Here is a 48,010-nt window from a genome sequence, read left to right on the forward strand (position 1 = left end):
TATGGAGGATTACCCAAGTCCGGCTGAAGGGAACGGTCTTGAAAACCGTCAGGCGTGTAAAAGCGTGCGTGGGTTCGAATCCCACATCCTCCTTTAATATTGTTAGCGCGGGATGGAGCAGCTCGGTAGCTCGTCGGGCTCATAACCCGAAGGTCGTAGGTTCAAATCCTGCTCCCGCAATAGTTTGGCTCGGTAGCTCAGTTGGTAGAGCAATGGATTGAAGCTCCATGTGTCGGCGGTTCGATTCCGTCTCGCGCCATTAAATTTTAATAAATGCGGGTGTAGTTTAGTGGTAAAACTACAGCCTTCCAAGCTGTTGTCGCGAGTTCGATTCTCGTCACCCGCTTTTTATTTTTTATTTATATTGGTTATTCCAAGTTTCATGGGCGCATAGCTCAGCTGGTTAGAGCGCACGCCTGATAAGCGTGAGGTCGGTGGTTCGAGTCCACTTGTGCCCATACATGGAATGGAGAATTACTCAAGAGGCTGAAGAGGACGGTTTGCTAAATCGTTAGGTCGGGTAACTGGCGCAAGGGTTCGAATCCCTTATTCTCCGTGCTATTTTTCAAGCGAGATTATCTTTTGATATCTCGTTTTATTTTTATATTCTAAGTTAGTTGGTGCACGATCTTGAAAAAATTAAGAATCTCTCGTCTCGTTTTCTTCGCTGTGTTGATTTTATTAGTTCTCTGTCTTTCTTTGGCATTTCTATTTAAGAATGAGGGAATTGTTTCTGGTGTAACTTCTCCAGTTCGGAGTGTTGTTGCAAGAGTGGATTCTATTGTTTCCGCTCCCTTTAGATCTTTAGATTCTCTTAATGAGGATATTCACGATCTTTTTGATACTTATTCTGAGAACAAAAAGTTAAAGAAAAAGGTTGCAGAGCTTGAAAATCAGAGTGAAGTGATTGATTCTTTAAAATCTGAAAATAATCAATTAAATAGTGCTATTAATGCATCATCATCTATTACTACTCAGTTTTCTGCTACAGGAAAAGTTATTGTTAGAAGCCCAGTTTCTTGGTATGATTCTTTGACTGTTAAGTTAGGAAAAAATAATAATGTTGCTAAAAAGATGCTTGCTTTGTCAAATGGGGGACTTATTGGTGTAGTCACTGACGTTTCTTCAACTACTTCAAGTATTGCACTTTTAGCAAATGGTTCTGATTTTAGTATTCCTGTTAAAATTTCAACTGCTTCAGGTGATGTTTTTGGAATTTTAGAATCTTATGATTCAGATAAGAAATGTTTTGTTGTTTCGAATCTAAATTCTTCTACTGATATTAATGAAAATGATAGTGTTGTGACAAGTGGACTTGATGGTGATACTGTTGCAAATATTGCTGTTGGCTCAGTTTCAAGTGTGAAGAACAGTTCAGAGAATTTAGAACGTGTTGTTTATGTAACACCTGCGGCAGATTTTTCTGATATCTCATATGTAACAATAGTTGGTGATTAAAGTGGCTTTTTTTAAGAATAAATACTTTTTGCTTTTTTTACTTTTTCTCTTGATGTTGATTGATGGTCAGCTTTCTTACTTGATGAGTTCTATTTTCTCATATCATGTGACCATTAGTAGTCATCTTCTTTTATTGGCAATTATTGATTTTTATCATGATAGGAATAAACATTTTGTCTTATTCAGTGCCTTGGTCTTAGGTGCTTTATATGATATCTATTACTTGAATCGAATTGGTTTAGTTGTTTTCCTATTACCAGTTTTAGTAATCTTTACTAATAAGATTACTAAGAGTATTTTTGCTAGTAATTTTCAAACATTAACCTTCTATATTATTGTTTTGTTTTTGTTTGAAATTGTTGGAGAATCAGCTGCTGTTTTATTGGGGATGACAACGTTATCAATGGCTAATTTTATAGCCTATAGTTTTGCGCCAACCCTTATTTTTAACGTTTTGTTGTATTTGATATTCCAGAAATTGTTTAAAAAAGTATATTTTAACGCTTAGATTACCATAACAAAACATAAATGTAACAATCACGTAATATTAATTGCGTGATTTTTTGGTAAAATAATAATGTCTTATCAAAAAGGAGTAGTTTAATTAATATGAAAAAAAGAATTTTATCAGCTGTTCTTGTCAGTGGTGTGACACTGGGAACAGCGGCCGTAACTGTAAATGCGGACGATTATGATACACAAATTGCTGCACAGGATGCTGTAATCAGCAACCTAACTTCAGAACAAGCTGCAGCTCAAAGTAAAGTTGATGCTATTCAAAGTCAAGTGTCTTCTCTTCAATCACAACAAGCTGATTTGGAAGCACAAAATGCTCAACTTGAAGCTGAATCTCAAAAATTAAGTGAAGAAATTCAAGCTCTTTCAAGCAAAATTGTTGCTCGTAACGAAACTTTGAAAAACCAAGCTCGTAACGCGCAAAAAAATGCTTCAGCTACAAGCTACATCAACACAATCTTGAACTCTAAATCAGTTTCTGATGCTATCAACCGTGTTCAAGCAATTCGTGAAGTAGTTGCTGCAAACAAAAAAATGCTTGATGAACAAGAAGCTGATAAAGCTGCAATTGAACAAAAACAAGCTGAAAACCAAGAAGCTATCAATACAGTAGCTGCTAACAAAGCAACTATCGAACAAAACCAAGCTGCTTTGGCAACACAACAAGCTGAATTGCAAGCTGCTCAATTGGATCTTTCTGCTCAATTGGCAACTGCTGAAGATGAACGTGCTAACCTTGTAGCTCAAAAAGCAGCTGCTGAACAAGCCGCTGCTGAAGCTGCTGCAGCACAAGCTGCTGCCGAAGCACAAGCACAAGCTGAAGCACAAGCACAAGCTGAATCTGTAGCACAAGCACAAGCTGCTGTTCAAAACGGTACAGCTACAACTGATACAACTACAGATACTTCAGCTCAAGATTCGTCAGCTGCAGCACCAGCACAACAAGCTTCAACTCCAGCTCAAGCAGCACCAGCACAACAAGCTGCAACACCAGCTCAAAGTGCTCCAGCACAAACTGCTGCTAAACCAGCTGCTTCAACTTCATCATCAGCTGCTAAACCATCTTCAGTAACACCAACTACTAACACAGCAGGTAACACTTACCCAGTAGGTCAATGTACTTGGGGTGTTAAATCACTTGCTTCATGGGTTGGTAACTACTGGGGTAATGCTAACCAATGGATTGCTAGCGCACAAGCTGCTGGTCACTCTGTAGGTACTACACCACAAGCTGGTGCAGTAGCTGTATGGCCATACGATGGTGGTGGTTATGGACACGTTGCATACGTAACAGCTGTTCAAAGCTCAACTAACATCCAAGTTATGGAAGCTAACTACGCTGGTAACTCATCAATCGGTAACTACCGTGGATGGTTCAACCCAACTTCATCAACTTGGGGTGGCGGAACTGTCTACTACATCTACCAATAATAAAACTGTGAGAAGGATTATGTCCTTCTCTTTTTTTGTGTCCCTCTATTTTGCCTGTATTTAGCGGATTTAACGCATTTGTCATTGAAAAAATGCTAAAAAAACGTTAAAATGGTAAAGGATAAAAACTTTGGAGGAAATCATGTCTTATTCTGATTTAAAATTGTTTGCCTTATCGTCAAACAAAGAATTAGCAGAAAAAGTAGCTTCGGCTATGGGAATTCAACTCGGAAAATCAACTGTTCGTCAATTTTCTGATGGTGAAATCCAAGTCAACATTGAAGAATCAATTCGCGGCGACCATGTCTTTATTTTACAGTCAACTAGCTCACCAGTTAACGATAACTTGATGGAAATCTTGATTATGGTTGATGCTCTTAAACGCGCTAGTGCTGAAAAAATTAGTGTGGTTATTCCTTACTACGGTTATGCACGTCAAGACCGTAAAGCTCGTTCACGTGAACCGATTACTTCTAAATTAGTCGCAAATATGCTTGAAGTAGCTGGAGTTGATCGTCTTTTGACTGTTGACTTGCACGCTGCACAAATTCAAGGCTTCTTTGATATTCCAGTTGATCATTTGATGGGTGCACCATTGATCGCTGATTACTTTGACCGTCACGGATTGGTTGGAGACGATGTTGTTGTCGTTAGTCCTGACCACGGTGGTGTGACTCGTGCACGTAAATTGGCACAATTCCTCCAAACACCGATTGCTATCATTGATAAACGTCGTAGTGTTACAAAAATGAATACCAGTGAAGTTATGAACATCATTGGTAACGTTAAAGGTAAAAAATGTATCTTGATTGATGATATGATCGATACAGCAGGTACTATTTGTCACGCAGCAGATGCTCTTGCAGAAGCTGGTGCAACTGCGGTTTATGCATCATGTACTCACCCAGTTCTTTCTGGACCTGCTCTTGAAAACATCGAAAAATCAGCAATCGAAAAATTGGTTGTTTTGGATACTATCTATCTTCCAGAAGAACGTTTGATTGACAAGATTGAACAAATTTCAATCGCTGAATTAATTGCTGAAGCAATTACTCGTATTCACGAAAAACGTCCTTTGTCACCATTGTTTGAAATGGGAACAGCTAATAAATAAGATTTGGCTTTAAGTCAGAAGAAATCGTTGGTGTTATTCCAGCGATTTTTTTAGTTTTAGATATTAACATGTGGATAAGTCGTTTTTAGACATCGTACGGTTATTGCTGTGGATAACTTGAAAAAGGGTGTATAATTATCAAATTTTATGTATAATAGATGTAATTAGATTTTTGAGGTGATGCTATGAGTTTAACTGATCGTTTTAATAAAAATTTAAATAAGATTGAAGTGTCGTTGATTCGTCAATTTGACCAATCTATTTCTGACGTGCCAGGCATTATGAAATTGACTCTTGGAGAGCCTGATTTTACAACACCTGATCATGTTAAAGAGGCAGCAAAAGCTGCGATTGATGCCAATCAGTCTCACTATACTGGGATGGCAGGTTTACCTGCTCTTCGTCAAGCAGCTGCAGATTTTTTGAAATCTAAATATCATTTGTCTTATAATCCTGACAATGAAATTTTGGTTACAATTGGAGCAACGGAAGCTTTGTCAGCAACTTTAACGGCTATTTTGGAACCTGGTGATACAGTTCTTTTGCCTGCGCCAGCTTATCCTGGTTATGAACCTATTGTTAATCTTGTAGGAGCTGAAATTGTTGAAATTGATACAACAGCTAATGATTTTGTTTTAACACCAGAAATGCTTGAAAAAGCTATTTTGGAACAAGGCGATAAGCTAAAAGCTGTTTTGCTTAATTACCCAACTAACCCAACTGGTGTGACTTATTCACGTGAACAAATTAAAGCTTTGGCGGATGTGCTTAAGAAATATGATGTTTTTGTGGTTTCAGATGAAGTTTATTCTGAATTAACTTATAGTGATGAACCTCATGTATCAATTGCAGAATATCTTCCAGAACAAACCATTTTAATTAATGGTCTTTCTAAATCTCATGCTATGACAGGTTGGCGAATTGGTATGATTTTTGCGCCAGCTAATTTTACAGCGCAGTTGATTAAGAGTCACCAATACTTGGTTACAGCTGCTGCAACAATGGCGCAGTTTGCTGCGATTGAAGCTCTTTCAGCTGGTAAGGATGATGCTCTTCCTATGAAGGCAGAGTATATGAAACGTCGTGATTACATCATTGATAAAATGTCTGCGCTTGGCTTTAAGATTATCAAACCAGATGGTGCCTTTTACATTTTTGCTAAGATTCCAGCTGGCTATGAACAAGATTCATTTAAATTCTGTCAAGATTTTGCGCGTGAAAAAGCTGTTGCTTTCATTCCTGGTGTAGCTTTTGGTAAATATGGTGAAGGCTATCTTCGTTTGTCATATGCGGCAAGTATGGAAACAATAACAACAGCCATGGATCGTTTGAAAGAATTTATGGAAGAGCATGCAAAATAAGGAAACTTACGGTCTTGTCCTTTATAATCGTAATTATCGTGAGGATGATAAGTTAGTTAAGATTTTTACTGAAACCAATGGGAAACACATGTTTTTTGTGAAACATGCTAGTAAATCTCGCTTTAATTCGGCGATTCAACCGTTAACGGTAGCTAAATTTATTTTAAAAATCAATGAGACTGGTTTATCTTTTATTGAAGATTATAAGGAAGTTGATTCTTTCAAGGAGATTAATGCGGATTTATTTAAGCTATCTTATGCGTCTTATGTGACGGCTTTAGCAGATGCTGCTGTGCCAGATGGTGTGGCAGATCCGCAGTTATTTGCCTTTTTAAAGAAGACTCTTTTGTTGATGGAAGAGGGGCTTGATTATGAAATTTTGACTAATATTTTTGAGATTCAGATTTTAGAACGTTTTGGTGTTAGTCTTAATTTTCATGAGTGTGCTTTTTGTCATCGTGTAGGGCTTCCTTTTGATTTTTCACATAAGTATTCTGGTTTGCTTTGTCCTGAACATTATGTGAAAGATGATCATCGCAGTCATTTGGATCCGAATGTTCTTTATTTGGTGGATCGTTTTCAAGCAATTCAATTTGATGATTTGAAGACAATTTCTGTTAAGCCAGAGATGAAGCGAAAATTACGTTTGTTCATTGATGATGTTTATGATAATTATGTTGGTCTTCGTTTGAAGAGTAAGAAATTCATCGATGATTTAGGAACTTGGGGAAATATTATGAAATAAAGTCACTTGATAGGTAGAATTTTCATCCTGCTTATCAGGTGGCTTTTTTTCTGAAAGCATGCGAGGATTTTCAAAAAATGAAAAAAATCGCGAATCATGCTATAATAAGGCGATAATGTTTTGTGAGGAAATTCATATGAAGAAAATTGCTATTGATGCTATGGGCGGAGATAATGCTCCTAAGGCTATTGTTGAAGGAGTTAATCGTGCCTTGGCTGAATTCTCAGATATTGAGATTCAACTTTATGGAGATGAAGCAAAAATTAAGGAATATTTGGCAGCAACAGAGCGTGTGTCAATTATTCATACAGATGAAAAAATCAATTCGGACGATGAACCAGCAAAAGCGATTCGTCGTAAAAAGAAAGCTAGTATGGTACTTGGTGCTCAAGCGGTTAAGGAAGGAACAGCAGATGCTGTGATTTCTGCAGGTAATACAGGTGCTCTTTTGGCAGCAGGACTTTTTGTTGTCGGACGTATTAAAGGAATTGATCGTCCAGGTTTGATGTCTACTTTACCAACTCTTGATGGTAAAGGTTATGATATGTTGGACCTTGGTGCAAATGCTGAAAATACCCCTAAACACTTGCACCAATATGCTATTTTAGGGTCATTTTATGCTAAAAATGTTCGTGGTATTGATAAACCACGTGTGGGTCTGCTAAATAACGGAACAGAATCTACTAAAGGTGATCCACTTCATAAAGAAACTTACGCTCTTTTGGCAGAAGACACTAGTCTAAACTTTGTTGGAAATGTCGAAGCGCGTGATTTGATGAATGGTGTTGCTGATGTTGTGGTATCAGATGGTTTCACAGGAAATGCTGTTCTTAAAACGATGGAAGGAACTGCTCTTAACATTATGGAAAGCTTGAAATCTTCTATTAAATCCGGTGGATGGAAAGCTAAATTAGGAGCCCTTCTATTGAAAGATAGCTTGTATAGTCTAAAAGATACCATGGATTACTCAAGTGCAGGTGGTGCGGTTCTTTTTGGGCTTAAAGCACCTGTTGTCAAATGTCATGGGTCAAGTGATGCGCAAGCTGTTTACTATACTATTAGACAAGCTCGTAAGATGCTAGATACAAATGTTGTTGGTCAATTGGTTGAAGCATTCACGCCAAAAGACTAATGAAAAGGGAGGATGAAATGACAAAAGAGGCTATTTTTGAAAGGATTAGTTTCATCATTAAGGAGCAAATGAATAAACCGGATATGGAGATTACGCAAACAACGAGTCTTCATGATGATTTGGGAGTTGATTCAATTGCCTTGATGGAATTTATCATCAACTTGGAAGATGAGTTTCATTTGGAAATCCCTGACGAAGATGTTGAAGACATGAAATGTATGGGAGAAATGATGGAATATCTCTATAATAGAGTAAATTAAGCAAAAACGTTCGCTAAAAGCGGACGTTTTTATTTTTATTTTATTAAAAAGTCTGTTAAATATTGAAATTGGTTAGAGCATGTGTTAAAATTTAGTAGAATAAAAGCGAAAGGCGAACAAAAACATGTCACGACAACTAATTTATACGGGAAAAGCTAAAGATATCTACACAACATCAGAAGATGAGAACTTGATTATTTCAGTCTACAAAGACCAAGCAACAATGCTTAATGGTGCTCGTAAAGAGACTATTAAAGGTAAAGGCGTTCTTAATAATCAAATCTCATCTTTAATTTTTACTAAATTGAATGAAGCAGGTGTGGCAACTCACTTTGTTAAACAATTGTCAGAAACCGAACAATTGAACAAAAAAGTTGATATTGTTCCTCTTGAAGTTGTTTTGCGTAATGTTACAGCAGGTTCATTCTCAAAACGCTTTGGTGTTGAAGAAGGTATCAAATTGGACACACCAATTGTTGAGTTTTATTACAAAAATGATGAATTGGATGACCCATTCATTAATGATGAACACGTGAAATTCCTTGGTATTGCAAGCGATGAAGATATTGCTTACATCAAAGCTGAAACACGTCGTATTAATGAACTTTTGAAAGATTGGTTCAAACAAATCGGACTTACTTTGATTGATTTCAAATTGGAATTTGGTAAAGATAAAGACGGTGAAATCATTCTTGCTGATGAATTTTCACCTGATAACTGCCGTCTTTGGGATGCTGAAGGTCACCACATGGACAAAGATGTCTTCCGTCGTGATCTTGGTAGCTTAACAGATGTTTATGAAGTTGTTCTTGAAAAACTAAAAGGACTTAAATAATCCGCAACACTTGCTAAGTAGGTAAAAGAAGAATTCTAAAAAGGGTAAAAAATGGATAAACGAATTTTCGTTGAGAAAAAATCAAATTTCAATATTAAAGCTCAAGCGCTTGTCAAAGAGCTTAAACATAATCTTCAATTAACAAGTTTGACTGATCTTCGTATCATTCAAGTTTATGATGTTTTTGGGCTAGACAAAGCACTTTTTGAACGTGCGGAAAAACATATTTTTTCTGAACAAGTAACAGATAATATTTTGGCTGAAAGTGAATTGGTTGCTGAACTTGCTAATTATGCTTTCTTTGCGATTGAGTCGCTTCCTGGTCAATTTGACCAACGCGCAGCCTCATCACAAGAAGCTTTGCTTTTGCTTGGTAGCGATAGTAACGTGACTGTTAATACTGCTCAACTTTATCTCGTTAATAAAGATATCGCAGCAGCTGAACTTGATGCGGTTAAGAATTATTTGCTTAATCCTGTCGATTCTCGTTTTAAAGATATTACAACAGGAATTGCCCCACAGGCATTTTCAGAATCTGACAAAACAATTCCAAATCTTGATTTCTTTAAAACTTATACTGCAGCAGAATTTGCTGACTACAAAGCTGAACAAGGTTTGGCGATGGAAGTTGATGACCTTGTTTTCATTCAAGATTATTTCAAATCAATCGGACGTGTGCCAACTGAAACTGAATTGAAAGTTTTAGACACTTATTGGTCAGACCACTGCCGTCACACAACCTTTGAAACTGAGCTTAAACATATTGATTTCTCAGCGTCTAAATTCCAAAAACAATTGCAAGCAACTTATGATAAATACATTGCTATGCGTGATGAATTAGGTCGCTCTGAAAAACCACAAACATTGATGGATATGGCAACTATCTTTGGTCGTTACGAACGTGCTAATGGACGCTTGGATGACATGGAAGTGTCAGATGAAATCAACGCATGTTCTGTTGAAATCGAAGTAGATGTGAATGGTGTTAAAGAACCTTGGCTTCTTATGTTCAAGAATGAAACACATAATCACCCAACAGAAATTGAACCATTTGGTGGTGCTGCAACATGTATTGGTGGTGCTATTCGCGACCCATTGTCAGGACGTTCTTATGTTTACCAAGCTATGCGTATCTCAGGTGCTGGTGATATCACAACACCAATTGCAGAAACTCGTCTTGGTAAATTGCCACAACAAGTGATTTCTAAAACAGCAGCTCATGGTTATTCTTCATATGGTAACCAAATCGGTCTTGCAACAACTTACGTTAAAGAATACTTCCACCCAGGATTTGTCGCTAAACGTATGGAGCTTGGAGCTGTTGTCGGTGCAGCTCCTAAAGGTAATGTTGTTCGTGAAAAACCAGAAGCTGGTGATGTGGTTATCCTTCTTGGTGGTAAAACTGGTCGTGACGGTGTCGGTGGTGCAACTGGTTCTTCTAAAGTTCAAACGGTTGAATCTGTTGAAACAGCTGGTGCAGAAGTACAAAAAGGTAATGCCATCGAAGAACGTAAAATTCAACGTCTTTTCCGTAATGGCAATGTGACTCGCCTCATCAAAAAATCAAATGACTTTGGTGCTGGTGGTGTCTGTGTTGCGATTGGTGAATTGGCTGATGGTCTTGAAATTGACCTTAATAAAGTGCCACTTAAATACCAAGGGCTTAACGGAACTGAAATTGCTATTTCAGAATCACAAGAACGTATGGCTGTTGTGGTTCGTCCAAAAGATGTTGATGCTTTCGTAGCTGAATGTCATAAAGAAAATATCGATGCTGTTGTTGTTGCGACAGTTACAGAAAAACCAAACCTTGTCATGACTTGGAATGGTCAAACCATTGTCGATATTGAACGTCGTTTCCTTGATACTAACGGTGTGCGCGTGGTCGTTGATGCTGATATTGTTGACAGTCAAGTTGACATGCCAGAACAACGTACAACTTCAGCAGCAACACTCGTAGCTGATACAACTAAGGTTCTTTCAGACCTTAACCATGCTAGTCAAAAAGGTTTACAAACGATTTTTGATAGCTCTGTTGGTCGTTCAACAGTTAACCATCCAATTGGTGGTCGTTACCAAATCACACCAACAGAAAGTTCTGTTCAAAAACTTCCTGTTCAAAATGGTGTAACAACAACAGCTTCAGTCATGGCTCAAGGATTCAATCCTTACATTGCTGAATGGTCACCATATCACGGTGCTGCTTATGCTGTGATTGAAGCGACAGCACGTTTGGTGGCAACTGGAGCTAACTGGTCTAAAGCACGTTTCTCTTATCAAGAATACTTCCAACGTATGGATAAAAAAGCTGAACGCTTTGGTCAACCTGTCTCAGCTCTTCTTGGTTCAATCGAAGCTCAAATTCAACTTGGTTTGCCATCAATTGGTGGTAAAGATTCAATGTCTGGTACTTTTGAAGAATTGACAGTACCACCAACATTGGTTGCTTTTGGTGTAACAACAGCTGATAGCCGTAAAGTTCTTTCACCTGAATTTAAAGCAACTGGCGAAAATGTTTACTATATTCCAGGTCAAGCTATTTCACAAGATATTGATTTTGACCTTATTAAAGCTAACTTCGCTAAATTTGAAGCCATTCAAAAAGCACATCACATTACAGCAGCGTCAGCTGTTAAATACGGTGGTGTGATGGAAAGCTTGGAACTTGCTAGCTTTGGTAACCATATCGGTGCTAAGGTTGAATTGGCCGAGCTTGCAACTAGCTTGACAGCACAACTCGGTGGCTTTATCTTTACCTCAGCTGAAGAAATTGCTGACGCCGTTAAAATTGGTAAAACAACTGAAGACTTTACACTTACTGTCAACGGTGTCAACCTTGCTGGTGACAAACTTCTTTCAGCCTTTGAAGGAACACTTGAAGAAGTTTACCCAACTGAATTTGAACAAAGTACTAAGCTTGAAGATGTTCCAGCTGTCACTTCAGACGCTGTCATTAAAGCAAGTGAAAAAGTTGCTGAGCCACTTGTTTACATCCCAGTTTTCCCTGGTACAAACTCAGAATACGATTCAGCTAAAGCCTTTGAACAAGCTGGTGCAAAAGTTAATTTGGTACCATTTGTGACACTTAACGAAGCAGCAATTGAAGCTTCAGTTGATACAATGGTTGACAACATCAGTAAAGCTAACATTATCTTCTTTGCTGGAGGATTCTCAGCCGCTGATGAACCAGATGGTTCTGCTAAATTCATCGTGAACATCTTACTTAACCAAAAAGTTCGCGCAGCTATTGATAGCTTCATCGAAAAAGGTGGTCTTATCATTGGTATCTGTAATGGATTCCAAGCCCTTGTTAAATCAGGTCTTCTTCCATACGGTAACTTTGAAGATGCTACTGAAACAAGTCCAACTCTTTTCTACAACGATGCTAACCAACACGTGGCGAAAATGGTTGAAACACGTATCGCAAATACAAACTCACCTTGGCTTGCTGGTGTTGAAGTTGGTGATGTTTACGCAATTCCAGTTTCACATGGTGAAGGTAAATTTGTTGTGACTGATGAAGAATTCGCTGAACTTCGTGACAACGGACAAATCTTTAGTCAATACGTTGACTTTGATGGCAAACCAAGCATGGATTCTAAATACAATCCAAATGGCTCTGTGAATGCTATTGAAGGTATCACAAGCAAGAACGGACAAATCATCGGTAAGATGGGACACTCAGAACGTTACGAAGATGGTCTTTTCCAAAATATTCCAGGAAATAAAGACCAACACTTGTTCCGTAGCGCAGTTGAGTATTTCACTAAAGCTTAATATCCACAAAATATATTTTATAGAATTGATAGTGACAGGGTACGTGAGTACCTTTTGTCAACTTATCAGAGAAAAATTCTGACGAGTAAATTTAGGTAATAAAAAAGAATGACATACGAAGTTAAATCTCTTAATGAAGAGTGTGGTGTGTTTGGGATTTGGGGACATCCTCAAGCTGCTCACGTCACTTATTTTGGGCTCCACAGTCTTCAACACCGCGGTCAAGAAGGTGCTGGTATTGTAACTAACGATAACGGTAAACTGCTTCAACATCGCAATACAGGTCTCCTTTCAGATGTGTTTAAAAATCCTGCTGATTTGGAAAAATTGACAGGGACTGCAGCTATCGGTCACGTTCGTTACGCGACTGCTGGCTCAGCATCTATTAATAACATCCAACCTTTCCTTTACAACTTCACAGACGAACAGTTTGGTCTTTGCCACAATGGTAATTTGACAAATGCCGTATCTTTGAAAAAAGAACTTGAAGATGAAGGTGCTATTTTCAACGCATCATCAGATACTGAAATTTTGATGCATTTGATTCGTCGTAGCCACAATCCAGAGTTCCTTGGGAAAGTTAAAGAAGCTCTTAACACTGTCAAAGGTGGCTTTGCTTATCTGTTGATGACAAAAGATAAGTTAATTGCTGCGCTTGATCCAAATGGTTTCCGTCCATTGTCAATTGGTCAAATGGAAAATGGTGCTTGGGTGGTTTCAAGTGAAACATGTGCTTTTGAAGTAATTGGTGCTAAGTGGGTTCGTGATGTAAAACCTGGTGAAATGGTGATTATCGATGACAGTGGTATTCGCTATGACTCTTACACAAATGACACTCAACTTGCCATTTGTTCAATGGAATACATTTACTTTGCCCGCCCTGATAGCGACATTTACGGTGTCAATGTTCACACAGCTCGTAAAAATATGGGGAAACGTTTGGCACAAGAGTTTCATCATGAAGCTGATATCGTTGTAGGGGTGCCAAATTCATCACTTTCAGCAGCCATGGGATTTGCTGAAGAATCAGGTCTTCCTAATGAAATGGGCTTGGTGAAAAACCAATACACACAACGTACCTTCATTCAACCGACACAAGAATTGCGTGAGCAAGGTGTTCGTATGAAACTTTCAGCTGTTTCAGGTGTTGTTAAAGGTAAGCGCGTGGTCATGGTAGATGATTCTATCGTACGTGGAACAACTTCACGTCGTATCGTTCGTCTTCTTCGTGAAGCTGGTGCAACAGAAGTTCATGTGGCAATCGGTAGTCCAGAGTTGAAATACCCATGTTTCTACGGTATCGACATTCAAAATCGTCGTGAATTGATTTCGGCTAATCATACCAAAGATGAAGTTTGTGAAATTATCGGTGCAGATAGTCTAACTTACTTGTCAATTGATGGTTTGATTGAATCAATCGGTCTTGATACAGATGCTCCAAATGGTGGTCTTTGTGTGGCATACTTTGACGGTAAGTACCCAACACCACTCTATGATTATGAAGAAGCATACCTCAAGAGCTTGGAAGAAAAAACAAGTTTCTATATTCACGAAGTTAATGAGAATAAATAGCTTTTGGTTAGAGGAAGGAACAATGTAATGCAAGAATTTGGTTTGTCCATGCTATGGTATTGGTTGGCTTATATTGTAGTGACTTTTATCTTTGGTGTAGGACATACGGTCTTTAATATTGTTGTTCTTAAAATGTCATCGATGGCTGATGGTCCAGGTATGGGAGAAGGTTACGAAGCAACTAAGCCTTGGCACCCACTATATAATATTTTAATTTTCCCTATTGCTGCTTATATGTATTTATTTACTTTACCAGTAGTTACGCTGTATGAAGTGGTTCTAACATCACTACTCTGGGGAACATTAACTATAATTGTCGATGTTGTTGGGTGGGTAATTATTAAACACCCATGGTCGTTGACTTTTAAGGAGTTTTATATTGATTATCAGCCATGGATTACATTGATTTATCTAGCCATCTATATTAGTCCATTTTTGGCATATTTAGCTATGATGTAGAAATGGTCAACGATACTTTGGAAAATTCAAATAAACTTATCTGGAAAAATGTTTAAATAGCTCTGCTATTTCCCAAAAAGGAGAAAATATTATGTCAAAAAATGCTTACGCTCAGTCTGGTGTTGATGTTGAAGCGGGTTATGAAGTTGTTGCACGTATCAAAAAACACGTGGCACGTACTGAACGTGCTGGTGTTATGGGCGCTCTTGGTGGTTTTGGTGGTATGTTTGATCTTACTAAAACTGGCGTTAAAGAACCTGTTTTGATTTCAGGAACTGATGGTGTGGGAACAAAACTCATGCTTGCCATTAAATACGACAAACACGATACCATTGGTCAAGACTGTGTGGCGATGTGTGTCAATGATATCATTGCTGCTGGTGCAGAACCACTTTACTTCCTAGATTACATCGCAACTGGTAAAAATGAACCTGCAAAACTTGAACAAGTCGTTGCAGGTGTTGCTGAAGGTTGTGTGCAATCTGGTGCAGCTCTTATCGGTGGTGAAACTGCTGAAATGCCTGGTATGTACGGCGAAGATGATTATGATTTGGCTGGTTTTGCAGTAGGTGTTGCTGAAAAATCACAAATCATTGATGGTTCAAAAGTTTCTGATGGCGACGTTCTTCTTGGACTTGCTTCAAGCGGTATTCACTCAAATGGTTACTCACTTGTTCGTCGAGTTTTTGCTGATTATTCAGGTGAAGAAGTTCTTCCAGAACTTGAAGGTAAAAAATTGAAAGAAGTTCTTCTTGAACCAACTCGTATCTACGTTAAAGCGGTGCTTCCACTTATCAAAGAAGAATTGGTCAATGGTATTGCCCACATCACTGGTGGTGGTTTCATTGAAAATGTTCCACGTATGTTCGCTGATGACTTGGCTGCTGAAATTGAAGAAGACAAAATTCCAGTTCTTCCAATTTTCAAAGCTCTTGAAAAATATGGCAACATCAAACACGAAGAAATGTTTGAAATCTTCAACATGGGTATTGGTTTGATGATGGCAGTTAGCCCTGACAAAGTTGAACGCGTGAAAGAATTGCTTGACGAACCAGTTTACGAACTTGGTCGCATCGTTAAAAAAGCAGATGCAAGTGTGGTGATTAAATAATGAAAAAAATCGCAGTATTTGCGAGTGGTAACGGGTCAAATTTTCAAGTTATTGCTGAGCAGTTTCCGGTTGAGTTTGTCTTTTCAGACCATCGAGATGCTTATGTCTTAGAACGTGCTGAAAAACTGGGTGTAACAGCTCATACTTTTGAACTGAAAGAGTTTGACAGTAAAGCAGCTTACGAAGAAGCGATTGTGGCTTTACTTGAAAAATATGACATTGATTTGGTTTGCTTGGCTGGCTATATGAAAATTGTTGGACCGACTTTGTTAAAAGCTTACGAAGGTCGTATTATCAATATTCATCCAGCTTACTTGCCTGAATTTCCAGGTGCTCATGGTATTGATGATGCTTGGGAAGCAGGAGTTGACCAATCTGGCGTTACCATTCATTGGGTTGACAGTGGTGTCGATACAGGGACAGTGATTAAACAAGTTCGTGTGCCTCGTCTAGCAGGTGATACCATTGAAAGCTTTGAAGCTCGCATTCATGAAAATGAGTATAAGCTTTATCCTGAGGTTTTAGAGAGCTTGGGAGTTGAGAAAAAGTAATCTCAAAAGTTAGATTTTGTGATAACTTTGAAGGCTAAACATAACAGTAACATCTTTTTAAAGGAGAAAAAATGACAAAACGTGCACTAATTAGTGTTTCTGACAAAGCGGGCATTGTTGAATTTGCTCAAGAATTGAAAAAACTTGGTTGGGATATCATCTCAACTGGTGGAACAAAAGTTGCTCTTGATAAAGCAGGTGTTGACACTATTGCGATTGATGATGTAACTGGTTTTCCAGAAATGATGGATGGACGTGTGAAGACACTTCACCCAAATATCCACGGTGGTCTTTTGGCTCGTCGTGACCTTGATAGCCACCTTCAAGCAGCAAAAGATAATCACATTGAATTGATTGACCTTGTTGTGGTTAACCTTTACCCATTCAAAGAAACAATCTTGAAACCAGATGTGACTTACGCTGATGCGGTTGAAAACATTGATATCGGTGGTCCTTCAATGCTTCGCTCTGCAGCTAAAAACCACGCTAGTGTTACAGTTGTTGTTGACCCAGCTGATTACGCTGTTGTTTTGGATGAATTGTCAGCTAATGGTGAAACAACATTTGAAACGCGTCAACGTTTGGCAGCGAAAGTCTTCCGTCACACAGCTGCATACGATGCTTTGATTGCGGAATACTTTACAAAACAAGTTGGTGAAACAAAACCTGAAAAACTTACCATCACTTACGATCTTAAACAACCAATGCGTTATGGTGAAAACCCACAACAAGATGCGGATTTCTACCAAAAAGCATTGCCAACAGATTACTCAATTGCTTCTGCTAAACAATTGAACGGTAAAGAATTGTCATTTAATAACATCCGTGATGCTGATGCAGCTATTCGTATCATCCGTGATTTCAAGGACCGTCCAACTGTTGTTGCTCTTAAACACATGAACCCATGTGGTATTGGACAAGCTGATGACATTGAAACTGCTTGGGATTACGCTTATGAATCAGACCCAGTATCAATCTTTGGTGGTATTGTTGTGCTTAACCGTGAAGTTGACGCTGCAACAGCTAAGAAAATGCACGCTATCTTCCTTGAAATCATCATTGCTCCAAGTTATTCTGATGAAGCTCTTGAAATCTTGACAACTAAGAAGAAAAACATGCGAATTCTTCAATTGCCATTTGACGCTCAAGAAGCTAGCCAAGTTGAAAAAGAATACACTGGCGTTGTTGGTGGACTTTTGGTTCAAAACCAAGATGTTATCGAAGAAAATCCAGCAGATTGGAAAGTTGTCACAAAACGTCAACCAACTGAACAAGAAAAAGCTGCGCTTGAATTTGCTTGGAAATCAATCAAATACGTTAAATCTAACGGTATCATCGTAACAAATGACCACATGACACTTGGTGTTGGTCCTGGTCAAACAAACCGTGTGGCTTCAGTACGTATTGCCCTTGATCAAGCCAAAGACCGTCTTGATGGTGCTGTCCTTGCTAGTGATGCTTTCTTCCCATTTGCGGACAACGTTGAAGAAATTGCTGCCGCAGGTGTGAAAGCTATCATCCAACCTGGTGGTTCAGTTCGTGACCAAGAATCTATCGACATGGCTGATAAATATGGCATTGCCATGGTATTTACAGGTGTTCGTCACTTCCGCCACTAAGATAAATAGGCAAACTTCCCTTAATAAATATTTCATGAAGCATCTTGGCTAAGGCTAGGATGCTTTTACTTTAAGCTTTTTGAAAGTTATGCTTAAGTCTCACTTAAGTAAGGCTTTCTATACTAACAATAACTCCTAAATAAACTTTTTTTCATAATCCAACCAAGTCCCAGTCTATCTAGATTGGGATTTTTTTATTTTTATGGTATTTTTTCTAAACTTATCACAGGATTTTCATCTATTTCCGAACAAATATGTTATAATATATCTAGATAATTCGTGAAAATATTTTGTTTTTACGTGCTTTGTTGATTTTGGAGCTTGGGCTCCTGTGATTGTTTTCTATTGAGGTATTTTTACTTATGAAACTTTTAGTTGTTGGCTCTGGCGGGCGTGAGCACGCTATTGCTAAGAAGTTGTTGGAATCTCCTCAAGTGAGCCAGGTTTTCGTAGCACCTGGAAATGATGGGATGACACTTGATGGACTTGATTTGGTAAATATCGGAATTTCCGAACATTCTAAGCTTATTGACTTTGCAAAAGCAAATGATATCGCTTGGGCATTTATCGGACCTGATGATGCTCTGGCTGCAGGAATCGTTGATGATTTTAATGCTGCAGGCTTGAAAGCCTTCGGTCCAAGTAAAGCAGCTGCGGAGCTTGAATGGTCTAAAGACTTTGCTAAATCAATCATGGCTAAATACCATGTTCCAACAGCGGCTTACAGCACTTTCTCAGATTTTGAGCAAGCAAAGAGCTATATCGAAGAACATGGTGCACCGATTGTTGTCAAAGCTGATGGTTTGGCTTTGGGTAAAGGTGTGGTAGTTGCTGAAACAGTTGAGCAAGCTGTGGAAGCTGCACATGAAATGTTGCTTGATAATAAATTTGGTGATTCTGGTGGGCGTGTGGTTATTGAAGAATTCCTTGATGGCGAAGAATTCTCATTGTTTGCTTTTGTCAATGGCGATAACTTCTATATCATGCCAACTGCGCAAGACCACAAACGTGCTTTTGATGGTGATAAAGGTCCTAATACTGGTGGTATGGGAGCTTACGCACCGGTACCACATTTGCCACAAAGTGTTGTTGATACAGCCGTTGAAACAATCGTTAAGCCTGTTCTTAATGGCATGATTGCTGAAGGACGTCCATACCTTGGTGTTCTTTATGCAGGACTTATTTTAACGGCTGATGGTCCTAAAGTTATTGAATTTAATTCACGCTTTGGTGACCCTGAAACTCAAGTTATCTTGCCACGTTTGACATCTGATTTCGCTCAAAACATTACTGATATTCTAGATGGTAAAGAGCCAGAAATCACTTGGACTGACAAGGGTGTGACTTTGGGTGTGGTAGTTGCCTCAGAAGGTTACCCAGTTGCCTATGAAAAAGGTGTTCGTCTTCCAGAAAAAACATCAGGTGATGTGATTACTTATTACGCAGGAGCTAAGTTCGCTGATGATAAAGCTTTGCTTTCAAACGGCGGACGTGTATACATGTTAGTTACAACAGAAGCTGACGTAAAATCTGCTCAAGATGTTATTTATGCAGAGCTTGCTAAGCAAGATACAACAGGTCTTTTCTATCGCAACGATATCGGAAGTAAAGCTCTTGGACGTTAAACCTAAATGCGTTTTAGTCAGCGCTTGTCTCTTGGGTGAGAAGTGTAAGTATAACGGAGGTCATAATTACAATCAAGCTCTGGTTGATTATGTTGCTGGCAAAGAAGTGGTAGCTATTTGTCCAGAAGTTTTAGCTGGTCTGCCTACACCACGAGAACCTGTTGAATTAGTTGATGGACATGTTCTTGATAAGAGAGGAAATTGTTACGATGACCTGTTTGAAAAAGGCATTGAGCGTTGTGTCCATGAGCTTGCTAAAAAGTCTATTGATTTAGCTGTTTTACAATCACGCAGCCCGTCATGTGGTGTTAATCAGATTTACGATGGAAACTTTTCTGGCAAGAAAGTGGCAGGTAGCGGTCTTTTTGCCCAAAAGTTAAAAGCACTTGGCTATCCTGTTCTTGATGTTGAAGATATAAAACAATTGGAAGGAAAATAATGAAACCATTAATTTCAGTTATCATGGGAAGCAAATCAGATTGGGCTACCATGAAAAAAACAGCAGAAGTACTTGATGAATTTGGTGTGGCTTATGAAAAGAAAGTTGTTTCAGCTCACCGTACACCAGATTTGATGTTTAAACATGCCGAAGAAGCAAGAGGTCGCGGCATCAAGGTGATTATTGCTGGAGCTGGTGGTGCTGCACACTTACCTGGTATGGTTGCAGCAAAAACAACACTTCCAGTTATTGGTGTTCCTGTGAAATCACGTGCCCTTAGCGGACTTGATTCTCTTTATTCAATCGTTCAAATGCCTGGTGGTGTCCCTGTGGCAACAATGGCGATTGGTGAATCAGGAGCTAAAAATGCTGCTCTAACAGCCCTTCGTATTTTAGCAATTGAAGATGCTGTTTTGGCAGAAAAACTAGAAAACTTTGCCATCGAACAAGGCAAAGCTGCGGAGGCATCAACTGATGAACTCGACTAAAACAATTGGTATTATCGGTGGTGGCCAACTAGGTCAAATGATGGCTATTTCAGCTATCTATATGGGACACAAGGTGGTTACACTTGATCCAACGAAAGATTGTCCTGCATCTCGTGTTAGTGATATGATTGTGGCACCTTACGATGACGTAGACGCGATGCGTGAATTGGCAGAGCGCTGTGATGTGCTTACTTATGAGTTTGAAAATGTCGATGCCGATGCTTTAGATGCAGTGGTAAAAGCAAATCAATTACCCCAAGGAACTGATCTGCTTAGAATTTCACAAAATCGTATTTTTGAGAAAAACTTTTTATCTCAAAAAGCTGGTGTTACAGTGGCGCCTTATAAAGTTGTGACATCAAGTCTTGACCTTGAAGATATTGATTTATCTAAGAATTATGTCTTGAAAACAGCAACTGGCGGTTACGACGGTCATGGTCAAATCGTCATTAAATCAGCCGATGATTTGGAAGCTGCAAATAAATTAGCCAACTCTTGTGAATGTGTGTTAGAAGAATTTGTGAATTTTGATCTTGAAATTTCAGTGATTGTGTCTGGTAATGGCAAGGAGATGACTGTTTTCCCAGTTCAAGAAAATATTCATCGCAACAACATCTTGTCAAAAACCATCGTACCTGCTCGCATTTCTGATGAACTTGCCCAAAAAGCACAAGCTATGGCAATACAAATTGCTGAAAAATTGGAATTGTCTGGGACACTTTGTGTTGAGATGTTTGCAACATCAGATGACATTATTGTTAACGAAATTGCCCCACGTCCACACAACTCTGGACACTATTCAATTGAAGCTTGTGATTTTTCACAATTTGATACACATATCTTAGGAATTCTTGGCTTGCCACTTCCTAAGATTCACTTGCATCAACCAGCTGTTATGCTTAATGTTCTTGGACAACATATGGACAAAGCACGAGCTTATGTTAAGGAAAATCCTAGCGCTCACCTCCACCTTTATGGTAAACTAGAGGCGAAACATAACCGCAAGATGGGACACATTACCTTGTTCAGTAATGAACCAGATACCATCGCGGAAATGGGTGAAGGAATGGATTTTTAAGGGATTAATTTGGAGGTACTTATGATAAAAATTATTCTTCATGCCTATGTTAATTGCGAAAATAAGGCTATTGTTGAAGTGGTTTTTGCTTCTTCTGATGAGTCTAGAATTTCTGCAAAAATGACAGAGCTGGAAAGTAAGTACCCTAATGATTACCTTGCTACTTATGATTTACCACTTGATTCAGATTTGACAAGCTTACCTCACTATCCATCTGTTGAAATTGGTAAAGAAGATTTTAATTAATTGTGTTAGTTATTATTTGATATATAACTTAAAAAAGGAAAGGAGATAGGGTATTAATCAATTTACTTAATGCCCTTAACATCATAAACATGATCGATCGTTATTCACGCCCTGAGATGGCGGCAATTTGGAGTGAAGAAAACAAATACAAAGCTTGGCTTGAAGTTGAAGTTTTGGCTGACGAAGCATGGGCTGAACTAGGCGAAATTCCTAAAGAAGATGTCGCTAAAATCCGTGCCAATGCAAGCTTTGACGTTGACCGTATCTTAGAAATCGAACAACAAACACGTCACGACGTTGTTGCCTTCACACGTGCCGTTTCTGAAAGTCTTGGCCAAGAACGTAAATGGGTTCACTATGGTTTGACATCAACTGACGTTGTTGATACAGCTTACGGTTACCTTTACAAACAAGCTAACGAAATCATCCGCAAAGATTTGCACAATTTCCTTGAAATCATTGCTAACAAAGCTAAAGAACATAAATTCACTATCATGATGGGACGTACTCACGGTGTCCACGCAGAACCAACTACATTTGGTTTGAAATTGGCAACATGGTACAGCGAAATGAAACGTAACATCGAACGTTTCGAACATGCAGCTGCTGGTGTTGAAGCTGGTAAAATTTCAGGTGCTGTTGGTAACTTCGCTAACATCCCACCATTTGTTGAAGCATACGTATGTGAAAAACTTGGTATCCGTGCTCAAGAAATTTCAACGCAAGTACTTCCACGTGACCTTCACGCAGAATACTTCGCTGTTCTTGCTAGCATCGCAACATCAATCGAACGTATGGCAACTGAAATCCGTGGTCTTCAAAAATCTGAACAACGTGAAGTTGAAGAATACTTCGCTAAAGGTCAAAAAGGTAGCTCAGCTATGCCTCACAAACGTAACCCAATCGGTTCAGAAAATATGACAGGTCTTGCGCGTGTTATCCGTGGTCACATGGTAACAGCTTACGAAAACGTGTCACTTTGGCATGAACGTGACATCTCACACTCATCTGCTGAACGTATCATTTCACCTGATACAACAATCCTTATTGACTACATGCTTAACCGCTTCGGAAACATCGTTAAAAACCTGACTGTTTTCCCAGAAAACATGATTCGCAACATGGGGTCTACTTTTGGACTTATCTTCAGCCAACGTGTTATGCTTAAATTGATTGAAAAAGGAATGACACGTGAACAAGCTTACGACCTTGTCCAACCTAAAACAGCTTATTCTTGGGATAACCAAGTTGACTTCAAACCACTTCTTGAAGCTGACGAAGAAGTTACTTCACGTTTGACTCAAGACGAAATCGATGAATTGTTTAACCCATCTTACTACACTAAACGTGTTGATGAAATCTTTAACCGCATCGGTTTAGGTGACTAATTTAATGAAAAGAATGCCTGAGACGAAAGTCTTGGGTATTTTTATTAAATGTTTTATTAGAAAAATTGTTATTTTTAATGAAAATAGTTTGTCAAATGAAAGCGGTATGTTAAAATATGAAATAAGCAGATTTTTTTAATAAAACAGGAGATTAAAGTGGAAAAATTTGGGGAGAAGATCCGCTTGATGCGGGAGGAGAAGGGAATCTCACGCGAAGAATTCTGTGGGGATGAGACAGAATTATCGGTAAGACAATTAGCCAGAATCGAGTTGAATCAATCAATACCCAATCTCAGTAAAGCAAGCTTCATTGCCAATCGTCTGGGAGTAAAATTAGGTACCCTAACTGATGGTGACAGTTTAGAACTACCTAAGCGGTATAAAGAGTTGAAGTATTTATTGCTTCGAACGCCTACATATGGGGACCAGGTACGGCTTGATCGAAAGAATGACTATTTTGATGAGATTGCTGAATCATTTTATGATGTTATTCCAGAAGAAGAACGGTTAATCATTGATTGTTTACAGTCAAAATTCGATGTTCATTTTAGTGAAGATGTCAATTTTGGAGAAGGTATTTTAAATGATTATTTTGGTCAAGTTAATCGAAAGAAAGTTTTTACCATTAATGATTTAATTTTGATTGATCTTTACTTTGCTTGTCTTTCATCTGCTAAGAAGTTTGAGGGAATTTATGGTTTAGATTTTTACGATGATCTGATGAAAAGGTTGGTGAATCAAAAGCATATTTCACCTGAGACCGATTTAATTTTAAATAATGTATTGTTAAATAATATCGACTTAGCGTTCCAATTTAAACGAGAATATTATATTGAGCGTGTTATTGCAATCAGCGAAAAAATTATGACAGAGATTCATGATTTTCAACGCCGTCCGATTTTAAGTTTGGTGGAGTGGAAATATTATTTGAAATTTAAACATGATTTTGCTTTGGCAGAACAATCATTTACGAATGCAACATTATTTGCACGATTGGTTGGTGATACTTATTTAGAAAATAAACTTAAAGAAGAATGGCAACTTGATATCGATGCTGTAGAGTAGTTTATGTAGATAATAAAAACAACATGACATTTTTGTCATGTTGTTTTTTCTTCGAACCTTTTACAATAATATTAGAAATTAGGGAAAGGGGAGAAGGAGCAAATGTTAAAGGGATTTACGGTTTTATTGACAGCTTGGTGGGGATTATAGACTCTCATCAAAACAATTCACTGACAGCTCTTGTTTTGGTATAATAAGGCTATGAGTAGAATTTTAGATAATGATATTATGGGTGACGAGGAGTTTGTGGAACGTACGCTTCGTCCTCAGTATTTAAAAGAATATATTGGACAGGATAAGGTTAAAAATCAGCTGAAAATTTTTATAGAAGCTGCAAAATTACGCGATGAATCACTTGACCATGTGCTATTATTTGGCCCTCCGGGTCTTGGTAAGACAACAATGGCATTTGTGATTGCTAATGAATTGGGTGTGAATCTTAAACAAACTTCTGGTCCAGCTATTGAAAAAGCTGGTGATTTGGTTGCTATTTTGAATGATTTGGAACCTGGTGATGTTTTGTTTATCGATGAAATTCATCGTATGCCGATGGCGGTAGAAGAAGTGCTTTATAGCGCTATGGAAGATTTCTATATTGATATTATGATTGGTAATGGTGAGACTAGTCGTAGTGTTCATTTGGATTTGCCACCTTTTACGCTGATTGGAGCAACAACGCGAGCAGGTATGCTTTCTAATCCATTGCGTGCGCGTTTTGGAATTACGGGCCATATGGAATATTATGCGGTCGACGATTTGACAGAAATTGTTGAACGCACAGCTGATATTTTCGAAATGGAAATTGTGCATGAAGCTGCACAAGAATTGGCACGACGTAGCCGAGGCACACCGCGTATTGCTAACCGTTTGTTAAAACGTGTTCGTGACTATGCTCAAATTATGGGCGATGGTATTATTACAAAAGATATTACAGATAAAGCTTTAACGATGCTGGATGTCGATCATGAGGGACTTGATTATATTGACCAAAAAATCTTGCGTACCATGATTGAAGTTTACAATGGTGGTCCTGTTGGTTTGGGGACTCTATCTGTTAATATTGCTGAAGAACGTGATACGGTTGAGGATATGTATGAACCTTATTTGATTCAAAAAGGCTTTATTATGCGTACACGTACAGGTCGTGTAGCCACTGCTAAAGCTTATGACCATTTGGGATATCCTTATACTGAAAAATAAAATATTATCTTAAGGAAAGTTTAAGCAAGTCTTTATATACTATAACCATCCTAAAACTTTTCTTTTTCATAATCTCCGGAAGGAACCTTGGTTTTCCAAGGTTCTTTCTTTGTTTTATAAATGGGTAAAGAGTGTGGTATAATTGAGAAAAAGTGCTTATAGGAGCAAGATTATGGATTTAGAAGTTTTACGAAAAGATATGATTGTTAGTCAGAAAAAAGGACAACCTTTTATTGTTGCTTCCATCATTATTTGGGTTTTAATAACCTTGGTAACTATGATGAAGGTATCACTTCCTTTTCAAAATCTTTTGATTTTTTGCTGTTCATGCCCATTGCTGCCACTTTCTTGGTTTGTTGGAAAATGGCTGAATGTTGATATCTTCTCCAAAGAAAATCCTTTAAGTAACCTAGGCTTCCTATTTACTTGCAATCAGTTACTTTATTTATTGATTGTCATGTGGGTCTTTAGTGCAGTACCTGAAAAGATGCTGATGGTTTATACGATGGTTTTCGGTGCGCATCTATTGCCTTATTCTTGGTTATACAAATCAAAAACGTATTTTGTTTTTGCTATTTTGATTCCGATACTCGCGCTTGTCTTAGGTCATATGGCAAGTATGACTTGTCTTAGCTTGGTGATGGTATTTTTGGAAATTGTTTTTGCTATGCTACTACAAGTTGAACTAAATGCGAATAAATAATTAAAGGTTCTTAGTTGTCTAAGAACTTTTTATAAAAAAACGAGAGGGCCCCGCAAGCGGAGCCCTCTCAGGAGATTATGAAAAAGAAAAGTTTTAGGATTGTCTATATTATAGGGAGCCTGGCTTAATTTTTTCTTAAAGTCGGCAGATAAAGGAATTTACGTGTGATAAGACTTCTTTTTTTGTTATAATGATAAAAGAAGTTTTAATCAATCAGTTATTGACTACGTGGGAGAGAACATGAAAAAAGTTTGTTTTGTTTGTTTAGGAAATATCTGTCGTAGTCCGATGGCTGAATTTGTGATGAAGGATTTAGTTTCTAGTGACAAATTATTAATTGAAAGTCGTGCGACTTCTAACTGGGAACATGGCAATCCTATTCATCACGGGACACAAGGTATTTTTAAAAAGCATCATATTGCTTATGATTATCAAAAATCATCACAACAAATTTCCTATCAAGATTTTCGAGATTTTGATGTCATCATTGGGATGGATAGGAATAACGTGGCAGATTTGAAAGAGATGTCGCGAGGTCGCTTTGATGAAAAAATCTTTCTTTTTGTAGATGGTGGTGTACCAGATCCATGGTTTACAGGTGATTTTGATGCTACTTATGAGTTGGTTAAGCGTGGTTGTGAACAATGGCTAGCGCGACTAAGAAATTCTTAAAGAGAAGTTGAGTAAAAATGAAAAAAATCAAAATAACCAGAGGACGCCTAGAGCTTCTGACGGTTTTAATTCTTATCATTTGTGGGTTATCGGTATTTACTTTATCGATGAAATCAAAGACAACATTAACATACGATAATGGTAAAATCACTTACACAGGCTATGTGGTAAATCACCGTATGAATGGTCAAGGTAAGTTGACTTATGAAAATGGTGATTGCTACGAAGGTGATTTTAATGATGGTGTGTTTGAAGGTCAGGGCGTCTTTACCTCACATTCTGGATGGATTTACAAAGGTGAATTTAAAAATGGTCAACCAGATGGTGAAGGCACTCTAACAGCACAAAATGGTAAGGTATATACAGGAACCTTTAAACAGGGGATTTTTCAAAAATGAGAATAAAATGGTTTTCAATGGTTAGGGTAACTGGGCTTTTCCTAGTTCTGCTCTATCATTTCTTTAAAACGGCCTTTCCAGGCGGTTTTATCGGTGTTGACATTTTCTTTACTTTCTCAGGGTATTTGATTACGGCTTTGCTGATTGATGAGTATTCGAGAAATAAGAAAATCGATCTTTTAGGTTTTTATAAAAGACGTTTTTATCGTATTGTTCCACCGTTAATTTTGATGATTTTGATTGTCATGCCATTTACTTACTTGGTTCGCAGAGATTATGTGGCAAGTATTGGTAGTCAAGTTGCTGCGGCGATTGGTTTTACAACAAATTTCTTTGAAATTATCACAGGTGGTAATTACGAAACGCAATTTATCCCACATCTCTTTGTTCACACGTGGAGTTTGGCAATTGAGATGCATTTCTATTTAATCTGGGGATTCATAGTTTGGTTATTGGGAAGACATCAGGATAATTTGGCAAAATTCCGTAGTTTGATTTTTGCGATTTCGGCAGCCTTTTTTACTGGAAGTTTCCTAACGATGTTTGTCCGAGCTTTCTTTGTCGATAATGTTTCAACGATTTACTTCTCATCTTTGACGCATAGTTTCCCATTCTTCTTAGGGGCTATGGCGGCAACGATGACTGGTATCAGAGAAACAACTATTCGTTTCAAAAAGAATGTTCGCTTGTGGTCTACAAAACGTAGCATCGTCACAATGCTAGTGAGCGCAGCTCTCTTAGTTTTATTGATGTTTACTTTGAAATTTGACCAACGCATCACTTATTTATTTGGATTTGTTTTAGCAAGTTTGTTTGCTACGGTAATGATTTATGCGGCGCGTGTCCTAAATGACCAAACGCCAAATGCAAAAGAACCTGCTATTATCAACTATCTAGCTGATGTTAGTTATGGTGTTTATCTTTTCCACTGGCCATTTTACATTATCTTTACACAGTTGATGTCAAATGGACTTGCTGTTGTGTTGACGGTTGTTTTATCTCTGGTATTTTCAACCTTGTCTTATTATGTGATTGAACCATTTCTTGCTGGTAAGCCAGTTAAACCATTTGGTATCTCTTTGGATTTATCTCCTTACAAGAAATGGCTATATGGTAGTTCAGCAGTTTTAGCTTTGATAACTTTGATAACTGTTGCTACAGCACCAGCTATGGGAAATTTTGAAACAGGACTCTTGGTTAACTCGCTACAACAAGCTCAAACGAATTTGAATCGCACGCATACTGTGACAGCTGGTGATGCGGGAGCATTAAGCGATGTAACTGTTATTGGAGATTCTGTTGCACTACGTTCAAGTGCTGCGTTCTCAAGCTTGCTTCCTAATGCTCAATTAGATGCAGCGGTAAGTCGTAGTTTTGATAATGCGTTTGAAATTTTCCAAAATGAGATTTCGAGCGGAACACTTTCTAAGACAACAGTGCTTGCGATTGGTGTGAATTCACTCGATCATTATCAAGAAGACATTCAACAATTTATTGATGCTTTGCCAGACGGCTATCGCTTGATTATTGTGACGCCTTATAACGCTAGCGACGAAGCGAAAGTTAAGCAGGCGCGTGATTATGAGTTGAGTTTACCGAAAACGTATAATTACATTACTGTTGCTGATTGGTACAAAACAGCAACCAGTCATCCAGAAATTTGGAATGGCACTGATGGTGTTCACTATAGCGATGCTAATACGACAGGTGCTGACCTTTACGTTAAAACCATTCAAAAAGCAATTGATAAATCTGCTAAGAGACCTGCCAAAGGTGAATCTAATAGTTAATATCAAAAGTCAACTTCGGTTGGCTTTTTTGCGTGTAAAACTATCATTTTATGTCAGAAAATATGACGTCAAAAAATCCACAAAAATCCCTTTACATCAATAGTTTGTAGCGCTATAATACATGTGACATAAAACGTGAGAAGAAGGGAGCGAAAAAGGTGGCTGAATTGTTCTATGACGTCTTAGCAAGCGTCTGGATTTCTATTGCTGGTGTTGATTCACGTTGGGGAAAATAATCGAATTATAAAAATAAGGAAACTTAGAAAAAACTGATGTTGTCAAAGTTTTCAAATAGTTATTAAGCGTTTGTAGAGTAAGGGATGAAGCTGTTGTTTGGTGGGAAATAGCTTTGCCTTACTCTTTTTTTGATAAATTGCATAAATTTGTATAAATTTTCTGATAATTATGATACAATGGGTGCAAGACTATCTATTAATATGAGGAATTTGTGATGACGTTAATTTACCAATCAACTCGCGACGAAAATAACAAAGTGACTGCTAGCCAAGCTATTTTACAAGGATTGGCAACTGACGGCGGACTCTTCACCCCAACGTCACTTCCAGAAGTGGCTTTGGACTTTGATGCTTTAAAAGATGCTTCATACCAAGAAGTGGCTAAACTGGTTTTATCAGCATTTTTGGATGATTTTACAGAAGAAGAATTGGATTACTGTATCAATTCAGCTTATGATGAAAAATTTGACACACCTGCCATTGCTCCAGTCGTTAAACTAGCAGACCAATATAACCTTGAACTTTTCCATGGTTCAACGATTGCCTTTAAAGATATGGCTTTGTCAATCTTGCCATACCTTTTGACAACATCAGCTAAAAAACAAGGTGTTGATAATAAAATTGTGATTTTGACAGCGACATCAGGAGATACTGGTAAAGCTGCCATGGCTGGTTTTGCGGATGTTCCAGGAACTGAAATCATCGTCTTTTATCCAAAAGATGGTGTCAGCAAAATTCAAGAACTTCAAATGACTACACAAACTGGTAACAACACGCATGTAGTGGCTATTACTGGTAACTTTGATGATGCTCAAACAGATGTTAAACGCATGTTTAATGACGTGGCTTTGCGTGAAAAATTGCTTGTGCACAAGACACAATTCTCATCAGCTAACTCAATGAACGTTGGTCGTTTGGTGCCGCAAGTTGTTTACTACGTTTACGCTTATGCACAGTTGGTTAAAGCAGGGCACATTAAAGCAGGCGAAAAAGTTAACTTTACGGTACCAACAGGTAACTTTGGTAATATCCTAGCAGCATATTACGCTAGTCAAATTGGTGTTCCAGTTGGTAAATTAATCTGTGCTTCAAATGAAAATAAAGTCTTAACTGATTTCTTTACAACAGGTACATATGATAAAAAACGTGAATTTAAGGTGACAACAAGTCCATCAATGGATATCTTGGTATCGTCTAACTTAGAACGTTTGATTTTCCACCTTTTGGGCAACGATGCTGCTAAAACAAAAGACTTGATGGAAAAACTTGTGTCTGAAGGAGAATACACTCTTTCAGGTGCTAACCAAGCTATTCTTGATATGTTTGAAGCTGGTTTTGCAACGGAAGCTGAAACATCAGCTGAAATCAAACGTGTTTATGATGCTTGTGACTATGTTGAAGACCCACACACAGCCGTTGCGTCAGCTGTTTATCAAAAATATGTTGAACGAACTGGTGATCATACGCCAACTGTTATTGCGTCTACAGCAAGTCCTTATAAATTCCCACGTGTTGCTGTAGAAGCTGTTAGTGGACAAGCACCAGCGGATGACTTTGCTGCAGTGAAAGAACTTGAAAAATTATCAGGGGTTGCTATTCCAAAAGCTGTCAATGGACTTGAGACAGCTGAGGTTCGTCACAAAACAGTTGTTGCTACAAGCGACATGCAAAAAGCTGTTGAAGACTATTTAGGACTTTAAGAATTATAAAGTAAGAGCTGAGGCTGGTTCTCAGCTTTTCTTTTTGTTACGATAGAATCATGAAACAAACAAAGAAAATTATTCGATTGGCTTTTCCAGCCATGATGGAAAATCTTTTGCAGATGCTCATGGGGGTGGTTGATAACTATCTTGTTGCACAAGTTGGTTTAATTGCTGTTTCTGGGGTCTCTGTAGCTAATAATATTATTACTATTTATCAAGCGATTTTCATTGCTCTTGGTGCGGCAGTCTCAAGTCTTGTTGCCAAAAGTATTGGGGAAAAGAATGCTCAAAAATCCCTTCACTATCAGTCTGAGTCCTTATTGATTACTCTTGGGTTGAGTTTAGCTCTTGGTCTAGTTTCTCTTGGCTTAGGGAAAACGATTCTAACTTGGCTTGGGACAGATGCGGCTGTTACGCAAGCTGGCGGTCTTTATCTTTCAATTGTCGGTGGTTTGATTGTTAGTTTAGGGCTGATGACGACCTTGAGTGCCTTTTTACGGGCTTTGGGAAAACCACAACTACCAATGTATATCAGTTTGCTGACTAATGTTTTAAATGCAGCTTTATCAGCTATAGCGGTCTTTATTCTGCATTGGGGGATTGTTGGTGTGGCTTGTTCAACAGTTCTGGCACGTTTGGTTGGGACGCTGTTGCTAGCCAGTCAGTTACCGATTAAAAAGATTATCAAAAATATCAGGTGGACATTGGACCGTGATTTAATTAAAATTGCTTTGCCGGCTGCTGGTGAGCGGTTAATGATGCGCGCAGGTGATGTGGTTATTGTGGCAATTATTGTTAAGTTTGGAACAGAAGTAGTAGCTGGTAATGCTATTGGAGAAACGTTGACACAATTTAATTACATGCCAGGAATGGGAGTGGCTACGGCTACGGTAATCCTTGTGGCGCATAGCCTCGGACAGAAGAATATCCAAGAAATCAAGCAATTAGTTAGGGATTCTTATCTGCTTTCACTTGTTCTTATGCTTCTTGTTGGAGCTACGATTTACTTTTCTGGTGGTTACCTAACGCACTTGTTTACCTCAAATCAAGCTGCTCTAGATGCTAGTCTTGTTGTTTTATTTTACTCTTTTATTGGTGGACCGGCGACAGCAGGAACGTTAGTATTTACGGCAGCTTGGCAAGGGTTAGGAAATGCAAAATTACCATTTTATGCAACGACGTTTGGAATGTGGGGTATTCGAATTATTTCGGGTTACGTGCTTGGTGTGAGTCTGCACTTAGGTCTAACTGGAGTGTGGTTAGCGACCGTGGCAGATAATATTTTCCGTTGGATTTTTCTATACATCCTTTACAGAAAACATATGAATTATTTTCAAAACTCTACTATTAAATAACAGGATTTTTAACCAGACGAAAGTCTGGTTTTTTCGTTGTGAAAAATAATAGAAAAAGCTGAAAACATTTTCTTCTAAAAAATCGAAAAAAAGGGAGCAAAATCCTTGCAAACCATTGTTAAATCTGATATTATATACTGGTGCTGTTAATACAGTGACTTTAGCTATGATACAAGAGGTTGCGACACGCTCGGTTGCATTGCCACGCAAAGACGTGTTGGTTTTCTTGAGGAGCTAGCCTATTATCTTAAATAGACGAAAAGGAGAAAAAGATGGCAAACAAAAAAATCCGTATCCGTTTGAAAGCATACGAACATCGTACACTTGACACAGCGGCAGAAAAAATTGTTGAAACTGCAACACGTACAGGTGCTTCAGTAGCTGGACCAGTTCCACTTCCAACTGAACGTAGCTTGTACACAATTATTCGTGCGACTCACAAATACAAAGATTCTCGCGAACAATTTGAAATGCGTACTCACAAACGCTTGATCGATATCATCAACCCAACTCAAAAAACAGTTGATGCTTTGATGAAATTGGATCTTCCAAGTGGTGTTAACGTAGAAATCAAACTTTAATAAGGATTTGATTCTTGAGCACAAAAAACGCTCGTTAAAAACTTTTTTGAGCATAAAAAACGCTCATTAAAAACTTTTTAAATAAATAAAGTAAAGGAAATATTTTCTCATGACAAAAGGAATCTTAGGGAAAAAAGTGGGAATGACTCAAATCTTCACTGAATCTGGTGAATTCATCCCTGTTACTGTCATCGAAGCAACTCCAAACGTTGTGCTTCAAGTGAAAACTGTTGAAACAGACGGTTATGAAGCTGTTCAAGTTGGTTTTGACGACAAACGTGAAGTATTGAGCAACAAACCTGCCAAAGGCCATGTAGCAAAAGCTAACACAGCTCCTAAGCGCTTCATTCGTGAATTCAAAAACATTGAAGGCTTGGAAGTTGGTCAAGAAATCACAGTTGATACATTCGAAGCTGGAGATGTTGTTGATGTAACTGGTACATCTAAAGGTAAAGGTTTCCAAGGTGTTATCAAACGCCATGGTCAAGCTCGTGGACCAATGGCTCACGGTTCTCGTTATCACCGTCGTCCAGGTTCTATGGGACCTGTTGCGCCTAACCGTGTTTTCAAAAACAAACACTTGGCAGGACGTATGGGTGGTAACCGTGTGACAATCCAAAACCTTGAAGTTGTCCAAGTTATCCCAGAGAAAAACGTTATCCTTATCAAAGGTAACGTACCAGGTGCTAAGAAATCTCTTATCACTATCAAATCAGCAGTTAAGGCTGCTAAATAATAAGAAAGGAGAAAACAGTTAAAATGGCAAACGTAAAACTATTTGACCAAACTGGTAAAGAAGTTAGCTCAGTTGAATTGAACGACGCTATCTTCGGTATCGAACCAAACGAATCAGTAGTGTTTGATGTTGTTATCAGCCAACGCGCTAGCCTTCGCCAAGGTACTCACGCAGTTAAAAACCGCTCAGCAGTATCTGGTGGTGGTCGTAAACCATGGCGTCAAAAAGGAACTGGACGCGCTCGTCAAGGTTCTATCCGCTCACCACAATGGCGTGGTGGTGGTGTAGTCTTCGGACCAACTCCACGTTCATACGGATACAAACTTCCACAAAAAGTTCGTCGCCTTGCATTGAAATCAGTTTACTCAGCTAAAGTTGCTGAAGAAAAATTTGTAGCTGTAGAAAGCCTTTCATTTGCAGCTCCAAAAACTGCTGAATTCGCAAACGTACTTTCAGCTCTTAACGTTGACTCAAAAGTACTTGTAATCCTTGAAGAAGGTAATGAATTTGCAGCACTTTCTGCACGTAACCTTCCAAACGTTAAAGTTGCAACTGCAACAACTGCAAGTGTTCTTGATATCGTAAACAGCGACAAACTTCTTGTTACTAAAGAAGCAATCTCTACAATCGAGGAGGTTCTTGCATAATGAATTTGTACGACGTAATCAAAAAACCAGTTATCACTGAAAAATCAATGTACGACCTCGAAGCAGGTAAATATACATTTGAAGTTGACTCTCGTGCGCACAAACTTTTGATCAAACAAGCTGTTGAAGCTGCTTTTGATGGAGTTAAAGTTGCAAACGTGAACACTGTAACAGTTAAACCAAAAGCTAAACGTGTTGGTCGTTACACTGGTTTCACTTCAAAAACTAAAAAAGCTATCATCACTCTTACAGCTGATTCTAAAGCAATCGAGTTGTTTGCAGCTGAAGCTGAATAATCTAAGGAGGAAATAACGTGGGTATTAAAGCTTATAAACCAACGACAAATGGTCGTCGTAATATGACTTCTTTGGATTTTGCTGAAATCACTACAAGCACTCCTGAGAAATCATTGCTTGTTTCACTTAAAAACAAAGCTGGTCGTAACAACAACGGTCGCATCACTGTTCGTCATCAAGGTGGCGGTCACAAACGTCACTACCGTTTGATCGACTTCAAACGTAACAAAGATGGCGTTGAAGCAGTTGTTAAAACTATCGAGTACGATCCAAACCGTACAGCAAACATCGCTCTTGTACACTACACTGATGGTGTGAAAGCTTACATCCTTGCACCTAAAGGTCTTGAAGTTGGTCAACGTATCGTTTCAGGTCCAGATGCAGATATCAAAGTTGGTAACGCACTTCCACTTGCTAACATCCCTGTTGGTACAGTTATTCACAACATCGAACTTCAACCAGGTAAAGGTGCTGAATTGATCCGTGCTGCTGGTGCATCTGCACAAGTTCTTGGTCAAGAAGGTAAATACGTTCTTGTTCGTCTTCAATCAGGCGAAGTTCGTATGATTCTTGGAACTTGCCGTGCTACAATCGGTACAGTTGGTAACGAACAACAAGTCCTTGTTAACCTTGGTAAAGCTGGTCGCAGCCGTTGGATGGGTATCCGTCCTACAGTTCGTGGTTCTGTAATGAACCCTAATGATCACCCACACGGTGGTGGTGAAGGTAAAGCACCAGTTGGACGTAAAGCGCCATCTACTCCTTGGGGTAAACCTGCGCTTGGTCTTAAAACTCGTAACAAAAAAGCTCAATCAGACAAACTTATTATTCGTCGTCGTAACGACAAATAATTTATTAGTCGCTTAGCTTATTAATCATCCGCCAGCTCGGTAGTGTGCATTTATGCACACAGGCCGCTGTGGTACTATAATTTAAAGGAGAAAACTACAAAATGGGACGTAGTCTTAAAAAAGGACCTTTCGTCGATGAGCATTTGATGAAAAAAGTTGAAGCTCAAGCAAACGACGAAAAGAAAAAAGTAATTAAAACTTGGTCACGTCGTTCAACGATCTTCCCAAGTTTCATCGGATATACAATCGCAGTTTATGATGGACGTAAACACGTACCAGTTTACATTCAAGAAGACATGGTAGGTCACAAACTTGGTGAATTCGCACCAACTCGTACTTACAAAGGTCACGCTGCTGACGATAAGAAAACACGTTAATAGGGGGAGGACACAATGGCAGAAATTACTTCAGCTAAAGCAATGGCTCGTACAGTCCGTGTTTCACCTCGTAAAACACGTCTTGTACTTGATCTTATCCGTGGTAAGAACGTTGCTGACGCAATCGCAATCTTGAAATTCACTCCAAACAAAGCAGCTCGTGTAGTTGAAAAAGTTCTTAACTCTGCTATCGCTAACGCAGAAAACAACTTTGGTTTGGAAAAAGCTAACTTGGTAGTATCTGAAACTTTCGCAAACGAAGGACCAACAATGAAACGTTTCCGTCCACGTGCTAAAGGTTCAGCTTCACCAATCAACAAACGCACAACTCACGTAACAGTAGTTGTGTCAGAAAAATAAGGAGGTAAAATCGTGGGTCAAAAAGTACATCCAATTGGTATGCGTGTCGGAATCATCCGTGATTGGGATGCGAAATGGTATGCTGAAAAAGAATACGCGGATTACCTTCATGAAGATCTTGCAATCCGCAAATTCATCCAAACAGAATTGGCAGACGCTTCAGTTTCACGTATTGAAATTGAACGTGCTGTAAACAAAGTAATTGTTTCACTTCACACTGCTAAACCAGGTATGGTTATCGGTAAAGGTGGAGCTAACGTTGACGCTCTTCGCGTTAAACTTAACAAATTGACAGGAAAACAAGTTCACATCAACATCGTTGAAATCAAACAACCTGATTTGGACGCTCACCTTGTTGGTGAAAACATCGCACGTCAACTTGAACAACGTGTTGCTTTCCGTCGTGCTCAAAAACAAGCTATCCAACGTACAATGCGTGCAGGTGCTAAAGGTATTAAAACTCAAGTATCTGGTCGTTTGAACGGTGCTGATATCGCTCGTGCTGAAGGTTACTCAGAAGGAACTGTTCCACTTCACACACTTCGTGCAGATATCGACTACGCTTGGGAAGAAGCTGACACTACTTACGGTAAACTTGGTGTTAAAGTTTGGATCTACCGTGGTGAAGTTCTTCCAGCTCGTAAAAACACTAAAGGAGGCAAATAACAAATGTTAGTACCTAAACGTGTTAAACACCGTCGCGAATTCCGTGGAAAAATGCGCGGTGAAGCTAAAGGTGGTAAAGAAGTCGCATTCGGTGAATACGGTCTTCAAGCTACTACTAGCCACTGGATCACAAACCGTCAAATCGAAGCTGCCCGTATCGCAATGACTCGTTACATGAAACGTGGTGGTAAAGTTTGGATTAAAATCTTCCCACACAAATCATACACTGCTAAAGCTATCGGTGTACGTATGGGTTCTGGTAAAGGGGCACCTGAAGGTTGGGTAGCACCAGTTAAACGTGGTAAAGTTATGTTCGAAATCGCTGGTGTACCTGAAGAAGTTGCACGTGAAGCACTTCGTCTTGCTAGCCACAAATTGCCAGTTAAGACTAAATTCGTGAAACGTGAAGCAGAATAAGGAGAAATCATGAAACTTCAAGAAATTAAAGATTTTGTTAAAGAGCTTCGTGGTCTTTCTCAAGAAGAACTTGCTAAGAAAGAAAACGAACTTAAGAAAGAACTTTTTGATCTTCGTTTCCAAGCTGCAGCAGGTCAACTTGATCAAACTGCTCGTTTGAACGAAGTTAAAAAACAAATTGCACGTGTTAAAACAGTGCAATCTGAAAAGAAATAATAGATTGGGAAAGGAGAAATTCTAATAATGGAACGTAATCAACGTAAAACCCTTGTTGGACGCGTAGTATCTGACAAAATGGATAAAACAATCACTGTTGTAGTTGAAACTAAACGTAACCACCCAGTCTATGGTAAACGTATCAACTATTCTAAAAAATACAAAGCACATGATGAAAACAACGTTGCTAAAGAAGGCGATATCGTTCGTATCATGGAAACTCGTCCACTTTCAGCTACAAAACGCTTCCGTCTTGTAGAAGTTGTGGAAGAAGCTGTTATTATCTAATCAAACTAAAAGGAGAAATTTGAAATGATTCAACAAGAAACTCGCTTGAAAGTTGCTGATAATAGCGGTGCTCGTGAGATCTTGACTATCAAAGTTCTTGGTGGTTCAGGACGTAAATTCGCTAACATCGGTGACGTAATCGTTGCTTCTGTAAAACAAGCTACTCCTGGTGGAGCTGTTAAAAAAGGTGATGTCGTAAAAGCTGTAGTTGTTCGTACTAAAACTGGTGCACGCCGTCCAGACGGTTCATACATCAAATTTGACGACAACGCTGCTGTAATCATCCGTGATGACAAAACTCCTCGCGGAACTCGTATCTTCGGCCCTGTTGCACGTGAATTGCGTGAAGGTGGCTTCATGAAGATCGTTTCACTTGCACCAGAAGTACTTTAATTCATAAACACAAACTAAGTCCCCTGCTTTTGCAGGGTGCCCATTAGGGCGTAAGAAATAATAGGAGAAAAACCAAATGTTTGTAAAAAAAGGCGATAAAGTTCGCGTTATTGCTGGTAAGGACAAAGGCGTTGAAGCTGTAGTTCTTAAAGCCCTTCCTAAAGTCAACAAAGTTGTTGTTGAAGGTGTTGCTATTGTTAAAAAACATCAAAAACCAAACAACGTAAACCCTCAAGGTGCTATCGTGGAAAAAGAAGCACCAATCCATGTGTCTAACGTTCAAGTTCTTGACAAAAATGGTGTTGCAGGACGTGTTGGTTACAAAGTTGTAGACGGCAAAAAAGTTCGTTACAACAAAAAATCAGGCGAAGTGCTTGATTAATCACGAAGGAAAGGAGAAAGTATATAATGGCAAATCGCTTAAAAGAAAAATACACTAACGAAGTTGTTTCTGCTTTGACTGAAAAATTCAACTATTCTTCAGTTATGGCTGTCCCAAAAGTTGAGAAAATCGTTCTTAACATGGGTGTTGGTGATGCTGTAAATAACGCTAAAAACCTTGAAAAAGCTGCTGCTGAATTGGCACTTATTTCAGGTCAAAAACCATTGATTACTAAAGCTAAGAAATCAATCGCTGGCTTCCGTCTTCGTGAAGGTGTAGCGATCGGTGCAAAAGTTACCCTTCGTGGTGAACGTATGTACGAATTCTTAGATAAATTGGTAACAGTTTCACTTCCACGTGTTCGTGACTTCCACGGTGTTCCAACAAAATCATTTGACGGACGTGGTAACTACACACTTGGTGTGAAAGAACAATTGATCTTCCCAGAAATCAACTTTGATGACGTTGATAAAGTACGTGGTCTCGATATCGTTATCGTAACTACTGCTAACACTGACGAAGAAGGTCGTGAATTGCTTAAAGGCCTTGGAATGCCTTTTGCAAAATAATTTAGGAGGTAAATCAATTGGCTAAAAAATCTATGATTGCTAAGAATCATCGCCCTGCGAAATTCTCTACGCAAGCTTACACTCGTTGCGAACGTTGTGGCCGTCCACACTCAGTTTACCGCAAATTCAAACTTTGCCGTGTTTGCTTCCGTGAGTTAGCTTACAAAGGACAAATCCCAGGCGTTACCAAAGCTTCTTGGTAAGTCGATGATATAAGAAACCTGACTGGACAAGCCATTTAGTAAATTGTTATTCAATTTTCTATTTGGCGTGGTTCATGATGGGGTTCAAGTGATAAACTTGAATTTAATTAAGCCTTCGGGCGACATTAACTAGCAAGTGAACAATTCAAACTACTAGTAAGAGGAGAATATATAAATGGTTATGACTGACCCAATTGCAGACTTTTTGACACGCATTCGTAACGCTAACCAAGCAAAACACGAAGTGCTTGAAGTACCTGCATCAAACATCAAAAAAGGTATTGCTGAAATCCTTAAACGCGAAGGTTTCGTGAAAAACGTTGAAGTTATCGAAGATGACAAACAAGGTATCATCCGCGTATTCCTTAAATACGGACAAAACGGTGAACGTGTTATCACTAACTTGAAACGTATCTCTAAACCAGGTCTTCGTGTTTACGCAAAACGTGAAGATGTTCCTAAAGTTCTTAACGGACTTGGAATTGCAATCATCTCTACATCAGAAGGTCTTTTGACTGACAAAGAAGCTCGTCAAAAGAACGTTGGTGGAGAAGTTATTGCTTACGTTTGGTAAGAAGTTTTTCATCTCTCCATTTTTGGAGAGGGAATCTTACTTAACCATCTAATGGACTATTAAGCACAATTTTGTGTATTAGTCGCCCCGTGAAAACTCGTCGCTTTATGCGGCCTGACAATTTAACAGGAGAAAAATAAAACTATGTCACGTATTGGTAATAAAGTTATCAACTTGCCTGCTGGTGTAGAAGTTACTAACAACAACAACGTAGTAACTGTTAAAGGACCTAAAGGCGAACTCACTCGTGAGTTTAACAAAAACATTGAAATCAAAGTTGAAGGAACTGAAGTTTCACTTCACCGTCCAAACGACTCAAAAGAAATGAAAACAATCCATGGTACAGCTCGTGCTAACTTGAACAACATGGTACTTGGCGTTTCTGAAGGTTTCAAAAAAGAACTTGAAATGCGCGGGGTTGGTTACCGTGCTCAACTTCAAGGTTCAAAACTTGTACTTTCTGTAGGTAAATCTCACCAAGACGAAGTAGAAGCTCCAGAAGGAATTTCATTTGAAGTACCATCTGCAACTTCAATCATCGTTAACGGTATCAGCAAAGAAGTTGTTGGTCAAACAGCTGCTTACATCCGTAGCCTTCGTGCTCCAGAACCTTACAAAGGTAAAGGTATCCGTTACGTTGGTGAATACGTACGTCGTAAAGAAGGTAAAACAGGTAAATAATAGTTTATGGGATATCTTGCGAGATTTTTTCTCGCAGAGCTCATATGCTAACATTTATAAAAACAATGTCGTTTTGACATTAATCAATTAATTAAGAGGTGAAAATTGTGATTTCGAAACCAGATAAAAACAAAATCCGCCAAAAACGCCACCGTCGCGTTCGCGGTAAACTCTCTGGAACTGCTGATCGCCCACGTTTGAACGTTTTCCGTTCTAATACAGGCATCTACGCTCAAGTTATTGATGACGTAGCGGGTGTAACGCTCGCAAGTGCATCAACTCTTGATAAAGAAGTTTCTAAAGGAACTAAAACAGAACAAGCCGTTGTTGTCGGTAAACTTGTTGCTGAACGCGCAGTAGCTAAAGGTATTTCTGAAGTGGTGTTTGACCGCGGTGGATATCTCTATCACGGACGTGTTAAAGCTTTGGCTGACTCAGCTCGTGAAAACGGATTGAAATTCTAATAGGGAGGACACTAAATAATGGCATTTAAAGATAATGCAGTTGAACTTGAAGAACGCGTTGTTGCGATCAACCGTGTTACAAAAGTTGTTAAAGGTGGACGTCGTCTTCGTTTTGCAGCTCTTGTAGTTGTTGGTGACCGTAATGGTCGTGTTGGTTTCGGTACTGGTAAAGCTCAAGAAGTACCAGAAGCTATTCGTAAAGCTGTTGAAGACGCTAAGAAAAACTTGATCGAAGTACCTATGGTTGGTACAACAATTCCTCACGAAGTTCGTTCAGAATTTGGTGGAGCTAAAGTATTGTTGAAACCTGCTGTAGAAGGTGCTGGGGTCGCTGCTGGTGGTGCTGTTCGTGCCGTCATCGAATTGGCCGGTGTTGCAGATGTTACATCTAAATCACTTGGTTCAAACACTCCAATCAACATTGTTCGCGCAACTGTTGAAGGTTTGAAACAACTTAAACGTGCAGAAGACGTTGCTGCTCTTCGCGGTGTTTCAGTTTCTGATTTAGCATAAGAAAGGGGATAATAATGGCTCAAATTAAAATTACTTTGACTAAGTCTCCAATCGGACGCATTCCTGCACAACGTAAAACAGTTGCTGCTCTTGGACTTGGTAAATTACATAGCTCAGTTGTCAAAGAAGACACTCCAGCTATCCGTGGAATGGTTACTTCAGTTTCACACTTGGTAACTGTTGAAGATGTTAAATAATTAACATTAAATAAATTTTAGGTTTAAGTCGCAAGGGATTCTCTTGCGACTTAAACTAGATATAGTATAGGCGAGTTTCTATGGGGAGTCCTTTCCCCTCATAGAGGCGCTAGCATTTTACAAAAAAGGAGAAATTAATAATGAAACTTCATGAACTTAAACCTGCTGAAGGTTCTCGTAAAGTACGTAACCGTGTAGGTCGTGGTACATCATCTGGTAACGGTAAAACTGCAGGACGCGGTCAAAAAGGTCAAAAAGCTCGTAGCGGTGGTAAAGTACGTCTTGGTTTTGAAGGTGGACAAACTCCATTGTTCCGTCGTATGCCAAAACGTGGTTTCTTGAACGTTAACGCTAAAGAATACGCTCTTGTAAACCTTGACCAACTTAACGTTTTCGAAGATGGTACAGAAGTAACTCCAGTTGTTCTTAAAGAAGCTGGAATCATTCGTGCTGAAAAATCAGGCGTTAAAGTTCTTGGTAACGGCGAATTGACTAAAAAATTGACTGTTAAAGCAGCTAAATTCTCTAAATCTGCTGAAGCAGCTATCACTGCAAAAGGTGGTTCAATCGAAGTCATCTAATTAAGGAGGACTCGGTATGTTCTTTAAATTACTTAAAGATGCACTTAAGGTAAAAAATGTTAGAAATAAAATTTTCTTTACGCTTTTTATCATCTTTGTTTTCCGCGTTGGAACACATATTACTGTGCCAGGTATCAACGCTAAGAGTCTTGATCAATTAGGTGAACTTCCCTTTCTAAACATGTTGAACCTTGTCTCTGGTAATGCTATGAGCAACTTCTCTGTATTCTCAATGGGTGTTAGCCCGTATATCACAGCATCTATCATTGTTCAACTGTTACAAATGGATATTTTGCCTAAGTTTGTTGAGTGGAGTAAACAAGGTGAGGTTGGACGTCGTAAGTTAAATCAAGCGACTCGCTACATTTCACTTGTCTTAGCCTTCATTCAATCTATCGGGATTACAGCAGGATTTAATACTTTATCAAGTATCTCATTGGTTTCTACACCGAATGTGAAAACTTATATCCTGATTGGTGCCTTGCTCACAACAGGTAGTATGATTGTGACATGGCTTGGTGAACAAATCACCGACAAAGGTTTCGGAAATGGTGTTTCAATGATTATCTTTGCGGGTATCATTTCATCAATTCCAAATGCTATTTCAACAATCTACGAAGATTTCTTTGTTAACGTTCGTTCAAGTGATTTAATATCTTCATACATCTTTGTAGCTTTGTTAATCGTAGCAGTATTGGCAATTGTGTTCTTTACAACCTTTGTCCAACAAGCAGAATACAAAATTCCAATCCAATATACAAAACTTGTTCAAGGTGCACCAACAAGTTCTTATCTTCCTTTAAAAATTAATCCGGCTGGCGTCATTCCCGTTATCTTTGCCAGCTCGATTACAACGATTCCAAGTACGATTATTCCGTTGATTTCAAATGGACATGATATTCCTTGGCTTACTACTCTAGAATCATATTTGAATTACCAAACACCAATCGGAATGGTAATTTATGCAGTTCTAATTATTTTATTCTCATTCTTCTATACTTTTGTGCAAGTTAACCCTGAAAAAACTGCAGAAAACTTGCAAAAAGGTGCGTCATATATTCCTAGTGTTCGACCTGGACGCGAAACAGAAGAATACCTTTCTTCACTATTGAAGAAATTAGCAACTGTAGGTTCAATTTTCTTGGCGTTCATTTCATTGACACCAATTATTGCTCAACAAGCAATGAACCTATCTAGCAGTATTGCCCTTGGAGGAACAAGTCTTCTTATCTTGATTTCAACAGGCATTGAAGGAATGAAACAACTTGAAGGTTATCTCTTGAAGAGACAGTATGTTGGTTTCATGAACACAGCAGAATAGAATATAGGTTGACCTAGTCAACCTTTCTATTTTGTTTTTGAATAAGTTTAGCACTTCGGTGTTAAATTTATTTAAAAATAAAATAAGGAGAGTATCATGAATCTTTTAATCATGGGTTTACCAGGGGCTGGTAAAGGAACTCAAGCAGCAAAAATCGTTGAAGAATTCGGCGTTGCTCACATTTCTACCGGAGATATGTTCCGTGCTGCAATGGCAAACAAAACTGAAATGGGTGTTCTTGCTAAATCATTCATCGACAAAGGTGAACTTGTACCAGATGAAGTTACTAACGGTATTGTTAAAGAACGTTTGGCACAAGCTGATATCGCTGAAAAAGGTTTCTTGCTTGATGGTTACCCACGTACTATTGAACAAGCACATGCTTTGGATGAAACACTTAAAAATTTGGATCTTAAATTGGATGGTGTTATTAACATTGATGTTAACCCAGACAGCTTGATCGAACGTTTGTCTGGACGTTTCATTTGTCGTTCTTGCGGAGCTACATACCACAAAGTATTCAACCCAACAAAAGTTGAAGGAACTTGTGATGCATGTGGTGGACACGACTTCTACCAACGTGAAGATGACAAACCAGAAACTGTAAAACGTCGTCTTGATGTTAACATCGCTCAAGGTGCACCAATCATCGAACACTATCGTAAAGCTGGTATTGTTTTCGATATCCAAGGTAACCAAGACATCGATGATGTATTTGCTGACATTGAAAAAGCAATCTCATCATTAAAATAATTTAAGAGTTTCTACTTGCACAAGTAGAAGAGTCGTGATATAATAGGCTAGTCTGGCTTATAATTGTTACCTCTGTGCTCAGAGGACATCAAATCGAAATTTAGGGGGTACTTTTGCGTGGCAAAAGAAGATGTGATTGAAATTGAAGGTAAAGTTGTTGAGACGATGCCTAACGCTATGTTTACTGTTGAATTAGAAAATGGACACCAAATCTTGGCAACTGTATCAGGAAAAATCCGTAAAAACTACATTCGTATTTTGGTAGGTGACCGTGTTACTGTTGAAATGAGTCCTTACGATTTAACACGTGGACGTATCACATACCGCTTTAAATAATCGAAATAATTGGAGGGATTAAAAAATGAAGGTAAGACCATCAGTCAAACCAATTTGCGAATACTGTAAAGTAATTCGTCGTAACGGTCGTGTTATGGTAATTTGTCCATCAAATCCAAAACACAAACAACGTCAAGGATAATATAGAAAGGAGAAAAAATGGCTCGTATTGCTGGAGTTGATATTCCAAATGAAAAACGTGTAGTAATTTCACTTACTTATGTATATGGTATCGGTCTTGCAACTTCTAAGAAAATCTTAGCAGCTGCTGGTATTTCTGAAGACATCCGTGTTAAAGATTTAACATCAGACCAAGAAGATGCTATCCGTCGTGAAGTTGATGCAATTAAAGTTGAAGGTGACCTTCGTCGTGAAGTGAACATGAACATCAAACGCTTGATGGAAATTGGTTCATACCGTGGTATCCGTCACCGTCGTGGACTTCCTGTCCGTGGTCAAAACACTAAAAATAACGCTCGCACTCGTAAAGGTAAAGCTGTTGCGATTGCAGGTAAGAAAAAATAAAATAGGAGGTAAAAAAATTGGCTAAACCAACACGTAAACGTCGTGTGAAAAAGAACATCGAATCTGGTGTTGCTCATATTCACGCTACATTCAATAACACTATTGTTATGATTACAGATGTGCATGGTAATGCAATTGCTTGGTCATCAGCTGGTGCTCTTGGATTCAAAGGTTCTCGTAAATCTACTCCATTCGCTGCACAAATGGCTGCTGAAGCTGCTGCTAAATCTGCACAAGAACATGGTCTTAAAACTGTTGAAGTTACTGTAAAAGGTCCTGGTTCAGGTCGTGAGTCTGCTATTCGTGCTCTTGCTGCTGCTGGTCTTGAAGTGACTTCAATCCGTGACGTTACTCCTGTGCCACACAATGGTGCTCGTCCTCCAAAACGTCGTCGTGTGTAATCATAATTGTTAATAGTACACAAGATTCGTTTCGAGGGAGTATAATAAATGATTGAGTTTGAAAAACCAATAATAACAAAAATTGATGAAAATAAAGATTACGGCAGATTTGTTATCGAACCACTTGAACGTGGATACGGTACAACTCTAGGTAATTCTCTTCGTCGTGTACTCTTGTCTTCACTCCCAGGTGCGGCAGTAACATCAATTAAAATTGATGGAGTACTCCACGAATTTGACACTATTCCAGGTGTACGCGAAGATGTTATGCAAATCATCCTTAATATTAAAGGACTTGCAGTAAAATCTTATGTTGATGATGAAAAAATTATCGAACTTGACGTTGAAGGTCCAGCAGAAGTTACTGCAGGAGATATTTTAACTGATAGCGATGTTGAAATCGTCAACCCAGACCACTATCTCTTTACAATCGCTGAAGGACACAGTTTGAAAGCAACAATGACTGTTGCTAAAAAACGTGGTTACGTTCCAGCAGAAGGTAATAAAAAAGAAGATGCTCCAGTGGGAACATTGGCTGTAGACTCTATCTACACACCAGTGAAAAAAGTTAATTATCAAGTTGAACCTGCTCGTGTAGGTAGCAATGATGGCTTTGATAAATTAACAATCGAAATCATGACAAATGGCACAATCATTCCTGAAGATGCTTTAGGTCTATCTGCACGCGTTTTGATCGAACACTTGAATCTGTTTACTGACCTTACAGAAGTGGCTAAAAACACTGACGTAATGAAAGAAACTGAAAAAGTTAACGATGAAAAAGTGCTTGACCGTACTATCGAAGAACTTGATTTGTCAGTCCGCTCATATAACTGTCTTAAACGTGCAGGTATCAACACTGTATTTGATTTGACAGAAAAAACTGAGCCTGAAATGATGAAAGTCCGTAACCTTGGTCGTAAGAGCCTTGAAGAAGTCAAAGTTAAACTTGCTGATCTTGGACTCGGACTCAAAAACGATAAATAATATAGGAGGATAAAATGGCTTACCGTAAACTAGGACGCACTAGCTCACAACGTAAAGCAATGCTTCGTGATTTGACAACAGATCTTTTGATTAACGAATCTATTGTAACAACTGAAGCTCGTGCTAAAGAAATCCGTAAAACAGTTGAAAAAATGATTACTTTAGGTAAACGTGGTGACCTTCATGCACGTCGTCAAGCTGCTGCTTTCGTACGTAATGAAATTGCATCTGAAAACTTTGATGAAGCTACTGAAAAATACTCTTCACAAACAGCTCTTCAAAAACTTTTCGATGAAATCGCACCTCGCTATGCAGAACGCAACGGTGGATACACTCGTATTCTTAAAACTGAACCTCGCCGTGGTGACGCTGCTCCAATGGCAATCATTGAATTAGTATAATTTTTATCAATTTTGTTGAGTGTTATGATGATGGAGCCCTTGGGTTCTTAGTCTAGCTCTGGTCTACCGCTGGGGAATTATTTCCCTAGCGGGAACACTCATCATATTGGTGATTGAGTAACGCTTGTTTACGAAATGTCTCTAGATTAGAAACACTTCGTAAGCAGGCGTTTTTCTTTTTGAAGAGCTAATGTATTCAAAATAGCAAAAAAAACGTCGTCGGATGGAGATTACTGATGGTATAATTGGAGCTGTGATGACTCTACAAAATATTTATTTTCTGATAAAATTGTTTATCTAGAAAAACTCTGTTACTAAAATTGGTGTATTTTCATGGAAAATAAGCAATATAAGCCTCTAATCGTCCTTAAATGCTTTTTAGTGGTTCCCAGAGCAACTATTCACCTGGAAGTACCAGGAGCCAAATAAGCGTGTTTAGAGGCTGTTTTACAGCTTGTAAAGAAGAGAGAAGTCCATGATGTCTTCAGAGCGATAAAAATGTCTTTTTTAGCCTAAAATTGTTTTCTCGGATGTGAGGCTAATAGTGAATTTACAGTATAAAAAGTGCTGATGATTATCTGATATGACAGGTTTTATGACATTGTTACAAAAAAATATCAAAAAAGCTAAAAAACCTGTTGACAGAGGAAATGAAGTTTAGTATACTAAATAAGCTGTTGTTTGAAGCAGCAAACATTTCAAAAAGGCTTTGAAAAAAAAGTTCAAAAAACTTCTTGACAAAGCGTTGAAGAAATGCTAAACTAATATAGCTGTTGTTCGAGAGGGCAGCGGTAACAAATTTGAAAAGAGCTTGAAAATTTCTTAAAAAAAGATGTTGACAAAGGGTTTCAAATTTGATAGAATATAGAAGTTGTCTCGAGTGAGACAAAGACCTTTGAAAACTGAACAATACGAACCAAACGTGCGGGTTACGTAAGTAACCTGTCAAAAAACGATAAATCTGTCA

Annotated in this window: 58 protein-coding genes and 6 tRNA genes; all 64 read left to right on the forward strand. The window is 38.6% G+C overall.

The features are described from left to right. Window positions 1-3: 3 nt before the first annotated feature. The 64 genes from BLR83_RS09425 to rplQ all read left to right on the forward strand — a co-directional run bounded on the left by BLR83_RS09425 (window position 4) and on the right by rplQ (window position 47,043). Window positions 4-93: transfer RNA gene (locus BLR83_RS09425), tRNA-Ser, on the forward strand. A 13-nt stretch (window positions 94-106) separates the two neighbouring features. Then, window positions 107-180, forward strand: a tRNA-Met gene (locus BLR83_RS09430). Between the two features lie 6 nt (window positions 181-186). Beyond that, window positions 187-259, forward strand: a tRNA-Phe gene (locus BLR83_RS09435). A gap of 16 nt (window positions 260-275) precedes the next feature. Further along, window positions 276-346, forward strand: a tRNA-Gly gene (locus BLR83_RS09440). A 38-nt stretch (window positions 347-384) separates the two neighbouring features. After that, window positions 385-458 (forward strand) — tRNA-Ile (locus BLR83_RS09445). 10 nt (window positions 459-468) lie between these two features. Next, a tRNA-Ser gene (locus tag BLR83_RS09450) sits at window positions 469-556 on the forward strand. A 74-nt stretch (window positions 557-630) separates the two neighbouring features. Beyond that, window positions 631-1,458, forward strand: a complete 828-nt coding sequence (mreC, locus tag BLR83_RS09455; RefSeq protein WP_074561385.1) for a rod shape-determining protein MreC — start codon at window positions 631-633, stop codon at window positions 1,456-1,458. After that, a complete protein-coding gene (gene mreD, locus BLR83_RS09460; RefSeq protein ID WP_180366651.1) occupies window positions 1,451-1,966 on the forward strand; it encodes a rod shape-determining protein MreD in 516 nt (171 codons plus the stop codon). Before mreC ends, mreD begins: the two co-directional genes overlap by 8 nt. A gap of 101 nt (window positions 1,967-2,067) precedes the next feature. Then, on the forward strand, window positions 2,068-3,405 hold the full coding sequence (locus tag BLR83_RS09465; protein WP_074561387.1) for a CHAP domain-containing protein: 1,338 nt from the start codon (window positions 2,068-2,070) through the stop codon (window positions 3,403-3,405). Between the two features lie 142 nt (window positions 3,406-3,547). Continuing rightward, entirely contained in the window at window positions 3,548-4,519 is a 972-nt protein-coding gene (locus BLR83_RS09470) for a ribose-phosphate diphosphokinase (RefSeq protein ID WP_006531291.1), read from the forward strand. Window positions 4,520-4,704: 185 nt separating this feature from the next. Beyond that, the gene (locus tag BLR83_RS09475) at window positions 4,705-5,880 is read left to right on the forward strand and encodes a pyridoxal phosphate-dependent aminotransferase (RefSeq protein WP_039696065.1); all 1,176 of its coding nucleotides are present in this window, start codon (window positions 4,705-4,707) and stop codon (window positions 5,878-5,880) included. After that, the gene (gene recO / locus BLR83_RS09480) at window positions 5,870-6,625 is read left to right on the forward strand and encodes a DNA repair protein RecO (RefSeq protein WP_074561388.1); all 756 of its coding nucleotides are present in this window, start codon (window positions 5,870-5,872) and stop codon (window positions 6,623-6,625) included. The genes BLR83_RS09475 and recO overlap by 11 nt, the downstream gene beginning before the upstream one ends. Window positions 6,626-6,761: 136 nt before the next feature. Further along, the gene (gene plsX, locus BLR83_RS09485; protein ID WP_327084554.1) at window positions 6,762-7,757 is read left to right on the forward strand and encodes a phosphate acyltransferase PlsX; all 996 of its coding nucleotides are present in this window, start codon (window positions 6,762-6,764) and stop codon (window positions 7,755-7,757) included. Between the two features lie 17 nt (window positions 7,758-7,774). Further along, a complete protein-coding gene (locus BLR83_RS09490) occupies window positions 7,775-8,017 on the forward strand; it encodes an acyl carrier protein (RefSeq protein ID WP_039696062.1) in 243 nt (80 codons plus the stop codon). Window positions 8,018-8,141: 124 nt separating this feature from the next. Then, a complete protein-coding gene (gene purC, locus BLR83_RS09495) occupies window positions 8,142-8,852 on the forward strand; it encodes a phosphoribosylaminoimidazolesuccinocarboxamide synthase (RefSeq protein ID WP_074561390.1) in 711 nt (236 codons plus the stop codon). 51 nt (window positions 8,853-8,903) lie between these two features. After that, window positions 8,904-12,629: a phosphoribosylformylglycinamidine synthase gene (locus BLR83_RS09500; protein WP_074561391.1), complete on the forward strand. Its 3,726-nt coding sequence runs from the start codon at window positions 8,904-8,906 to the stop codon at window positions 12,627-12,629. A 108-nt stretch (window positions 12,630-12,737) separates the two neighbouring features. Beyond that, window positions 12,738-14,201 (forward strand): amidophosphoribosyltransferase, encoded by a 1,464-nt coding sequence (gene purF / locus BLR83_RS09505; RefSeq protein WP_039696059.1) that lies wholly within the window; start codon window positions 12,738-12,740, stop codon window positions 14,199-14,201. Window positions 14,202-14,249: 48 nt separating this feature from the next. Further along, on the forward strand, window positions 14,250-14,660 hold the full coding sequence (locus tag BLR83_RS09510) for a hypothetical protein (RefSeq protein WP_081341017.1): 411 nt from the start codon (window positions 14,250-14,252) through the stop codon (window positions 14,658-14,660). A gap of 91 nt (window positions 14,661-14,751) precedes the next feature. Continuing rightward, window positions 14,752-15,771, forward strand: coding sequence for a phosphoribosylformylglycinamidine cyclo-ligase (gene purM / locus BLR83_RS09515; RefSeq protein WP_074561393.1), 1,020 nt, complete (start codon window positions 14,752-14,754; stop codon window positions 15,769-15,771). Next, entirely contained in the window at window positions 15,771-16,322 is a 552-nt protein-coding gene (gene purN / locus BLR83_RS09520; protein ID WP_074561394.1) for a phosphoribosylglycinamide formyltransferase, read from the forward strand. The genes purM and purN overlap by 1 nt, the downstream gene beginning before the upstream one ends. A 71-nt stretch (window positions 16,323-16,393) precedes the next feature. Beyond that, window positions 16,394-17,941 carry a bifunctional phosphoribosylaminoimidazolecarboxamide formyltransferase/IMP cyclohydrolase gene (purH, locus tag BLR83_RS09525; protein ID WP_074561395.1) on the forward strand — a complete coding sequence of 516 codons (1,548 nt, stop codon included), beginning with the start codon at window positions 16,394-16,396 and terminating at the stop codon, window positions 17,939-17,941. A 362-nt stretch (window positions 17,942-18,303) separates the two neighbouring features. Next, window positions 18,304-19,566, forward strand: a complete 1,263-nt coding sequence (gene purD, locus BLR83_RS09530; RefSeq protein ID WP_074561396.1) for a phosphoribosylamine--glycine ligase — start codon at window positions 18,304-18,306, stop codon at window positions 19,564-19,566. Beyond that, window positions 19,556-20,005, forward strand: a complete 450-nt coding sequence (locus tag BLR83_RS09535; protein WP_074561397.1) for a 2-thiouracil desulfurase family protein — start codon at window positions 19,556-19,558, stop codon at window positions 20,003-20,005. The genes purD and BLR83_RS09535 overlap by 11 nt, the downstream gene beginning before the upstream one ends. Continuing rightward, on the forward strand, window positions 20,005-20,493 hold the full coding sequence (gene purE / locus BLR83_RS09540) for a 5-(carboxyamino)imidazole ribonucleotide mutase (protein ID WP_074481028.1): 489 nt from the start codon (window positions 20,005-20,007) through the stop codon (window positions 20,491-20,493). The genes BLR83_RS09535 and purE overlap by 1 nt, the downstream gene beginning before the upstream one ends. Further along, window positions 20,480-21,571: a 5-(carboxyamino)imidazole ribonucleotide synthase gene (gene purK / locus BLR83_RS09545; RefSeq protein WP_074481026.1), complete on the forward strand. Its 1,092-nt coding sequence runs from the start codon at window positions 20,480-20,482 to the stop codon at window positions 21,569-21,571. Before purE ends, purK begins: the two co-directional genes overlap by 14 nt. 21 nt (window positions 21,572-21,592) lie before the next feature. Then, window positions 21,593-21,817 (forward strand): phosphoribosylaminoimidazole carboxylase, encoded by a 225-nt coding sequence (locus tag BLR83_RS09550; protein WP_074481024.1) that lies wholly within the window; start codon window positions 21,593-21,595, stop codon window positions 21,815-21,817. An 89-nt stretch (window positions 21,818-21,906) separates the two neighbouring features. Beyond that, window positions 21,907-23,205 carry an adenylosuccinate lyase gene (gene purB / locus BLR83_RS09555; RefSeq protein ID WP_074561398.1) on the forward strand — a complete coding sequence of 433 codons (1,299 nt, stop codon included), beginning with the start codon at window positions 21,907-21,909 and terminating at the stop codon, window positions 23,203-23,205. 156 nt (window positions 23,206-23,361) lie between these two features. Continuing rightward, window positions 23,362-24,270, forward strand: coding sequence for a helix-turn-helix domain-containing protein (locus tag BLR83_RS09560; RefSeq protein WP_074561399.1), 909 nt, complete (start codon window positions 23,362-23,364; stop codon window positions 24,268-24,270). 201 nt (window positions 24,271-24,471) lie between these two features. After that, window positions 24,472-25,470, forward strand: coding sequence for a Holliday junction branch migration DNA helicase RuvB (gene ruvB, locus BLR83_RS09565; protein WP_074561400.1), 999 nt, complete (start codon window positions 24,472-24,474; stop codon window positions 25,468-25,470). Between the two features lie 172 nt (window positions 25,471-25,642). Continuing rightward, window positions 25,643-26,173, forward strand: coding sequence for a DUF7010 family protein (locus tag BLR83_RS09570; RefSeq protein ID WP_074561401.1), 531 nt, complete (start codon window positions 25,643-25,645; stop codon window positions 26,171-26,173). Window positions 26,174-26,413: 240 nt separating this feature from the next. Next, entirely contained in the window at window positions 26,414-26,845 is a 432-nt protein-coding gene (locus tag BLR83_RS09575) for a low molecular weight protein-tyrosine-phosphatase (RefSeq protein ID WP_074561402.1), read from the forward strand. A 17-nt stretch (window positions 26,846-26,862) separates the two neighbouring features. Further along, window positions 26,863-27,243: an MORN repeat-containing protein gene (locus tag BLR83_RS09580; protein WP_074561403.1), complete on the forward strand. Its 381-nt coding sequence runs from the start codon at window positions 26,863-26,865 to the stop codon at window positions 27,241-27,243. Continuing rightward, window positions 27,240-29,033 carry an acyltransferase family protein gene (locus BLR83_RS09585; protein ID WP_074561404.1) on the forward strand — a complete coding sequence of 598 codons (1,794 nt, stop codon included), beginning with the start codon at window positions 27,240-27,242 and terminating at the stop codon, window positions 29,031-29,033. The genes BLR83_RS09580 and BLR83_RS09585 overlap by 4 nt, the downstream gene beginning before the upstream one ends. Before the next feature lie 451 nt (window positions 29,034-29,484). Further along, a complete protein-coding gene (gene thrC / locus BLR83_RS09590) occupies window positions 29,485-30,969 on the forward strand; it encodes a threonine synthase (protein WP_074561405.1) in 1,485 nt (494 codons plus the stop codon). 59 nt (window positions 30,970-31,028) lie between these two features. Further along, entirely contained in the window at window positions 31,029-32,327 is a 1,299-nt protein-coding gene (locus BLR83_RS09595; protein WP_074561406.1) for an MATE family efflux transporter, read from the forward strand. Window positions 32,328-32,599: 272 nt separating this feature from the next. Next, window positions 32,600-32,908, forward strand: coding sequence for a 30S ribosomal protein S10 (gene rpsJ, locus BLR83_RS09605; protein ID WP_006531319.1), 309 nt, complete (start codon window positions 32,600-32,602; stop codon window positions 32,906-32,908). Window positions 32,909-33,017: 109 nt separating this feature from the next. Next, entirely contained in the window at window positions 33,018-33,644 is a 627-nt protein-coding gene (rplC, locus tag BLR83_RS09610) for a 50S ribosomal protein L3 (protein ID WP_003067226.1), read from the forward strand. A gap of 23 nt (window positions 33,645-33,667) precedes the next feature. After that, window positions 33,668-34,291, forward strand: a complete 624-nt coding sequence (gene rplD / locus BLR83_RS09615) for a 50S ribosomal protein L4 (protein ID WP_003067225.1) — start codon at window positions 33,668-33,670, stop codon at window positions 34,289-34,291. Next, entirely contained in the window at window positions 34,291-34,587 is a 297-nt protein-coding gene (locus tag BLR83_RS09620; protein WP_003062842.1) for a 50S ribosomal protein L23, read from the forward strand. The genes rplD and BLR83_RS09620 overlap by 1 nt, the downstream gene beginning before the upstream one ends. A gap of 17 nt (window positions 34,588-34,604) precedes the next feature. Continuing rightward, window positions 34,605-35,438 (forward strand): 50S ribosomal protein L2, encoded by an 834-nt coding sequence (rplB, locus tag BLR83_RS09625; protein WP_021141407.1) that lies wholly within the window; start codon window positions 34,605-34,607, stop codon window positions 35,436-35,438. 101 nt (window positions 35,439-35,539) lie between these two features. Then, window positions 35,540-35,815 carry a 30S ribosomal protein S19 gene (gene rpsS, locus BLR83_RS09630; protein ID WP_020916215.1) on the forward strand — a complete coding sequence of 92 codons (276 nt, stop codon included), beginning with the start codon at window positions 35,540-35,542 and terminating at the stop codon, window positions 35,813-35,815. Window positions 35,816-35,830: 15 nt separating this feature from the next. Further along, the gene (rplV, locus tag BLR83_RS09635; protein WP_003062848.1) at window positions 35,831-36,175 is read left to right on the forward strand and encodes a 50S ribosomal protein L22; all 345 of its coding nucleotides are present in this window, start codon (window positions 35,831-35,833) and stop codon (window positions 36,173-36,175) included. A gap of 12 nt (window positions 36,176-36,187) precedes the next feature. After that, on the forward strand, window positions 36,188-36,841 hold the full coding sequence (gene rpsC, locus BLR83_RS09640) for a 30S ribosomal protein S3 (protein ID WP_021141408.1): 654 nt from the start codon (window positions 36,188-36,190) through the stop codon (window positions 36,839-36,841). Window positions 36,842-36,844: 3 nt separating this feature from the next. Continuing rightward, window positions 36,845-37,258, forward strand: a complete 414-nt coding sequence (gene rplP / locus BLR83_RS09645; RefSeq protein ID WP_003029477.1) for a 50S ribosomal protein L16 — start codon at window positions 36,845-36,847, stop codon at window positions 37,256-37,258. Window positions 37,259-37,267: 9 nt separating this feature from the next. Continuing rightward, entirely contained in the window at window positions 37,268-37,474 is a 207-nt protein-coding gene (rpmC, locus tag BLR83_RS09650) for a 50S ribosomal protein L29 (protein WP_003062854.1), read from the forward strand. Window positions 37,475-37,501: 27 nt separating this feature from the next. Continuing rightward, on the forward strand, window positions 37,502-37,762 hold the full coding sequence (rpsQ, locus tag BLR83_RS09655) for a 30S ribosomal protein S17 (RefSeq protein WP_002885836.1): 261 nt from the start codon (window positions 37,502-37,504) through the stop codon (window positions 37,760-37,762). A 24-nt stretch (window positions 37,763-37,786) separates the two neighbouring features. Next, window positions 37,787-38,155 (forward strand): 50S ribosomal protein L14, encoded by a 369-nt coding sequence (gene rplN, locus BLR83_RS09660; protein WP_020916217.1) that lies wholly within the window; start codon window positions 37,787-37,789, stop codon window positions 38,153-38,155. Window positions 38,156-38,231: 76 nt separating this feature from the next. After that, window positions 38,232-38,537: a 50S ribosomal protein L24 gene (gene rplX / locus BLR83_RS09665; RefSeq protein ID WP_003067218.1), complete on the forward strand. Its 306-nt coding sequence runs from the start codon at window positions 38,232-38,234 to the stop codon at window positions 38,535-38,537. Between the two features lie 26 nt (window positions 38,538-38,563). Continuing rightward, window positions 38,564-39,106 carry a 50S ribosomal protein L5 gene (gene rplE, locus BLR83_RS09670; protein ID WP_006531327.1) on the forward strand — a complete coding sequence of 181 codons (543 nt, stop codon included), beginning with the start codon at window positions 38,564-38,566 and terminating at the stop codon, window positions 39,104-39,106. Window positions 39,107-39,123: 17 nt separating this feature from the next. Then, window positions 39,124-39,309 (forward strand): type Z 30S ribosomal protein S14, encoded by a 186-nt coding sequence (locus BLR83_RS09675; RefSeq protein ID WP_003062863.1) that lies wholly within the window; start codon window positions 39,124-39,126, stop codon window positions 39,307-39,309. 175 nt (window positions 39,310-39,484) lie between these two features. Next, entirely contained in the window at window positions 39,485-39,883 is a 399-nt protein-coding gene (gene rpsH, locus BLR83_RS09680) for a 30S ribosomal protein S8 (protein ID WP_006531328.1), read from the forward strand. 144 nt (window positions 39,884-40,027) lie between these two features. Beyond that, window positions 40,028-40,564: a 50S ribosomal protein L6 gene (rplF, locus tag BLR83_RS09685; protein ID WP_039696044.1), complete on the forward strand. Its 537-nt coding sequence runs from the start codon at window positions 40,028-40,030 to the stop codon at window positions 40,562-40,564. Window positions 40,565-40,671: 107 nt separating this feature from the next. Beyond that, window positions 40,672-41,028 carry a 50S ribosomal protein L18 gene (gene rplR, locus BLR83_RS09690; RefSeq protein ID WP_003001342.1) on the forward strand — a complete coding sequence of 119 codons (357 nt, stop codon included), beginning with the start codon at window positions 40,672-40,674 and terminating at the stop codon, window positions 41,026-41,028. A gap of 18 nt (window positions 41,029-41,046) precedes the next feature. Continuing rightward, on the forward strand, window positions 41,047-41,541 hold the full coding sequence (gene rpsE, locus BLR83_RS09695) for a 30S ribosomal protein S5 (RefSeq protein WP_003062871.1): 495 nt from the start codon (window positions 41,047-41,049) through the stop codon (window positions 41,539-41,541). A gap of 14 nt (window positions 41,542-41,555) precedes the next feature. Further along, window positions 41,556-41,738 carry a 50S ribosomal protein L30 gene (gene rpmD, locus BLR83_RS09700; protein ID WP_006531331.1) on the forward strand — a complete coding sequence of 61 codons (183 nt, stop codon included), beginning with the start codon at window positions 41,556-41,558 and terminating at the stop codon, window positions 41,736-41,738. A 140-nt stretch (window positions 41,739-41,878) separates the two neighbouring features. After that, window positions 41,879-42,319, forward strand: coding sequence for a 50S ribosomal protein L15 (gene rplO, locus BLR83_RS09705; protein ID WP_003062876.1), 441 nt, complete (start codon window positions 41,879-41,881; stop codon window positions 42,317-42,319). A gap of 16 nt (window positions 42,320-42,335) precedes the next feature. Next, a complete protein-coding gene (gene secY / locus BLR83_RS09710) occupies window positions 42,336-43,640 on the forward strand; it encodes a preprotein translocase subunit SecY (protein ID WP_039696042.1) in 1,305 nt (434 codons plus the stop codon). 96 nt (window positions 43,641-43,736) lie between these two features. Next, window positions 43,737-44,393, forward strand: a complete 657-nt coding sequence (locus BLR83_RS09715; RefSeq protein ID WP_039696041.1) for an adenylate kinase — start codon at window positions 43,737-43,739, stop codon at window positions 44,391-44,393. Between the two features lie 117 nt (window positions 44,394-44,510). After that, window positions 44,511-44,729, forward strand: a complete 219-nt coding sequence (gene infA, locus BLR83_RS09720; protein WP_001040189.1) for a translation initiation factor IF-1 — start codon at window positions 44,511-44,513, stop codon at window positions 44,727-44,729. A 25-nt stretch (window positions 44,730-44,754) separates the two neighbouring features. Further along, entirely contained in the window at window positions 44,755-44,871 is a 117-nt protein-coding gene (gene rpmJ, locus BLR83_RS09725) for a 50S ribosomal protein L36 (RefSeq protein WP_002959355.1), read from the forward strand. 17 nt (window positions 44,872-44,888) lie between these two features. Continuing rightward, entirely contained in the window at window positions 44,889-45,254 is a 366-nt protein-coding gene (gene rpsM, locus BLR83_RS09730) for a 30S ribosomal protein S13 (protein WP_006531334.1), read from the forward strand. A 17-nt stretch (window positions 45,255-45,271) separates the two neighbouring features. Then, the gene (rpsK, locus tag BLR83_RS09735) at window positions 45,272-45,655 is read left to right on the forward strand and encodes a 30S ribosomal protein S11 (protein WP_003062885.1); all 384 of its coding nucleotides are present in this window, start codon (window positions 45,272-45,274) and stop codon (window positions 45,653-45,655) included. A gap of 48 nt (window positions 45,656-45,703) precedes the next feature. Further along, complete coding sequence (locus tag BLR83_RS09740) at window positions 45,704-46,642, forward strand: DNA-directed RNA polymerase subunit alpha (RefSeq protein ID WP_009853219.1); 939 nt, start codon at window positions 45,704-45,706, stop codon at window positions 46,640-46,642. 14 nt (window positions 46,643-46,656) lie between these two features. Then, the gene (gene rplQ, locus BLR83_RS09745) at window positions 46,657-47,043 is read left to right on the forward strand and encodes a 50S ribosomal protein L17 (RefSeq protein WP_003067190.1); all 387 of its coding nucleotides are present in this window, start codon (window positions 46,657-46,659) and stop codon (window positions 47,041-47,043) included. Window positions 47,044-48,010 lie beyond the last annotated feature (967 nt).

This window comes from Streptococcus equinus (assembly GCF_900101445.1).
Taxonomy (GTDB): Bacteria; Bacillota; Bacilli; order Lactobacillales; family Streptococcaceae; genus Streptococcus; species Streptococcus equinus_B.

Bases quoted from the DNA above. Each gene is read 5' to 3' on its own strand.
- BLR83_RS09465 (WP_074561387.1), top strand. From the start codon at position 2,068: ATGAAAAAAAGAATTTTATCAGCTGTTCTTGTCAGTGGTGTGACACTG.
- BLR83_RS09470 (WP_006531291.1), top strand. From the start codon at position 3,548: ATGTCTTATTCTGATTTAAAATTGTTTGCCTTATCGTCAAACAAAGAA.
- BLR83_RS09475 (WP_039696065.1), top strand. From the start codon at position 4,705: ATGAGTTTAACTGATCGTTTTAATAAAAATTTAAATAAGATTGAAGTG.
- recO (WP_074561388.1), top strand. From the start codon at position 5,870: ATGCAAAATAAGGAAACTTACGGTCTTGTCCTTTATAATCGTAATTAT.
- plsX (WP_327084554.1), top strand. From the start codon at position 6,762: ATGAAGAAAATTGCTATTGATGCTATGGGCGGAGATAATGCTCCTAAG.
- BLR83_RS09490 (WP_039696062.1), top strand. From the start codon at position 7,775: ATGACAAAAGAGGCTATTTTTGAAAGGATTAGTTTCATCATTAAGGAG.
- purC (WP_074561390.1), top strand. From the start codon at position 8,142: ATGTCACGACAACTAATTTATACGGGAAAAGCTAAAGATATCTACACA.
- BLR83_RS09500 (WP_074561391.1), top strand. From the start codon at position 8,904: ATGGATAAACGAATTTTCGTTGAGAAAAAATCAAATTTCAATATTAAA.
- purF (WP_039696059.1), top strand. From the start codon at position 12,738: ATGACATACGAAGTTAAATCTCTTAATGAAGAGTGTGGTGTGTTTGGG.
- BLR83_RS09510 (WP_081341017.1), top strand. From the start codon at position 14,250: ATGCTATGGTATTGGTTGGCTTATATTGTAGTGACTTTTATCTTTGGT.
- purM (WP_074561393.1), top strand. From the start codon at position 14,752: ATGTCAAAAAATGCTTACGCTCAGTCTGGTGTTGATGTTGAAGCGGGT.
- purN (WP_074561394.1), top strand. From the start codon at position 15,771: ATGAAAAAAATCGCAGTATTTGCGAGTGGTAACGGGTCAAATTTTCAA.
- purH (WP_074561395.1), top strand. From the start codon at position 16,394: ATGACAAAACGTGCACTAATTAGTGTTTCTGACAAAGCGGGCATTGTT.
- purD (WP_074561396.1), top strand. From the start codon at position 18,304: ATGAAACTTTTAGTTGTTGGCTCTGGCGGGCGTGAGCACGCTATTGCT.
- purE (WP_074481028.1), top strand. From the start codon at position 20,005: ATGAAACCATTAATTTCAGTTATCATGGGAAGCAAATCAGATTGGGCT.
- purK (WP_074481026.1), top strand. From the start codon at position 20,480: ATGAACTCGACTAAAACAATTGGTATTATCGGTGGTGGCCAACTAGGT.
- BLR83_RS09550 (WP_074481024.1), top strand. From the start codon at position 21,593: ATGATAAAAATTATTCTTCATGCCTATGTTAATTGCGAAAATAAGGCT.
- purB (WP_074561398.1), top strand. From the start codon at position 21,907: ATGATCGATCGTTATTCACGCCCTGAGATGGCGGCAATTTGGAGTGAA.
- ruvB (WP_074561400.1), top strand. From the start codon at position 24,472: ATGAGTAGAATTTTAGATAATGATATTATGGGTGACGAGGAGTTTGTG.
- BLR83_RS09570 (WP_074561401.1), top strand. From the start codon at position 25,643: ATGGATTTAGAAGTTTTACGAAAAGATATGATTGTTAGTCAGAAAAAA.
- BLR83_RS09575 (WP_074561402.1), top strand. From the start codon at position 26,414: ATGAAAAAAGTTTGTTTTGTTTGTTTAGGAAATATCTGTCGTAGTCCG.
- BLR83_RS09580 (WP_074561403.1), top strand. From the start codon at position 26,863: ATGAAAAAAATCAAAATAACCAGAGGACGCCTAGAGCTTCTGACGGTT.
- BLR83_RS09585 (WP_074561404.1), top strand. From the start codon at position 27,240: ATGAGAATAAAATGGTTTTCAATGGTTAGGGTAACTGGGCTTTTCCTA.
- thrC (WP_074561405.1), top strand. From the start codon at position 29,485: ATGACGTTAATTTACCAATCAACTCGCGACGAAAATAACAAAGTGACT.
- BLR83_RS09595 (WP_074561406.1), top strand. From the start codon at position 31,029: ATGAAACAAACAAAGAAAATTATTCGATTGGCTTTTCCAGCCATGATG.
- rpsJ (WP_006531319.1), top strand. From the start codon at position 32,600: ATGGCAAACAAAAAAATCCGTATCCGTTTGAAAGCATACGAACATCGT.
- rplC (WP_003067226.1), top strand. From the start codon at position 33,018: ATGACAAAAGGAATCTTAGGGAAAAAAGTGGGAATGACTCAAATCTTC.
- rplD (WP_003067225.1), top strand. From the start codon at position 33,668: ATGGCAAACGTAAAACTATTTGACCAAACTGGTAAAGAAGTTAGCTCA.
- BLR83_RS09620 (WP_003062842.1), top strand. From the start codon at position 34,291: ATGAATTTGTACGACGTAATCAAAAAACCAGTTATCACTGAAAAATCA.
- rpsS (WP_020916215.1), top strand. From the start codon at position 35,540: ATGGGACGTAGTCTTAAAAAAGGACCTTTCGTCGATGAGCATTTGATG.
- rplV (WP_003062848.1), top strand. From the start codon at position 35,831: ATGGCAGAAATTACTTCAGCTAAAGCAATGGCTCGTACAGTCCGTGTT.
- rplP (WP_003029477.1), top strand. From the start codon at position 36,845: ATGTTAGTACCTAAACGTGTTAAACACCGTCGCGAATTCCGTGGAAAA.
- rpmC (WP_003062854.1), top strand. From the start codon at position 37,268: ATGAAACTTCAAGAAATTAAAGATTTTGTTAAAGAGCTTCGTGGTCTT.
- rpsQ (WP_002885836.1), top strand. From the start codon at position 37,502: ATGGAACGTAATCAACGTAAAACCCTTGTTGGACGCGTAGTATCTGAC.
- rplN (WP_020916217.1), top strand. From the start codon at position 37,787: ATGATTCAACAAGAAACTCGCTTGAAAGTTGCTGATAATAGCGGTGCT.
- rplX (WP_003067218.1), top strand. From the start codon at position 38,232: ATGTTTGTAAAAAAAGGCGATAAAGTTCGCGTTATTGCTGGTAAGGAC.
- rplE (WP_006531327.1), top strand. From the start codon at position 38,564: ATGGCAAATCGCTTAAAAGAAAAATACACTAACGAAGTTGTTTCTGCT.
- rpsH (WP_006531328.1), top strand. From the start codon at position 39,485: ATGGTTATGACTGACCCAATTGCAGACTTTTTGACACGCATTCGTAAC.
- rplF (WP_039696044.1), top strand. From the start codon at position 40,028: ATGTCACGTATTGGTAATAAAGTTATCAACTTGCCTGCTGGTGTAGAA.
- rpsE (WP_003062871.1), top strand. From the start codon at position 41,047: ATGGCATTTAAAGATAATGCAGTTGAACTTGAAGAACGCGTTGTTGCG.
- rpmD (WP_006531331.1), top strand. From the start codon at position 41,556: ATGGCTCAAATTAAAATTACTTTGACTAAGTCTCCAATCGGACGCATT.
- rplO (WP_003062876.1), top strand. From the start codon at position 41,879: ATGAAACTTCATGAACTTAAACCTGCTGAAGGTTCTCGTAAAGTACGT.
- secY (WP_039696042.1), top strand. From the start codon at position 42,336: ATGTTCTTTAAATTACTTAAAGATGCACTTAAGGTAAAAAATGTTAGA.
- BLR83_RS09715 (WP_039696041.1), top strand. From the start codon at position 43,737: ATGAATCTTTTAATCATGGGTTTACCAGGGGCTGGTAAAGGAACTCAA.
- rpmJ (WP_002959355.1), top strand. From the start codon at position 44,755: ATGAAGGTAAGACCATCAGTCAAACCAATTTGCGAATACTGTAAAGTA.
- rpsM (WP_006531334.1), top strand. From the start codon at position 44,889: ATGGCTCGTATTGCTGGAGTTGATATTCCAAATGAAAAACGTGTAGTA.
- BLR83_RS09740 (WP_009853219.1), top strand. From the start codon at position 45,704: ATGATTGAGTTTGAAAAACCAATAATAACAAAAATTGATGAAAATAAA.
- rplQ (WP_003067190.1), top strand. From the start codon at position 46,657: ATGGCTTACCGTAAACTAGGACGCACTAGCTCACAACGTAAAGCAATG.